Here is a 56,907-nt window from a genome sequence, read left to right as displayed (position 1 = left end):
AACTCATCGGAAACATCGGCTGTGCCCAGAGTTCGCCTAAATGATCCACCTGATTTTGACTGGCATCAAACGCTAGACCTTTTTTTACCCAAGCATCGACACCCGCCGCCACCGCAATCGCTTGACTCTGATTCAACATATAAGCACTGCGCTGAATATCCAACCGCTGCTGATACTGAATCCCACTGGCAATCACCGCCACCAAGGCGACCACAATCAGCACGGTTAAAAGCGCAAAGCCCTGCTGATGGCTCTGCTTGTTCTGCTTAGCCTGCATAGTTCGCATAGCCGGCTTGATCAGTTTAAGGCGCGTCATTAACCCGCATCCCATCAACACCTGGCAACAAGCGCCGCACTTTACCAACCTTCTTTAAATCAAGCTCAATTTCAACCAGGCCTGGTAGGTCTTCCAACGGCTGACCGGGTTGTGGCCAAAAATCAAACCAAAATTGATTAGCATCTAATAAGCGAACATCCATCGCTTCAACATCCTTTAACAACACCTGGCGACGCGGCAGGCTATCCGGCGCGCGGTCCAATACCGACCAGCTCAAACGCAACAATTGATTGTCCTCTAGCAGATAGCGTACTCGCACCAAGCCCCCCGATGAATAAGGAGTTGGATAGAGCGCAATCCGCGTAAACTCAAGCTGACCAGGGCTCAACTGCATCGCCGGCAAGCTTGAACCGAGTTCATCCAACACCGGACGCGGTGCCATTTGCATCACATCTTGCTCCAGCCACCAAACCGCCCGCTGCAGCTGACTCAGCTGTTGTTGTTGCTGACTGTGCGATTCACTGATACGCACTGCAGCATCAATACTCTGATAGGCCAAAATCGCAATCACCGCTGACACCGCGATCGCAATCAGTAACTCAATTAATGTAAAACCTGCTTGCTTGCTAATGGCGCTCACTCGCCCACCACCGTCACCAAACGGGCGGCAGAATGACGGCTATCTTTAAGCTTGACCTCTAGGGTTGCGCGCATCATGCCGGGAATCGCGGTACTATCCAGTGTCAAGTCCGTTTGCCAGGTTACTCCGACCATCTCAACGTCGATTTGTTTTTCAATCTCGCTGCCCAGACTATGTTGTAACTCAATCAAGCGATTTTGTGCCACCCAACTACCATACAGACGCTCGCTCAAACCACTTTGTTGCTGGGTCATCACCGCCAGCGTTTGGCTAAGTGCCGCCAGCGCCACCGCCACAATCAGCACCGCGACCATCACCTCAATCAGCGTAAACCCGCTCTGCCGTGCTGTTTTAAATGTCGATTGCGCCCCCACGCTAGCGCCCAAATTAGTGGTCAAATTCAAAATACAATCCCTCGTCCCAGCGCAGGGTTTGCGCGCCGTCAGTGCGAGATAACCCAATCTCGCCCTCCGAAACCAATCCACTCGGCCAGCACATCCAACCCGGCTCAGGCAATTGCCAGCGTTCTTGCAGTAACGCATCGAGCTGCCAACGGGGCTTGGTGTCTTGTGGCCAATTCACCTTATTCATTTTCGCCGCTAACCATTCACCCTGCTCACGCACAAACGCCTCAAGCCCCTGTTCGGTCACCGCGACCAGATAGATTTTTTGATTAAACGCCGCCTGATCACACGCGGTTTGCAATAAGCCTTGAATCTGCGCCCAATGCTGGCGGTGCTGTTGGTTATCACGTCCGCCCAACGACATTACACCCGCCGCAAGAATAATGGCGACAATCGCCACCACCACCATTAACTCAATCAGGGTAAAGCCGCGTTGCGAGCGCAAGTCTATTTCGTCCAATTTCCAATGGTGGCATCGGCCCCCTCGCCACCCTGTACACCATTGGCACCATAGGTAAATACATCAAATTCGCCATGCTGACCTGGGCTTAAATACAAATACTCGCGTCCCCAAGGATCTTGCGGCAAACGCTCCATATAGGGTTTCCAATTACGGGGTACTGGCTCGCCGGTCGGTTTAGTCACCAACGCCTCTAGGCCCTGGTCGGTCGTCGGATAGCGAAAATTATCCAGACGATAAAGCTGTAAAGCCGATGAAATCGCACTGATATCCTGCTTGGCCTTCACCGCCCGCGCCTCATCCGGCCGATCCATCAACATCGGCATCGCAATCGCCGCCAAGATCGCCAAAATCACCACCACAACCATCAACTCAATCAACGTAAAACCACCCTGCTTACGCGTCGCTCTCAACTGCTGCATACTTGCCTCACTATCATTAAAATTTAAAATTAAAACTCGTTTGCACTATAACCTCATTACCATGCTGTGCGTCACTGCCATTGAGTTAAGCAAAAAACCGTCATTGCGAGGAACACAGCGACGCGGCAATCTCTCAAGATTACACGCAGTCTGCAAGAGATTGCCACGGCCTTCCGCCTCGCAATGACGCAACTTCTCTCGTTCTCACTACTCCTAACATATGCCGTCATGCCGGACTCGATCCGGCATCTCAAGCAGAGCACTAGTCTTCAACAAGGTTACACCTCAAAAGATTCCGGCCTCAGCCGGAATGACAGAAAAATCTGTTGATTTAATCGCACCTTGTTACCCCATCATTTGGTTCATTTCAAAGATCGGCAACATAATGGCGAGTACAATCGTTAATACCACGCCGCCCATGGTGATGATAAGCAGGGGTTCGAGCACGCTGACTAAGGTTGCCGAGCTGGTTTCCACATGATATTCATAATGGCTGGCGCCCTTGAGTAGCATCGCATCAAGCTGACCCGAACTTTCACCGGTTTGCACAAGGTTCAACAAGAGTGCAGGGAAAATACGCGCCTGTTGCATCGCTTGACCGAGCGACTGCCCCTTGCGCACATCCTCCTCCAGCTGCAATACTTTTTGGCGAAGCGGCAAATGGCTCATCACCTGCGAAGAAATGTGCAGCGCCGATTTTACCGGCACCCCGCTCGCCACCAACACCCCCAGCGTACGCGACCATTTCGCCACCGCGCCATAAATTAAAAACTTGCCCAACACCGGTGTGCGCAATAACACACTGTGCCAACGATAAAGCCATTTATCATTACGCATCAAAAACTTAAAAAACACCACAAATCCAACCAGGCCTGCCAGCATCGCCAGCGAATGCGCCTGCACAAACTCACTGGTAGACAACAAGCCCTGGGTCAAGGGTGGTAAGGATTGGCTCATGTTATCAAAGACACTCACCACCTTCGGCACCACATACACCATCAAAAAGAACACAATCGCAATGGCCACTACCACCATCAACATCGGATAGATTAACGCGCTTTGTACCTTTTTACGCAAACGCTCCTGCTGTTCAATCGTGTCCGACAAACGCGACAACACCGCTTCGAGATGCCCCGACTCCTCGCCGGCGTGAATCGTCGCCATATAATCTTGCGGCACTTTATAAGGTGACTGATTCAAGGCTTGTGCCAGCGAATAACCTTGAGAAACTTTACTATGCAAACTGGTCAAAAAACGCTGCATCAACCGGGTTTCGGCTTGGCTGGCAACGCCCTGCAAAGCTTGAGTCAGCGGCATGCCCGCTTCCAATAAGGTCGCAATCTGCCGCGTAGCCAAGGATAAATCGGCAATCGAAATGGCGCGTTTCAACCAGGCCTGGTTGTGCTGGCTGTTATTTGCCTTGTTTTTGCTGGCGGCCTTATCTACCGCTTTCAGCGCTAATGGCGTCAGCCCTTTATCACGTAAGGCCTGGCGCACTTGGCGTTCAGAATCGCCTTCCAACAAGCCTTTTTCATTTTTCCCTTGGGCGCTCAGTGCTTTGTATTCAAACACCGCCATACTAAATCATCATTCCTGAACTCAACATTCCTAAGCCATTCATTCCTAAGCCATTCATCCCTAAGCCGATCATCCCTGGGTCACGCGTAATACTTCTTCTAAACTGGTTTCGCCGGCCAACACCCGTGCAAAACTGGTTTGTTGCAACGAAGGGGTGTGCTGACGGACATAACGTTCAATATCCAACTCCGAACCGCCGCCATGAATCATCTGTTGCACCTGTTCATCAATTAACACCAACTCATAAATCCCCAAGCGTCCTTGGTAGCCTGTGTGATTACACTGCTCACAGCCTTCGGCGCGATAAATCTGTGTCTGCTCAACGCCTAATAATTTAGATTCAGCCTGATCGGCAAGGTGCAGCTGTTTACAATGCGGACACAAGCGGCGCACTAAGCGCTGGGCCAACACGCCCGTGACGCTCGAGGCCAATAAAAACGGCTCAATCCCCATATCACGCAAACGCGTAATCGCGCCAACGGCGGTATTAGTATGCAAAGTGGATAACACCAAATGGCCGGTCAACGACGACTGTACCGCGATTTCAGCGGTTTCTAAATCACGAATTTCACCAATCATCACCACATCCGGGTCTTGGCGTAAAATCGCGCGAAGACCTTTGGCGAAAGTCATATTCGCCTTGGTATTGACCTGGGTTTGGCTAATGCCATCAATATTGTATTCCACCGGATCTTCAATCGTCATGATATTGCGGTGGTTATCGTTCAGCCTTGAAAGCCCCGCATAAAGCGTAGTGGTTTTACCCGAGCCAGTAGGCCCCGTCACCAAAAAGATACCATGCGGACGCGCGAGCAGTGTTTGAATCGTTTGCAATACGGGCGCGGGCATCCCCAAATCACTTAGATCCAGCAAGCCGGCGCTCTTATCCAGCAAGCGCATCACCACCCGCTCGCCATAGTTCGAAGGAATCGTCGATACCCGCAAATCAACCGCACGCCCACCTAGCTTGAGAGCAATGCGCCCATCCTGTGGCAAACGCTTTTCCGCAATGTCGAGTTTCGCCATGACTTTAATCCGCGACACTAACATCCCCGCCAGGCCTGGCTTAGGTGTCAGCATGGTTTTTAACTGACCATCTATCCGGAAACGTACCCGCAATTGGGTTTCAAACGGCTCGATGTGAATATCCGACGCACCCGCACGAATCGCCTGAGAAAACACCGCATTAAGTAATTTAATAATCGGCGCATCATCTTGGCTGTCGAGCAGGTCTTGGGTTTCAGCCACTTCGGCCATCACAGCGGATAAGTCATCGGTTTCAAAATCATCCATCCCATCCATCGAGGTTTGCGCACCCTGCGCATACAGACGCTGCAAGTGGCGCTCAAACTCGGCTTCACTCACCACCACCAACCCAAAAGACTGATTAATCAAACGCTGCGCTTCCAGCACGGCTTCAGGGCGGGTGGTCGCGGTCACCAAAAGCTGCAGACCGGTGTCGACCTTCTCTAACACCACCGCATTTTTTCGCGCAAACAAGAAGGGCAATAACATCGTCTAAAACCCAAGCATTTCGAGTGAAGCATCGCGGCGACGCTCAGCATCGGTGCGCATATCTTTGGCCTTTTCCATCGGCGGCTGCGCTTCAATCTGCGGTGCTTGGCCCTTGTCTAGCGAGGTCGCCAAGCCCTGATCCAACTGCTCCAGTGTAGGCATTTGTGGGCGCAAGCCCTCTAACAGGATACTGCCATCCTCTTCCAACAAACGATCTTGCTGCGTTTGAATATGACGGTATTTTTTACGACTATAGTAATTACCCATTTCTTGATCCCGCACAATCACCGGGCGCAAGAAAATCATCAAATTAACCTTTTCACGATTACTGCTTTGGAAACGAAACAAATGCCCTACACCCGGAATACTACCTAAGCCAGGTACCCGCGCGTTGGTATCGGTTTCGCGTTCACTTAACAAACCGCCAAGTACAATCGTATCGCCATCACCGACGATCACACTGGTTTTAAGCGTGCGTTTAGAGGTTTGCAACAAATCCGCCACACTACCCGGAATAACATCCGAAATCTCGTTTTCAATATCCAGATAGACCTCATTGCCCTGGTTAATTTGTGGGCGCACCTTCAGCTTTAAACCCACACTTTTACGCTCTACCGTCGTAAACGGATTCGCATTACCTGTGGTGGTATAACTACCTGTACGGAAAGGCACTTCGCGCCCGACAACTATCTCGGCTTCCTCGTTATCCAGCGTTAATAGGGTCGGTGTTGACAAAATATTCGCCCCACTATCACTGCGCAAGGCGGTGATTAACGCACCCCAGCCACTGCGTGTTGAACCACCGCCAACCGCCCCTGTTACACCACGCCCTGTCACGCTATCTGGCAAAGCGGTCACATTCCCTGATGCGCCTGCCGCTAACACCCCGGTTAAATTGCCGCTTAAATTAAACAAGCCCGCACCGCTTGAACCAATCGCCGCCCAGTCAACACCCAATTGTGCCGCGCGCTCTTCAGTAAGCTCAACAATAATCGCCTCAATCAACACCTGTGCACGGCGAATATCTAACTGCTTAATCACCGAGCGCAACGCCACCACCACTTCAGGAGGCGCGCTTAATATCACCGCATTCATCCGCTCATCGGCCTGAATCGAAATCCGATCCTGCATCGACTTAGCCGCGTTTTGTGTTCGCACTCGTGGCGTTGCCGCTTCCGCACCGCCAGCGCCACTCGCACCGCCTTCAGCCTGCGAACTCTCTATCAACGACTGATTGGTCGCCAATTGTTGCAATAAAGGCACCAAGTCCTTGGCCTTGGCATACTGTAAATACACCACCTGCACCCGTCCATCCTGCGCCACCGGCACGTCCAATTCCGCGATTAGTGCGCGCATCGCTAAACGCGCATTCAAATCACCGGTTAAAATAATGCGGTTTGAACGCTCATCAAAACTAATTCTTGTCCCAATCGGCGACTGGGCCGAACCTGTGCCCTGTACGGCTTTCAGGGTTTTCACCAACTCTTCTGCGGGTGCAAACTGCGGGCGAATGACTTCAAACTCCGCATGACTATTAATATCCACCTGCTTCAAAATCGCTTTAATCCGTTCTAAACCATCAACCGTATCGGTCACAATCAAACGATTACTTTCCGCCATCGCCACCAAGTGACCCTCACGCGCCACCAAGGGCCGCAAAATCGCTACCAGCTTGCTCGCCTCCACATTTTCAACCTCAATCACCTCCGTAACCCAAGCCTCGCCACGATCCTGCGCCCGAATATAAGGCAACTGATCCCGCGCCAAATTAGCCGGAATAATCTTGGTTACCTCACCACTAGGCACCGCCACAAAACCATGAACATTGAGTATCGCCAACAAGGTTTGATATAACGCATCGCCCGACATAGGTTTCGGTGCAATCAAGGTCACCTTGCCACGCACACGGGGGTCAATAATGAAATTTTCGCCTGTCACCTTGGCGACCGCCTCAATCACATTGCTGATTTCCACGTCTTTAAAATTTTGTTGAATTTCTGCCGCTTGAACCCGCCAAAACGCCATGGTTACCACCAGGCCTACTAATGCCACCGCACGGATGAGTTGTGTTGCTTGTATTGTTTGTGTTTTAAACACGCTAGATTTCTCCAAAAACATTAACCATCACTTACTGGCTTAAATCAACCTCAATGGTTTCTTCCAACCCATTGCGATTCACCACCAAACTAAAACGACTTTCCTGTAAAAAACGATTCCATACCGCGGGATTCTGCGCCATCTCAGCCACACTTAATCCATTAATTGAGGTGACCAAATCCCCCTCACGGAAACCTAATGCACCAAAAATCTCAGGGTGATTGCGTGCACCAATCCGAATCCCCAACCACGCATCGCGTTCGCGCAACGGCTCAAACCGGACATATTGACCGATACGCATTGGATTTTCACGCACCTCACGGCTCACTGACTGTAATTGTTGTGCTTGCTCAGGCGCTAACGCCGATTGCTGAGGCGTATAACCTGAGACAGGACTTTCAACTGGCGCTCGTTCTTTAGCCTGTGAAGTTTGTTCAGCCGCCACCATCAGACCCGCCGCCGCATCATCCATTGACAAGCGCTCGCGTTGCTGACGGTTTTGCAAAATCACAAAATCGCGCCCAATCTCCACTAAGGTTACATTGGATTGCAACAGCTCGCCCACTGACAACACCTTGGTATCGCGCCCTGCCTGAATAATCGCCACCCCAACCGGTTGGGCATTAATCACACCCAAAAGCTTCACATTCAAACGCGTATCACGAATCGGCTGCACGGGTGTAGGCGGCGGGGCAACCGGTCTGGGCTGAGGACGAGAGGCCGGCGCAGACGGCGGCACCTGCCCCCAGAGCGCGATGGGTGAAGACACAGGTTCGCGTTCCAACGCGACAGGCTTTAAATCAGGCAACACCGGCGCCGCTGGCTGCTCAAGCGTCTGCGCCAAGCCCCCCCCCAACTGCCACGCCATCACCAACAACAGCAAAAACGCCATCAATCCAGCTAAAGAACCGGACCAACGCGAAACCACTAACTCAGAAAAAGAAAAATTCAAAAAAGCTCCAAGCCAAAAAACAAACAAAAAATAAGTGGCAAATCATACCAAAAAAACCCCGTCATTGCGAGAACCGCAGCAGCGCGACGAGGGTGTCACCTATCAGCGCATCGACTTCATCTAGCAGTAGTACCCTGGGTTTGTTGGTGGTTTGGGCCCAAAGTTCCAACCCGGATGTTTTATAAATTCGCGTTTTTGAGCGATGAGAGATGCTATCTCTTCCCTGTCCACTCTTGAAAGTGGGTCGATATGGTAGTGATCCGTTTTTATGGTAGGTCCGGCGGTGTTAAAAAACTTCGGCATCTCGACGCTCTTTTTGCTTTCTTTGGCCAGTGATTATAGCTGAAAATGCATTTCTTGAAGACACTAAAGCCGATGTTAGTGTCGTTTAACGACTGGCTTTAGTCCGACAGGCGCCTAGTTGAATTATTTCTAACGCTTTCGCTGGCTTAAGCAGGAACTTGCACAGTATCTTATAACTATCCAGCTCAATTTGTAAGTTTGAGGGTCGGTTTTCCAGTAGGTCATCTAGTGCGCTTTGGTCGCTGGCGCTGCCTATCCAGCACCATTGGTCAATTAAGTGCCACTGCTCCCGTTCACCGTGCGTTTCTTTAACTAATAGCGCACCCGGCCAAGGCCAAACCTGTTGTTTCAGTGGCAACAACGCGCTAGCTAGACGCAGATTATAGGCCAGTGGGCTTTCTTCGCCGATACAAGGGCCTTTACAGCGTTTAAGCTGATAGGGAAAACACGCCCCTGAGGCTTTGCTTTCTAATCCGGTTAACCGCTGACAGAGATTATGTTCCGCGACCCGTTTTTCCAATGCTTTAATAGCTTGTGCCTTGCTGCGATACAGCCCATAGCTGTCCTCTAAATCAGCGGCGCACAGTTTTTCAGTGCTGACCAGCTTTAGATTGTCATACCCCTGTTTGTCTTGAAAAACCTGAAAACGCCAGAGGCGGGTTAATTTTTTAAGCTGACGATTATATTTTGGGCTTAACTCTTTGACTAACTTAGACTCCAACAACTGCGCACCGAGATCACCCGCGCATTCAATCCAGTCCAGATGATACAATTCTTGCGCAATCTGTAAATCTTTCGCCAAGGCTTGGCCCTGGGTGAAATGGCTCAGAATCCTTGTGCGCAACGTCACGGATTTACCCACATAGATCACCGAACCATACTGATTGTAAAACCGATAGACGCCTGGTGTATCGGGGCAATCTTGCATTACCGCTGGGTCAAGATTGGCGGGTAAACTATAGGTTTTAAGCTGGGTTTTGCATTGGGCGATCAGCGCATCGGCTCCCTTGTGGTGCAAGGCTTTTTGCAGAAACTGCCATACCACTTCTGCATCCCCCATCGCTCGATGGCGTTGTTCACAATCCAAATCAAAACGTGCAATCAGTTGATCTAAGCCATGCCGCTTGTGCTCTGGATAGAGCGCGCGCGATAGTTTTACCGTGCACAGCACAGGTAGCTTAAAGTCTAGTCCGAGGCGCTTAAATGCCGCGTTAATAAAGCCATAATCAAATCTGGCATTGTGAGCCACAAAAATTTTGTTGTGCAACTTAGCCGCTAAGCTGTCCGCGATGTCGGCAAAACGCGGCGCATCGACCACCATCGCATTACTAATGCCAGTAAACTCGGTAATCCAAGGCGGTATCGAGCGCGAGGGCTTGAGCAAGGTCTGAAACCGCTCCACCACCTCGCCTTCACACACATGAATCAGCGCGATTTCTGTGATTTCATCCACATGCAGTTTACCACCGGTGGTTTCAATATCGACAAATACCCAGTTATCCAGCCCCGCCTCCGTCAGCTTAGTAAAGGGATTATCCAACATACCACCCCGCCAGACTTAAACTCAGGATAGCGACCAAGCTTGCCTGCCAGCGCAAACGCCAAAACCAAGGCTTGGCTTGCGGCAAACTGAGCCAGCGCCAGTCCAACACGAGCATCACACCAAAGCCAAGCGCCAAGCCCCAAAAACTAAAAGGACTCAACGAACTCAAAGCCCATAACCAGATACACCAAGCCCAAAGCGCGATCACATTCGACATCAAGAGCAAACGCCCTGCTAGCCTAGCCTGCTCTGGTCTGGCCTGATCTGGTGCCGCCATCTTGCTCAAGGCCACGCCCCAATGAATACCCGCGATAAAACTGAGTATCACCAGTGCATACCCTAATAAAGCCTGTTGAATATCAAACGGCATCAGGTTTGCCAAGGGCGCCATCTGTAAGCTAGCCAATGCGCCATAAATAAAGGGCAAGGTACCTAAATAGGTCAAGATCTGCGCAAGACGAATCGGTGACATGATGACTCCTTATCGAACACGTTGGTGGGTGGTGGTTAGTTTTTCACCTAACAAGGGTTTTTCAACCTGCTTCCAATACTGAAAAAACCGTTTGGCTGGTTTCAATAAATCCCTGTCAACCAGGCCTGGTTGCGCCATGCAGGTTAAATGAGGAATTTTCAATTGCACATCGACAATCAACTGATTTAACACCGGATCGTTCGCGCTAAAAGTAATAACCTGTTCAAAGCCATGTTGTTCGACTAACGCCGTTAAGCCTGATGCCGTGGGTGCTTGATAGATTTCCGCCCCCTGCTGCGCCAAATCAACCAGCGTTTCAAAAATAAAAAACAGCCGTTTTGCCGACCAGGCCTGGTTGTTAAAATAAGCTTGATCCCAAATATACACCCAACGATCCGCTGGCTGACAATCGGCTGGCTTAGCCAGGCATTCATCGTGTAACCAAAATAAGCGACTCACCCATTCGCCTCCGAAGTAAGATAAGGAAAAAGCTGCTCCGCTAGCGCTTCATAGCTGGCATCAAACAGCGCATTCGTCGGGTGATCGCAATCGAGCGTCTCGCCGGCAAAACGGCGCAGATTATCAAGATTAAAGATATAGGGTTTCGCGCTGAACGTTGACGCCACCCACTGCCAAGAGTAGTTATTTGAGGCGATGTCCCCGTCTAACAAATGCACCAAAAACCAGCGCGCGCCTACCTGCCAAGCGACACGGCGCCAATGCACGACATAGCTGGCTAAATACAAACGCGCATGATTATGCAAATAGCCTTGGGTGAGTAATTGGTCTATCAGTTGATCAATCAGCTTGATCCCCGTTTGTCCCAGCGCAATATCCTCAGGCAGTGCTTGGGCATAATCCTTAGCGCTAAATCCTGTCTTGTAAGTTTCCGCGTCCTGCCAAACCTGCGTGGGGCGGGCCGAATGCATCTGATGAAAATAATCGCGCCAGGCTAGCTGCTGAATAAAACGCGCGCGGACCGACGCCGGATACTGCTGCGCCAGCGTGCCATTTAAATCTGCAACCGATAGCAAACCATGACGAATATAGGGTGACAGCCTAGATACATGACCGGTTAAATAATTGCGATCACGGCTATAGGCTTCGAGGTTTAATTGGCTGATACGCGTCAACGCGTTGGACATTCCGCCCTGCATCTCGCTCAACGGCGCGCTATCCGATGGCATCAAAAGAGAAAAATAGTCGATCATCGCTTGCCGATTTTCAAATTGGCTAGTGAGCGTTTGCAGACAAGATGCCATTCGAATCACCGATGCTTGTATTGTGTAGGACAGTAACCACGCGATACCGCCGGGCTTCGCAAGGCTAGGTGTTTGGTTTTGCGCCCGCTCACCCGCGCGCGCCATGCACGAAAGCTTCCCGGCTTAAGCGCTCGGCGCATCAACTTAATCACTTGAGATTCATTTAAACCGTAATTGGTTTGAATCGCCTCAAACGGCGTGCGATCTTCCCAAGCCATCTCAATCACACGATCTAGCGCTTGTGGTTCTAACATTTGAATATTCCTATACAAAACCAATATAAGAATATTACAACAAAACAATAAAAATTGAAATGCTATCTGGAAGATTAAGCCGAAACTTAAAAATCCATCAATGCCCGTCTAATGTCAGTTAAGACCAGCAATCGCAATCCCTCAACAGAAAAACTAGCCGCTATGAGGCGTGAAATACAACCCTGTTTTTACCTTGATTTTTTGCTTTATAAAGCGCCTGATCAGCCAGCAGCATGACGTGTTTAATATCTTGGTCATCAATAGGCCAAACCGCACCGCCAAAAGTTGCACCAATATGAATCTGAGCATCATCAATATGAAAAGGCTTATTTAAGTGCGCAATCATTCTCGCGCTCATTTCGCTCGCGCGTTTTACAGGGTCTGTCTGATCTTGCACAAGCAATACCACAAACTCATCGCCGCCTAAGCGTACCAATAAACTTTGATCCGATTGGCGCATATCATTGGAAAGTCGCTGAGCCACGGATTGAAGTAGCTTATCCCCTACATCATGCCCATAATTATCATTGACGAACTTAAACCTATCCAAATCCAAAAACAGCACCGTTAAGGTTTGCGAAGAATGATTTAAAAGCGGTAAGCTCTGCGCCAAAAACGCATTCATTGCATTACGGTTGGCCAGGCCTGTTAGAGGGTCCTTATGCGCAAGATCCTTCATTCGATCTCGACTGTGCTCAGCGTCAGTAAGTTGCGCCACTAAGGTATTCAAGGTATTCGACAAGACCTGTATTTCTTCATAACCTTTTAACTTGGGAATACACTTTTGTTTGGCATTAATCATATTTTGCGCGGCAAGCGTAATTTGTTCCAATGGGTGCGCGATGCGTCCCGCCAATATCCAAACAATCACCAGCACCATAAAGCCAAACACACTGCCAATTAACCAGATCAGATTCAATAACTGCCTAGTTGGCTGATAGGCGTCGTCCAAGTCTTGCCTTAAAAGAATCGTCCAACCCAAACCCGGATAATCTTGATAACCTATAGATTGAATGAACCCGGTTAAATATTGCTTACCATCCAGCCAAGTCTCAATCGCATAGTCACTTTTATCTTGCCGTGATTCATCTACGACCTGCAGGTGAAGCGCTCGACCAAGATAATTTTCTGGGCCAATCAAAACCACATTATCTCGACGACTCACTACGAACATTTCTATGTTTTTACGCTGATAGAGCGGCACAAAAAGTGCATCCATGATTTCTTGAATCCATTCAATACTCAAGTGTGCCGCTAGCACACCCACTAACTGCTGGTTATCATCATAAATAGGATAGCTAATATCAATAAACCTGATGGGATCACTCGGCGAATCGGGTGCATCATTATCAAGCATCACCGTGTCATGTACATCGCCAAAATAACGCGCCCTTGTGGCCTGGTTAAAGACGGGGCGATGGGCCATATTTGTACCCAATAAAACATTTGAGGTTGCTGCGAGCACTTTACCCTGAGGACTTAACAAACCAACCCACGAAAAAGCAGGAATCGTCTCCTGCAAATTATCAAGCAACGCCTGAACCTGCGACATATCGCTAGGCGATTGAAACACATCCAAACTATGAACCACTGACAATTCTGCCGACCTAGACCACATGTAACGATCCAAGGTGTCACTCATTAAATAGGTGGTCTCTACCAGATTCATGCCGATTTCATTTTTCAGATAATCGCTCGCCTTGAACCAAATAACAGCGCTCAGCACAAATGTAAAGACCAGCAATATCAGGCTGACACTTACAACCAACTGCGTTCTAAACTGATTTAATACAGCCATTTTACTTCACCTTTACAATAGAAAAATGGGATCAATCAAACAACCGGTTCAAACGCGCGGTGATCAGTTCGGCCATGACCTTGAGAAAATAGGTACCCAATTCGGGGTGGAAGCGGTCGGTGGTGCTGCCGAGAGCCAGTACTCCCCAAACACGCTCGCCGCCCAGTGGTAAACAACAGACAGAATGCACATCGTTTGCGCCATGAAACAGGCCGGATTTCCATTTCTGCTCAATCAAACCACACACAGGTTTGCCCGGCTGAAGGGTTTCGCGCAGGGTTTTAACCCAGTCTTGGCGCACGCCGAGTTGGCTTAATCCTTTTAACCCCTGGCTCGGCACTTCCCATGAAACGAGTGTCATGTACTCGACCTTAAACACTTCATCCATTTGCGAATACAGCACATCCACCGCTTGCTGATCCGTCACCGCCGCCATCATCAAACGGCTTAATTGTTGAATTTTTTGCAACAGTAATCCATTGTCGCCGGCAATCGAGACCAAGGAGTCAACCTCCTCTTTCAATTTGTCACGTTGCTCACGCAACTGCCAGACCTGGCGCTCTAACAAGGATACCGCTTTGCCATTTGAGGGGTGCGGAATACTAAGTTTATCCAATAGGTTCGGGAACACATGAAAAAACTGCGGATTTTTTGAAAGATAATCCGCTACATGCTCCGCATGAATATCAGTTTGATTCATTCAACACCCCTTCAAATACGCTCGCCACTGGTCCAATCATCCACAAGGGCGAATCGTGACCACCCGACCAACGGATAACCAAATCGCCACCGGGCAAAGATACCGTCACCTGCTCATCCACCTTAGCCCACAAACGCAGTACCGCCATCGCGGCACAAGCTCCGGTGCCGCAAGCTTGGGTTTCTCCTGCACCACGCTCAAACACCCGCAAACGAATATGGTTAGACGCGATGATTTGCGCAAACCCCACATTCACCCGCTCAGGAAAACGCGAATGGGATTCGATAGCCGCCCCCAGGGTTTTAACCGGTGCTTGATCTAAATCATCCACTAATAAAACCGCATGCGGATTGCCCATCGACACCGCGCCGATTGACCAGGCCTGGTTATCAACCTCAAGCGCATAACTCGCAGCTCGCTGTTCAGCAATAAAAGGCAACGCACGAGGTTCAAAACGCGGCACCCCCATATTCACCCGCACCTGCCCATCATCTTCCAAATAAAGCACAATGAGTCCAGACGCGGTTTCAACCGGAATTTCATCCTTCTGAGTCAGCCCCTTGTCATACACAAAACGCGCAAAACAACGTGCCCCGTTACCGCACTGTTGCACCTCTGAACCATCGGCATTAAAAATACGATATCGAAAATCAGCCTGCGCGGTTTGGGGTTTCTCGACCACCAACAATTGATCAAACCCGATGCCAGTATGGCGGTTCGCCCATTGTTTGACTTGTTCGGGTTGGAAATCAATGGTTTGCGAGATCGCGTCCACCACCATAAAATCATTGCCCAAACCATGCATTTTAGTAAACTTTAACGCCATAAAACCTCTCAAAATTCAACCAGGCCTGGTTGTAAAATTAGCCAAAATTTCAATATATTAGGATTTAATCCGTTTATTCATCGCCAACGCCATGGCCTCGGCTACCCGAATACCATCAATCGCCGCCGACATGATACCGCCCGCATAACCCGCGCCTTCGCCAGCGGGATACAAGCCTTGAGTATTGACGCTCTGATAATCCTCACCGCGCTTGATCGACACGGGCGACGAAGTTCGCGTTTCAACACCCGTTAACATCGCATCATGCAAAGCAAAACCACTAATTTTGCTATTAAACGCCGGAATCGCTTCTAAAATCGCTTCACGGCAATAGTCCGGCAAAATCTGGCTTAAATCGGTGAGCTTCACACCGGGCTTGTAGGAAGGTTCGACCTTGCCAAGATGTGCGGAAGACTGCCCCGCCAGATAATCACCGACCAATTGAGCAGGTGCATCATAATTCTCACCACCCAACACATAGGCCGCACTTTCTAATTGACGCTGTAGCTCAATCCCCGCCAATGGGCTGTCATTTGGAAAATCGCTCGGATCAATCCCCACCACTATCGCACTGTTGGCATTGCGTTCGTTGCGCGAATACTGGCTCATGCCATTGGTCACCACCCGTTTTTCCTCGGAGGTCGCGGCCACCACCGTTCCCCCAGGGCACATACAAAAGCTGTACACCGAACGCCCATTTTTACAGTGGTGTACCAACTTATAATCCGCCGCACCCAAAATCGGATTGCCGGCATTTTTACCAAACAACACCTCATCAATGGCGGATTGATTATGCTCTATTCGAAAGCCAATTGAAAAGGACTTGGGTTCGATATAAACTCCACGCTTATGCAGCATTTCAAACGTATCACGCGCACTATGCCCGGCGGCTAATGCAATAAACCTCGATTGAATCTGCGACCCATCGGCCAGAGTGAGCCCTGTAACCTGACCCTGCTCAATCTGCAAATCATCCAGTCGCGCATTAAAGCGAATCTCGCCGCCCAGCTCAATAATTTTGGCACGCATTTTTTCAACCATCCCCACCAGCTTATAGGTGCCAATGTGCGGCTTGCTAACATACAAAATTTCGGCCGGTGCGCCAGCGGCCACAAATTCATGCATCACCTTGCGGCCATAATGTTTTTTATCGTTAACCTGTGTCCACAACTTGCCATCTGAAAACGTACCCGCGCCGCCCTCACCAAATTGCACATTCGACTCGGTATTCAAGCTACGACTACGCCAAAAGCCAAAGGTATCCTTGGTACGCTCGCGCACCGCCTTTCCGCGCTCCAATACAATCGGTTTATACCCCATCTCCGCCAGCACGAGTGCCACAAAAATACCACAAGGTCCAAAACCAACCACAACCGGACGCTCAGCCAGGTTTTCAGGCGCTTTGGCGACATAGTGATAACGCATATCCGGCGTTGGCCGCACATTTTGATTGTCACTATGTTTTGCTAACCAGTCTGCCTCGTTCTCGACATCCACATCAATCGTATACAACAGCATGATATTGTTTTTACTGCGCGCATCGAAGCCACGCCTAAACACGGTGAAATCTTTCAGATGCTTTTTCTGCATCCCTAAGCTGGCTAAAACCGCCAATTCAAGTTCGGGCTCAAGATGATTTAAAGGCAGTTTTACATTAGTGATACGAATCATGGGGCGTCCAAAAAGTAGATAATAAATAAACACTATAACGTTCATCGCGTTTTATAATTGGCGCGAATTCAGGGCAAATGCATCTTAACCCGTCATTGCGAGGCGCACAGCGACGCGGCAATCTCTCAAGGGCATACGCCATCTGCAAGAGATTGCCACGGCCTTTGGCCTCGCAATGACGTGTGATTTTTTTTGTATTATTTAAATGCGATTGCCCTGGCTCGCATTGAACGTGTAAAACGCACTCAACGCACTTGCAATTAGCAACACATTCAGTAGTATAGTTGCACTCAAAAATAGTCTGTTAAACTCTAAATTTTAACAGAAACCGCCCAAGAATGGACTAGAAACAATATGGCATTTGTAGTAACTGAAAATTGCATTCAATGTAAATACACCGATTGCGTCGCCGTTTGCCCGGTTGATGCTTTTCATGAAGGGCCTAATTTTTTAGTCATTAACCCCGCCGTGTGTATTGATTGCGACCTATGCCCAGCCGAATGTCCAGCGAACGCGATTTTTCAGGAGGATGCACTACCTGAAGGCATGCAACATTACCGCGAACTCAATCACGAGCTCGCACAGATTTGGCCCGTTATCGATCAGGTGATCCCGCCACTTAACGAGGCCGATAAATGGGATGGCGTTGCTAACAAAGAGGCTTATTTAATCATTGAATGAGACTTTTCGCTCTGTCGAAATTTTAAACCGTCTACTCTTGCCGCCCACCCTCACTCCCCCGTCACCCTGCGCGAAGTCGCAGGATGACGGGAGAGTAAAAGAATCGGTCATTGCGAGGCCGAAGGCCGTGGCAATCTCTTGCAGACGGCGTGCGCCCTTGAGAGATTGCCGCGTCGCTGCGCGCCTCGCAATGACGGTTTTTTTCTTAACTTAATGGCCGTGACGCACAGCGTGAGAACGCTTGCTGTGATAATCTAGCCGTCACTTTCGACGACAGCCCCCTCAATGACAGCCTCCTTAATTTTAGCTAAAGCAAGCGCAGGGCTTTTGCTTTATAATGCTTGCAATTACATTACTTAAAAAGGTTTTATACTTCACATGATGACGCCAAAAGAAATTGTTCACGAACTTGATAAACACATTATTGGTCAAGCGGATGCTAAAAAAGCGGTCGCGGTCGCGCTGCGTAATCGCTGGCGCCGGATGCAGCTCAGCGCTGATTTGCGCCCCGAAGTCACGCCAAAAAATATTTTAATGATTGGCCCTACCGGTGTCGGTAAAACCGAAATTGCGCGTCGTTTGGCCAAGCTAGCGAATGCGCCGTTTATAAAAATTGAAGCCACCAAGTTTACCGAAGTGGGCTATGTGGGGCGTGATGTGGACTCCATAATCCGAGATTTGGTGGATAATGCGGTCAAAATGCAGCGCGAACAAGCGATAAAAACCGTCAAAAATAAAGCGGAAGACGCGGCTGAAAACCGTATTTTAGACATTCTATTACCGCCAGCACGCGGCCGTGAAGAAGAAAGCCATGAAGCCATGGCTGACACACGTCAGAAATTCCGCAAAAAACTGCGTGAAGGTCAGTTGGACGATAAAGAAATTGAACTGGATTTAAAAGTCGCACCGGCGCATGTTGAAATTATGGCACCGCCTGGCATGGAAGACATGACCTCTCAATTACAAGACATGTTTCAGTCTTTAGGCAGCAGCAAAAAACAAATGCGCAAACTGCCGATTAAAAAAGCCTTTAAACTTCTAGTCGATGAAGAGGCCCATAAACTCATCAACGATGACGACCTAAAATCACAGGCCGTTGAAAATGTGGAACAAAACGGTATCGTATTTATTGATGAAATCGACAAGGTCGCTAAACGCTCTGGCGCGACCGGTGGCGATGTATCACGTGAAGGGGTTCAGCGTGATTTACTGCCCTTGATTGAAGGCAGCACCATCTCAACCAAATACGGCATGATTAAAACTGACCATATTTTGTTTATCGCGTCGGGCGCGTTTCATATGAGCAAACCCTCAGACCTGATTGCCGAACTACAAGGCCGTTTGCCTATTCGCGTGGAGCTCAAATCCTTGCGCGTTGAAGATTTTGTTCGCATCCTGACCGAGCCTAAAGCCGCCCTCACCACCCAAGCCACGGCTTTAATGAACACCGAAGGCGTTGAGGTAAGTTTTACTGAAGATGGTATTCAACGTCTGGCCGAGATTGCTTATCAAGTCAACGAAGGCACCGAAAACATTGGCGCTCGTCGCCTACATACCGTGATGGAGCGTTTACTTGAAGAGGTGTCGTTTAACGCCCCAGACCAAGCAGGCGAAAAAATTGTTGTCGATCAAGCCTTTGTCAACGAACGCCTCGGCGCACTCGCCAAAGACCAAGACCTATCGCAGTATATTTTGTAACCACAAGTCTGTTAAATGCATCCATATAGAGAGTCGAGTTAAATGATATCGCCAATCGAAATAAACAGGGTAGACTATATAACTGAATATCGGTTAAGACTTTATTTTTCTGATGGCAAGGTGCAAGATGTTGATTTTAAAAACTTCATCAACCACTCCACCAACCCGCAAATAGCCAAGTACAAAAATTTAGACCTATTTAAATCCTTTCAGTTAACCTACGGCGATTTAGAGTGGAATGATTTTGACCTGTGCTTTCCGATTGCAGACCTGTATGAAAACAACATTGATAAATCAACCCAACACCACAGAGCCGCTTAAATTATGCCCCTACCGCTAGACATTAAACTACAGCAAACCTCGCGCAAGATTTTGATTTCGTTTGATAGTGGCGAGGATTTTGAATACAGCTGTGAATTTTTGCGGGTGTATTCGCAATCCGCCGAGGTCACCGGGCATGCACCGGGTCAAGAGGTATTGCAAGTCGGCAAACAAGACGTCGGTATTGATAACATTTCCCCAGTGGGTAACTATGCTATTCGCCTGCATTTTAACGATGGTCATGACAGTGGTATTTACACCTGGGAACGTCTTTATGATCTTGGCATCAACTACCAGGCCTATTGGGTCGATTATTTACGCCGCCTAATGCGTGCCGGGCATAGCCATCCAGCCTTAAGCCAATTACAAAAGGAGTCCGGCAAATGAGCCAGTCATCAGCATTTAATTCAACCCGACAAACCATTGATTTTGGCTTTTCCGAAGTGCCACTCGAAGAAAAGGTCAAAAAAGTAAAAGGTGTGTTTGACTCTGTCGCGCAAAAATACGATGTAATGAATGATGTGATGTCGCTCGGCATCCACCGTCTATGGAAACGCCAAACCATTGAACTAGCCGGTGTGCGTGAAGGCATGCAGGTATTAGATCTTGCAGGTGGCACCGGCGATCTAACCAAAGCCTTTGCTAAACGCGTTGGGCGCTCAGGCAAGGTGGTGTTAGCCGACATCAATGAAAGCATGGTACGTGTAGGTCGTGATCGCTTACTCGATGAAGGCGTCGGTGCGCAGGTTGACTATACAATCGCTAATGCTGAAGCCCTCGCCTTCCCTGACAACCATTTTGATGTGGTGACTATGGCATTTGGTTTACGTAACGTCACCCACAAAGACAAGGCGCTAGCAGAAATTGCACGCGTTCTTAAACCCGGTGGACAGGCATTAATTTTAGAGTTTTCGAAGGTCCATCAACCCCTTCTCGCCAAAGCCTATGATTTTTATTCGTTTAACATTCTACCCAAAATGGGCAAAGTCATCGCCAATGATGAGGCCAGTTACCAATACCTTGCCGAATCGATTCGCATGCACCCTGATCAAGACACCCTCAAACAAATGATGCTTGATGCGGGCTTTGATAAGGCGAGCTACATGAATATGAACGAAGGCATCGTCGCCTTGCATCGCGGATGGAAATTCTAATGAATGCACAAAATACAGAACATGACTGGGAAGAAGATCTATCAAAGATTGTGGGCGACCCGCTTGCCTTTCAAATTGGCTATCGCGTGCGCGCGTTTCAAGATCAAACACGTCAGCTAAAACAAGATGGCGAACAAATGCTCAGCGAATACCTGCGTTATGAACTCGACCTACTGCCCGCGCGCTCGGAAGTTGAAGGATTTAACCAAGCAGTGACAGAACTTGAAACACAGGTTGAGGCGTTAGAAGCGCGCCTCGACCAACTCACGCCCCCTAAATAAAATCGAAAAGATCTTTTATATGAACCCCATCAAACAAGTATTTCGTTTAGTAAAAATTAACCGTGTGATTACCCATTATCGGCTGGATGAAATGGTGTTAGCCAAGAGTAAATACAGCGCCCTGCTTTGGCTTAACCGCATTCTTCTGCCTTGGAACTGGCGCGCAACCCATCAAGGGAATCGCGGCTTGCGTTTGCGTTTAGCGCTGGAAGAACTTGGGCCTATTTTTATTAAACTCGGCCAAGCGCTTTCCACCCGCAAAGACCTATTGCCCGAAGACATCTCAGTCGAACTCACCAAACTGCAGGACGATTGCCCGCCGTTTGATGAAACCCATTCACGCCAGATTATTGAAAAAGGTCTCAAACGCTCGATCGAAGAAGCCTATGCCGAATTTGAAGCCACTCCGATGGCCTCCGCGTCCATGGCACAGGTGCATGCCGCCCGCTTGCATTCGGGTGAAGAGGTGGTGATAAAAGTCGTGCGCCCTGACATCAAGCCGGTGATTGAGCAAGACGTATCGATTATGTACAGCCTAGCGCGTTTGGTCGAACTGGCGGTTAAAGAAAGCCGTCGTTTACACCCTACCGAAGTTGTCGGCGAGTTTGAAAAGACCATTCTTGATGAAATGGACATGATGCGTGAAGCGGCGAATGCCACCCAGCTTAAACGCAATTTTGAAGGCTCTGACTTGCTCTATGTGCCTGAAATCTATTGGTCGCATACCAATGAACATGTGATGACGATGGAGCGTATTTATGGCACGCGGATTTCCGAAACCGAAAAGCTGGTTGAACAGGGTATTGACCTCACCGACCTCTCCGCCAAGGGGGTCACGATTTTCTTTACCCAAGTGTTCAAACATAACTTTTTTCATGCGGACATGCATCCGGGTAATATCTTTGTGCTGCCGGATGGCCGTTATGCCGCGATTGATTTTGGCATTATGGGCACCCTCACCCCCGAAGACCAGCGCTACCTAGCCGAAAACTTTTTGGCCTTCTTTAACCGAGATTACTTGCGTGTTTCTGAATTGCATATTGAATCCGAATGGGTACCACGTGATACGCGCGTCAACGAACTCGAATCCGCGATTCGTGCTGTGTGTGAACCGATTTGGGATAGACCACTGAAAGAAATTTCGTTTGGGCTGTTTTTAATGCGCCTATTTCAAACCGCGCGTCGTTTTGGCATGGAAGTTCAACCGCAGTTGGTGCTATTACAAAAAACCCTGTTGAATATCGAAGGCTTGGGGCGACAGTTAGATGATGAGCTAGACCTGTGGGATACTGCGAAGCCATTTTTAGAAGACTGGATGAAAGAACGTGTCGGTTTTAAAAGCTTAATTAAGAACACCAAACGCAACTTTCCCTTCTGGATTGAAAACGCCCCTCAGCTACCAGGCCTGGTGCATTCCGTGCTCAATAAAGCCGCTCATGGACAATTGGAACTGCACTCGGGACAGATTGCTCGGCTAGAAAAAGCACTCGAAAACCAAGCTCAACAACAACGCCGCCGTGCGATGGCGGTGGCGCTGGTACTCGTCGCGGTCTATCTAGAATTCCAATACGCAGGACAAGATTTAACCGGCTGGCTACAAGCAGGCCTGGTTGTGGTCGCGGGTTATTTATTGCTGAAAAAATAGCCGGGTTAAAAGTCAACCCTTGCTTTAAGCCAAAATTGACGTGCCATGCCTTGATAATCCTCGGCAATCGGCGCGTTGAATTGAGTGCGCTCTTGATTGGTGGCTAGATTATGATTAGGTGCAGAAACAAACGCATAGTCTTTATCAAACACATTCTCCACCGCCAAACTCAGTGTCATCTTGCTGATCCCGGTGTAATGTAAATTAAGATTTGTTAAGGTGTAAGCGGGTAACTTGCTTTCACGCGCATCATAAGGCGCTCGATGACGTGGCCCGATATGACTTAACCAGCTCGCTAGCCGCCAATCCGACTGCAAGCGATAATTGAATCCCAATTTAGCCATAAAATCCGCTGAACCCACCAAAGGTACATGGTTATTTACATCCTCAGTGCGCATAAAACTGGCACTCGCGAAACCATCCAAATTGCGTAACACACTAAATTCTGCATCCCAGTCTACCCCTTTTGACTTAATCGGGTTAAGGGGCGCCAACTGGCCAATCGTACCTTCTTTGCGCGTATAGTTAAAATACACTGTACCTTCAGGTACCTGCTCATACTGCGACTGAAACACACTAAAACGGTGAATCTGCTGATCGCCTTGAAAAACATAACCTAATTCATAATGATCGGTTTGCGCTTGGCTTGGCTGATCATTGAGTCGATAGGTATTTAACTGATGGGTAGGTAGGTTGATTAATGCACGACTATATTGCGCTTTAAAGATATGTTGATTACTCAAGCGATACACAGCCGCAAATTTTGGCATAAACACCCAGTCTTCAAGATCACTGAATGGCGCCGTATTGTCAACACCTTTACTCGACAAATCATAATCGACACGCATTATCTGGGCACGCAATCCGAGCGTAATCGTTAGCGCATCCATTGGCAACCACTCATTTTGTAGATACACCCCCAACCGCTGATGACTGTCACCTGGATTTGTTAGCCGTGCATGATTATTTCCACGCTGAGGATCGGTAGCCGAGGTTGAATGAAAACCTTGTGCATCGGCACGTTTAATCGACATCTGCTCTAGCTCAGCACCTAATAACCAGCGATGGGTTGACGATGGCTGATAGGTCAGATCAGTCGATAAAAAAGCCACCTGCTCAGTCGCTAACAAGGTAATCGGTCGCTTATCAAGGAAAGGCGCATAACTGCGATCTTTGCGCAAACCCTCCATAATAATCGGATGCAAATCAAAATCCTTTGAGGTATAAAAAGAATTAAAGTCAAACTGACGCTGAATGACACCAAGATGAAAATTTAGCTGTGCTTGATCGGTTAAATCAAGCTTCTGCTCAACACCCAGTGACCAATCCGTAAACTGCTGGTTATAATCTTGCGTTTCGGCTGGCAAAATTTCAGCATAACCATAATAGTCACCTAAACGTACATCTTGCAAGTTTAGGTAGACACGTGTCTGATGCTGTTGCCATTGTGCTAAAAAACTACGATAGGCTTGGCGATCATTAATAATGCCTGGCGCCATCGAATACTGTGCAATATCGCCCTGTTGCAGATGTAAGGCCTCTAAATCATGCGCACTTAACAATGTGTTAACAGCCTGTATCACACCCGGCTCGGCATACACCAGTGGATCCCCCTGAATGCGGCGCCCAGTTTTGCCTTGTTGCCACTGACTGTAATTAAGTGATAACTGCCCACTCGATTCCGTCTTAAATACATTCGCAATTGAAGCCTGCCGGTAGCCAAAATTTCCAGCTGAAACACTGGCGTGACTCGACTGTCGCGTGACAACATTCACCACACCCGCATACGCAAAACCGCCATAGAGCACCGATGCCGCACCGCGAATAATCTCAATACGCTCGACCTGTTCAATCGGCATATTTAAAATCGTTTCGGCATAGCCTGTAACCGCGCTCACTTTATTGACATGATCTAACATCAGCAGTACCGTCCCACCCGAAAACGGCGTACCAAAGCCTCGTGTTACCAGTGTGTGATGCCCCAGATGATTTTGTTGCACCTCTAAGGACGGCGACATACTAAGCGCATCCTTAACCGTTCGCGCACCATAAGCCTGTAAATCACCAGCTCGCAATATGCTAAATGCACCCGGTACATAGTCGGCGTTGAGCTTCGTTTTAGTAACTAACTGTGTTTGTTGGTTAAGTAAACGGAGTAGATCTTGGAGTGCTTGGTCATCATCCGCCAGTGCCTGGCCTGGTAGACTAGAGAGCAAGGTGATACAAAATGATGGAATAAGGGCAAATTTTGAGGCTTTCATAATGGGGCTAGAAATCTTGTAAAATTTATATACAACAATTCTAGCCGAAAAAGGGTCTACTTGATACGCATTTTCATGTTATTTCACACACAGATGGCTAATTACGCCGACTCGCACACAAGGGCGAGGTAGGAATAGTTTGTGAGTCCTGCCACTCTTTTGGCGAATAGGTGTGCAATGCCAGCGCATGAATATGTGTCATTTGCGCAGCTAAAGCCTTGTAAACACATTGATGGCGCTTTACTCTTGCTAAGCCCTCAAATGCCGGCGAAACCAAAACTAACTTAAAGTGAGAGTCTGCCGCTGGCCCCGCATGCATATGGCTTTCATTATCAACCCGCATATAAATCGGTGTGAGCATCTGTTTAACTTGATCTTCAATTTGCTGTTGCATGGTCATTTTTTTATCTCCTGATTATTTATTTGCTGTGCAAGCAATAGGTCTAATTTGCGATTAAGTTCAGCGACCTGCTCATCCAATGTTTGCATGCGTCTTTCCTCTGTTTGCTCCAAGTCAGTTAACCCCTGTTCCAAGCTTTTACGATGTTCTTCTTCGAGCACTGACACCACGATACCTATCATCATGTTTAAGAAAATAAAGGTAGACATAAAAATGAATGTCAGATAGTACATCCAACTCCATGAATAGATTTCCATCGTTTCATACATCACATCCGTCCAATCCTCAAAGGTTGCCACACGGAAAAGTGTTAATAACGCGGCCCCTAAATCACCCCATAAGAAATCATTAATCGACGCAAATAAGAAACTGCCGACCACCGCATAGAGATAAAAAATGACAAACATTAACAAGGCCACATAACCAATACGGGGAATCGCAATCAATAACGCACTGACGAGTACACGCATTTCTGGAATAAACGAAATTAAACGCAACACACGGAATAAGCGTAGCATCCGCGCAATTAAGGCGTACTCTGAATCATCGATTGGAATTAAACTAATGACCACGATAGTAAAATCAAAAATATTCCAACCCTTCTTAAAGAAATCTCGAAGACGATCTTCTGCCGCCATTCTGAGCAAAATTTCTAACAAGAAGAAAAGGGTTACCGCGACGTCCATTACCAAAATAAAGCCCATGACGCCTGGCGGAATGTCATAGGTACGCGCACCTATGACAATCGACGACACCACAATCACACTGATCACAAACCACTCAAATGCTTTGTTATCACGAATGCGTTTGAAATTTGCTTGAAGCTTGGCCCAATGACCTGACAACTGACCCGACATGTTAAACCCCTATAAATAAAATTAATGCTATTATACTTAAGCCTTGTTATTAAAATTTCAAGGTTCGAGTATTTTTTTACTTTTTTTGTCTTTAGGGTATAATTAACCGCTTCATTTTTTAGTTTCGTGTGGTTCAACAGTCTTGAGCACACCATTAATACGGGTAACGAGATTCAACATGCAAATTACGCTCCTAAAATCCAAGCTTCACCGAGTGACCACTACCCACTCCGAATTGGACTATGAAGGTTCTTGTGCGATTGATGGTCACTTACTTGATACCGCCGGTATCCGTGAATATGAACAAATTCAAATCTACAACATTCGCAACGGCGAACGCTTTACCACCTATGCGATTCGTGCAGAAGATCACTCAGGCATTATCTCGGTCAATGGCGCCGCCGCTCATAAGGCCAACCCCGGTGATTTATTGATTATTGCAACCTATTGCAACCTTGATGAAAAACAAGCTGAACACTTCAAACCGGTGATGGTGTATGCGGATGAGAACAATGCTATTAGCCATACTCGTAACACTATTCCCACACAATTAAAGGCGGCGGTCTAAGCGTTCCTAAGCTAACGTATTCAGATATGTTTATAACTGGCTCCCACGCTGTGCGTCACTGCCATTAAGTTAAGGAATGAAGGCAACACGGACCGAACCAACTTCCGTCATTGCGAGGCCGAAGGCCGTGGCAATCTCTTGCAGACTGCGCACGCCCTTGCAATGACGGTTTTCTTCTTAACTTAATGGGACGGACCCTAATACTCCGTTGAAATAGTATTATCTCTTGATTGCGCTATTCGCGCATTTAAAGATTTTTCTTTCGGTTCAATCAATATCTCAATTCGTCGATTAGCCGCATAAGCTTCTGGCGTATCGCCCTCCATAAACGGCTGAGTATCGGCTAGACCTATCGCCATCGCTTGATCTGAGCTAATCACTCCATCCGCCAAAAACTGATGTATCACGGCCGCCGCCCTCGCACTCGATAGCTCCCAGTTTGACCGATAACGCCCACCACGAATAGGAACCGGGTCGCTATGTCCAATCACCTTCACATTCACATCCTGCGTAATCACACCACTAAAGCGACGCAACATCGCAATAAAGCGTGGATGTAAGTCCGCTTGGCCTGAATTAAACGAAATGGTTTCTGGGAACACAATTTTTATCTGCTCTTTATGCTCATCAAAGCTCGCTGATATTTGACTCGTTTCAAGCTCACGGGAAAAATCAGACTGGATCGATTCATACAATCGAATCAATGCCTCTGAGGGTGTGGCTTCTTCAATAATTTCAATTTCAGTTGGATTCAGTGGCTCTAAGTAAGTTTCTTGAAGCACAGAGAGCTCTGGTGACTTCGTTAAGGACTGCGTTAAGGACCGAAGCGCTTGCTCATATTTAGCCTGGTCGACTTCTGCCACAGTAAACATTAAAATAAAAAAAGCCAACAACAAGGTCACCATATCCGCAAAGGTCATCAGCCACGGCATTTTCTGGCGGCACTTTTTCGCCCGCCTTGCCATTATGCGTCTACCTTATTCTTTGTGCGACTAGCTTCCAGGTAGGGTTTAAGCTTATCACGCATTACTGCAGGGTTAATACCTTTCGCAACACAATCAATAGCATCGATAATTAGCCTTTGTCGATGTGCGTCGACATTCGCCCAGGATTCTATTTTATCTGCTATCGGCAAAGCAAACAGGCTCGCAATCAACGCACCGTATAACGTCGTTAACAAAGCCACCGCCATCGCAGGTCCAATCGATGAGGGATCGCTTAAATTCGCCAACATCTGAATCAACCCCACCAGCGTTCCTATCATCCCAAAAGCAGGAGCGGCTTCACCAATCGCCCGGAAAACACCGGCACTGGTTTCTGTTTTTTCAATAAACAACTCATTTTTTTCTCGTAAAGTATCTTGCACCATGCTTGCTTCATAACCATCTATCAGCATGCGCACACCGTCTTGATAAAAACGATTATCAACCTGATGATTTTCTAACGCTAACAAACCGTCCTTACGAGTAATACGAATTAAATCTTCAGTAATATCAATTAAATCAGCAAGGTCACGTGTTTCGTTGGTCACTTTTATCGCTGCCCCCGCATCCCCAAACGCTGATAGCGAATCCTCCATCGAATAACGAATCATGGTGGCCGCTAAAGTACCGCCAATCACGACCATCATACCTGGAATATTAACAAACAACGTAATAGACGAGCCCATCATCATCGCTGACAAAATCACGATAATGCCAAAAACTAGCCCTACAACTGTTGAAATACTCATTTATTGCATTACCTTATTGACCTTCATTCCAAATAAGTTAAACGCATGGGCATCCGCTCATGGTTACCTGTTAATCTAACCTCAATATTATCTAACAACCGCGTAGTCCCGAGTCTAGCGACCGCTAGAATGACCAGGTGTGTTTGTGGCCTATCTAATGGCTTCATTTTAGCGGGTTTGACGGTTGCGTGTTGCTGGCGTTGGTCAGGGTCCTGCTGCGTTTACCTCCTCGCTGCATCCGCCTGTTAGGGGTGGATTTTTTGCTTTTTCTCTCCGCGTGGTCTTGGGTCTTCCTGGACACGTACCCATGTTTTCGTTTTCTTGTGACGGTGCTGTTTTTTTCATTACTGATTGCTTGGCGTTTGTTTCGATCTTTCGCTCTGTCTCTTTTTGGGCGGCTTTCGCGTTTTGCTTGGTGCTGCTGCTTCGCTCCTTGGGGGTTTTGAAATTGTTCATTGCTGCTTTTTTTTTTGCCCACCGGCATCGGCTTTCGGGTGTGGTTTTTTTCATACCTTTGTTTCTACGGTCGCTCCAGCTTTTTCATTGTTTGTTGTCTGGTTTGCGTGTGAGCGGTTTTTCAATAACGGTTTTGGTTGGACTGTTTTCGGTGTGTTAGCTTCAGTGTCCTTTTGTTTTACCGCTGTATCGGTTGCTTGTTTTCACGCTTGCCTCTGTGCCTGGGTCTTGTTTTCTTCCACGCTGCGCGGTTTGCTGTGGCAATCTTCACCCTCTTCTGTCTGTGGTGGGTTTGTGGATTCAGTCGGGATTTCCTTGGTTTGGTGTTGGTTTGTTTGATGGTTCTAGCTTTACTGCCCGTGGTGGGTCTTTGCCATTTTCTGTGGCGTTTCGAGTGTGTTACTTGGTAGTTTGCAGTTCCCTGTCTTTTCGCGCAATGGCTGGGTGCTTGTGCTTTGGATTCTTCTGTGCCTGTCGTGTTCTTGCGTTGGAAGCTGCCTAGCTTTTGGTTTTTGTTCGTTTTCTTCGATTGCGTGTGTTTTTGTTCCTTTTTGCGGTGAATAGTTATGTCTTTGGCGCGGCAGTTTGCCCGGTGTGGGGCCTTCTAGCTTTTTTGCGGCTGATTGGTTTTCGTCGGTTTGGTTGCTTGCTCCTTTGCCGGTTGTTGTGGTGGTGCGCGTTTGTTTGTTGTTCTGCGCTATTTTGGGTGGCACCCACTCCCACACTAGCCTGTTTTCGCCTGTTTGGTTTATCTTCCGTGCGTGCTTGACGGGTTTTTCGGCGGGTTTCTGTTCTCGCCCTTGGACGCGATCGTTTTTTTTTAATCCTGTGTTGGGTGATGTTCTTAAATGCTGGCACACGGGCCCAGGCAGTTCTCTCACTGGCTTGGTCTTCCCCAGCCCGGTGGCCGGGCCGTCCTTTTTCACCCTATGCGTGCCGCCTTCTTTGCTCATCCTTGGAGTGTTGGCTGGGGTTTGTGTTGAGTTGCTGTTTTTCTTATTGGGTCATTCCTTCATATCCCAGTTGTTGTTGTTGGTTCGCTGCCTGGTTTGTGTGTGCTTCTTCGTGTGTTCTTCTGTCATTGGAATGGTTGTGGCCTGTTCTTGCCCTTTCCTGCCTGGCGAATTCCCTGCCATGATTGTCTCTAGTTTCGCCTGGTTTTTCGAATAGGCGAAGGCCGCTTTTTTTGCCGTTCAAGCCACTATCGGTTGTTGGTTTTATTTTAGTTTGGTTATGGAGTCTATTTTCCTTTTCATGTTTTTTCTTGTGTTATCTCTTTGTGTTTCGTTATTTTTTCCCTCACCTTTGCTAAGCCGGTTTTTCCGGTTTTGAGCGCATCTGGGCGTTTGTGTTTTATCGGCTATATATCTGAATCGCGTTTGGTTGTTTATGTGTTTGGCATTGTTCGGTGTTCCAGGTTAATTGGGTTGTCCGCCTACAGCAGCGTCTCGCGTTGCGTTGCACGGTTGCTTTATTTCCGCTTTTTTGCTCGCGGTTTGGTTTGTTTGATTTGGTTTTATCCCGCGTGTGGTGCTTCAGGTGTTAGGGGTGTTTCAATTACACGGAGCGTATTCCCATGGTCCGGCTTGTTTTTGGGGCCATGGGGCTTGGCATAGTAGTGGTTTGCGGTCTGCCGATTACTGGGCTGCTGGCTTGCCTTCAGGGTTTGCCGCTCGGGGTGGGGCTGGTTTATGGGGTTTTGTAGTTTATTCTGTGAGCGGCCTGCTACGTTCTTCCACTGTGTCATTGGCATCTGTTGCTTTTGGTTGGTACGGGTTTCGCTTCGTTTGTTTGCTTTTTTTAGGGTTGGGTTCTGGCGTCTGCCTTGGCTTTTTGGCTTTTTCAATTTGTTGGCTCGCATCTTTTTTTTGCTACTGCGTTCGCTGATTTGTTATCTTCGCGTTTTTTGTCTCGTTTGTCGGTCGCCTTTTGCCTTTCTCGTCGTTTGCTGGGGGGTGTCGTGTATGCGCCCGCTGTTTTGCGGCTTTTATTGTTGTGCGCTTCGGTCTGCGGGCTTGCTCGCTCTTGGTGTGCCGGCCTTTTGCCGTGGTTGGTTTAGGGCTAGCTGTGCGTTTTACGTGTTGCTTCCTGACCTCCTTCGTGGTTGCATACCTTTTCTCCTGTATTGATGCTTCTGCCGCCGACTTTATTTGTCGGCGTTGGATTTTTGTCTCGCATGGCAGAGCGTCTCTTGAACCTGTGGGTTTCACCGGTTTTTCGTCCTGGTCCCTCCTTTTTGTCTTTTTTGCTTCTTCGATCGGTATTTGCCTTGGCGACTTTTGGTCTTTACTATGGCGGAGCTTGTCCTTTAACTTTAATCGATTCCGCTTCACGTCATGTTGGCGTCGCTTTTCTCCTGCTTGTGTTCTTGTCCCGCTTTGTCTTCGTTTTTTTATTTTCTCCCTCATGCGCGCATTGGATACATCGCACGGCGATCCTCCCGCCTGCCTGGTGTTTTTTTCTGTCTTCGGTTGCATATTCTTTGCCAGTTTCGCTGCTATACGTCTTTGGGGAATGATGCGCTCCTTGTCTTCATTCTATTGCGTCTTGGGTTTTTCTTTTCTGCGTCGTTGCTGGGTTTTCATGTTCTTTCAGTCTTCAACCTTATTCCCCGTCGTGCGGTTGGGTGTCTCGTAATCCAGTGCGTTGATTGTAAAATCGTGTGGCCAGCTATTTTCTTCTCGTGTGCCGTGTGCGTTATCGGGGTTTGGTCTACCTGTCTTGTCTTGCTGACGCTTTTTGTGTTCATTCTCTCCGCGAGGCTTTGTCACCTTGGCTATTTTATAATGAAGGCGCTTATTGGCTATGCGCGCACTGGGACCATTCCGTTTGCTGCGCTTTTTGAGCACCTCCTTGACCTCTTCGGTCTTGGTATTGTTGCCATTCTCATAGTCTTTCTGGTCTAGGGTAAGGCGGGTGTTTCGCACGCGCTTGCTGCCTCGGTTTGTGTCTTGGGTCTTGCGGTTTGTCTCGTATGGCGCGTTTACTTTCGTTTTGTCTATGGCTTTATTTTGTATGTTTTGTTGCTCTCGCTTTGGTCTCACTGGTTTCTTTTTGGGTTTCGCTGTTGTCTGACTCTCTTTTGGACCGCATCGTCGACTTGTTTTTTTGGTGATGTTTTTTGTTTTTGCACTTTTAAGTTTCTGTTTTTCGTGGTTTTTGTTTGCCTGGATTGTGCTGTTTGGTTTTGGTGTTTTTTTATTCATGCTGGTTGGTGATCAGACCGCTTATCCGTTAGATTTTGGCACTCTATGGTTTTGGCTCCGTGAAGAACTTTCATTCAGTGCCTTCTGCTTGAGCTTGTTATCTGCCTACAGTGGTTGGTGTACTGGCCTGTCTTGTAGCGCTCTTTGATTGACCTGGTCCTGCGTTTTTTTTTTTTTCGCTGGGGGTTGCCGCCCGATGCCAGGGGTTTTGCTGGCTTCGTCTGCCAAGTTTGGTTTGATGTTCAAGCCTTTGCAGGTGTTTTGGCGATGGCAGGCATCCGTGCTTTGGCGCTTTTTGCCGGGTTATTTGTGCTCTTGGTTTAGGTTTCCGGCTTTTTCCGTCTCCAAGGCCTTCTTAAGACCTTACTGGTCTTTCTATGCTCTCTCGTTCTCCTACTGCCTCTTTCCTTCCATCTCTCGTCGTGGGTTTACTGCTTGATGATGCGCTTCCGATCTTTCGGGCATTGCGTAGCCGTATGAGGATGTCGCCTTCTGGGGGGGTGGCAAGAATGGGCCTCCCCCAATCTAATGTTTCACGGATTGAAAGTGGAAAAACATTACCCAGCTTTCAGACTATTAAGGCCTATGCGAAAGCACTCGACATTTTGCCTGAGCAGTTAGATCTAGGTTGAATATCTAATATAAGTAAATTAAACAGCGCACCTTATGATTCAGCCGATTATCTTAAAAAAACCGAAGGTATTAGCGCTTACTTACAAGCGGGAATAGAAAAAAATGATCCGGAGTTTTTTATTTATGCGCTGGGTGTGGCTGTGCGTGCCATAGATATGAATAATAAGCGTCAAAAAACCGATTGTTTCTAAAGGTTTATTTGGTACGACCGAGTGGATTCGAACCACCGACCCCCACCATGTCAAGGTGGTGCTCTAACCAACTGAGCTACGGTCGTATATTTGAAGCTATACGAAACTTGTATGGTACCAGTGGCCGGACTCGAACCGGCACGCTTTTAAAGGCACCGGATTTTGAATCCGGCGTGTCTACCAATTTCACCACACTGGCATGTTTGGAAATGTGTGGCGGATTATAGAGAGGCGAAGCGGTCTTGTCAAGCAAGCTTATTAAACTTTAGTGAAAGTTTGTAAAATAAGCCAAAATCTAACCAGGCCTGGTTATTCAGTTCGCCTTAATTTCGCAGCCTTTTAAAAACAAATTGACCGCTTGATTCAATACCATTTCGCATTCTGTTGGGCTAACCTGTTGGCCAAACAAGGCTTTGAAATGCAGTGGCCCTTTTATCATTTCAACAAATTGATAGGCCGCGATTTCACAATCTGCAATCTGCAACAGACCGGCGCCAACCTGCTGCTGCAAAAAACCAGCCAGGATTTTATTGAGTTGATTGGGTCCGTATTTCATAAAGATACGTTGAATTTCAGCTTGATCTGTACCTTGTTCGGTGAGCACTAAGCGGTAAATCGCTAATGCATCTTTTTCAAAAATCATCTGTTGCACTTGTCGTCCAAAATTCATCAGCGACGTTTCGACATCTTCTGTCCATAACCCCTGCTCTTCAAAATGTGAAAACGCCTCATAGGTGGCTTTTTGAAAGAAGGCTTCGAACAGACCCAACTTATTGCCAAAGAATTTGTAAATCGTGCCTAATGACCCCCCCGAACGTTTAACAATTTCATTAACGCTTGCGCCCGCATAGCCGTGCTCAACAAACACTTGTTTAGCGGCTTCTAGTATTTTTTCGTGGCGTTCATAACCACGCTGGGTATGAGGAGTATGTTCAAATTCTATTGACATGGACTTTGCGGCTCTAGTTTATTTTATCAGCGCCATTATAGCGAATAATTCCACAATCGTTGGCTTGCAAAAAGTGTAACGAATGCTACACTACACAAATCTAATTTTCATCAATACATAACACAGGAACGCCTTGCGATGAATACAAGCAATACCACCCCTTCCTATTTCACATGGCTATTTGGTTTGGGGTTAATTTTATTCACCCCTTTTGCGGTTGCCGATACCCCGCCACCCATGCCGGTTAAAACGCTTTTAATTGAACAAACTCAGGTGGCGCTGGCCTATGACTATCCCGCCCGCGTGCAAAGTGCAAACCAAGTCGAGATACATGCGCGCGTCAATGGCACCTTACTAAAACAACATCACCAAGATGGTCAGGCGGTGAAAACCGGTGACCTCCTCTATAGCCTTGACCCGACAACCTATCAAGCCGCTGTGGATCGTGCCCAAGCACAGGTGTTGATGGAACAAGCACGCTTGCGTCAGGCCGAGCGCGAAAAAATTCGGGTTGAAGGCTTGTACCGTGAAAAGGCTGTGAGTGAGCAAGAACGCGATCAAACGTTATCGGCCTTTGAATTGGCACAAGCCGGCCTAGCGGGAGCACAAGCCGCCCTTAAAGATGCACAAATATACTTAGATTACACCCAAGTTCATGCGCCGATTGATGGACTAACCGGCCAAAAACAACAAAGCGTTGGCGATTTAGTTGGCCGTGAATATGGCCGTACACTTCTCACCACACTGACCCAACTCGACCCCATTGAAGTGCATTTTTCCATTGGTGAGGCCGAGTACATTCAACGTCAACAACAGCTCCAACAAGGTTTGCTTCGCTTAACGGATGGGGATAGTCCAACGGCTCATGTCAGCCATTTAGGACAGAGTCTAACGGGGCAGATTGACTTTTCTGACCATCAGATTAACCCAGCAACCGGAAGCGTGCGCTTACGTGCGCGTTTTGACAATCCAGAGCGCACCTTGTTACCTGGCTCGTTTGTGCGCATCCAACTCGCTGGCATTGAGGCGGTGAATGTCATTCAAATTCCACAATCTGCGGTATTGCAAATGGGCGCACAAGCCTTTGTTTACGTCATTCAAGACGGTAAAGCGCAAATGGTGCCGGTAGGGATTCAACGTGCCGTGGGCCAGACCTGGTTAATCGACAGCGGACTGCAACTCGGCGACCAGTTAATCATTAATAACCTGATTAAACTGCGTCCGAACACGCCGGTTCAGCCGATTCAATAACCGACGCTATTCCCAGAACCCGTCGCCGCCAAGGAGCTATTTTTCATGTTTTCTAAATTTTTTATCGAACGCCCGGTGTTTGCAATCGTGATGTCGATCATTATCCTGCTGGTCGGTTTTATGAGTTTGCGCGGTTTGCCTGTTTCGGAATACCCTGAAATTGTGCCGCCGCAAATTACCGTCAGCACCAGCTATCCAGGTGCCAGTGCCGAAACGATTGCTGAAACCGTCGCCGCCCCACTTGAGCAACAGCTTAATGGGGTTGAAAATATGCTGTATATGAACTCAGTCGCCTCGTCTTCAGGTACCGTCAGCGTGAGTTTAACCTTTGAAGTGGGCACCAATATTAACGAAGCCTTGATGGATGTCAATAACAAGGTGCAATCCGCCATCAATCGTTTACCCCAGGAAGTTCAACGCGTCGGTTTGCAGGTAAACAAACGCTCGCCAAGCCTACTTAAAGTCATTGCGATGTACTCAGAGGACGCCAGCCGCGATACGATTTTTATTGCCAACTACGGCTTAATCAATGTCGTCGATGAACTCAAACGCATTCCCGGCATTGGCGAAGTTCGCCAATTTGGCGCGAAAGACTATTCGATGCGGATTTGGCTTGATCCAAACCGGATGGCGCAATATCAGGTCGCACCCAGCGATGTTGCGCGCGCTATTCGTGAGCAAAACACCCAGTTCGCCGCCGGACAAATTGGCCAAGAACCGCTATATAACGCGCAAGACTTTACCTATACCATTGTCACAGAAGGTCGCCTAAACCAAACCGATGAGTTTGAAAACATTGTATTACGTGCCGAGTCAGATGGTTCAATGCTGCGGGTTAAAGATGTCGCGCGGGTGGAACTTGGCGCGGAACTTTATAATTTTGATGCCACATTTAATGGCAAACCTACGGTGCCGATTGGTATTTTCTTGCAAACTGGGGCCAATGCTCTAGAAGTTTCAAGGTTGGTGGATGACAAACTGGCGGAACTTGCGCAACGCTTCCCACAAGGAATCAGCTATGACATTCCTTATGATACAACGACCTTTGTAAAGGTATCCATTCAGCAGGTTATTTATACGTTTATCGAAGCGCTTATTCTCGTGTCGTTAATTGTATTTTTGTTTTTACAAAACGCCCGCGCTACCTTTATTCCATTACTAGCGATTCCCGTTTCGGTAGTGGGCACATTTATCGGTTTCCAATTGCTTGGTTTTTCGATTAACCAACTGACACTGTTTGGGATGATTCTCGCTATAGGCATCGTGGTCGATGATGCGATTATCGTGGTCGAAAATGTTGAGCGCATTATGCGCCAGCAAAAACTCAATGCCAAAGAAGCCACCATTAAGGCGATGCAGGAACTCACTAGCCCGCTGATTGCGATTGTATTGGTGTTATCGGCCGTGTTTATTCCTGTTGGCTTTGTTGGCGGGTTTACCGGCGAAATGTATAAGCAATTTGCGATAACGATTGTGGTATCGGTTGCGATATCAGGTCTGGTTGCGCTCACTCTGACGCCCGCGCTCTGTGCCAGTATGCTTAAACCGCATGACGATAAACCAAGCCGATGGTTTGGTTGGTTTAACCGGTTTTTTGACTGGTTGAGTGATCGCTTTAGTGAAGGCGTCGCCAAGGTAATGCGCTATAGTCTAGTGAGTTTTCTGTTGTTTATTGGCTTGGGCACCTTGGCGGTTCAACAACTGCAAAGCTTACCCAGCAGTTTAGTGCCTCAAGAAGACAAGGGCAGTATGTTTGTCGTCAGCTATTTGCCGCCTGCCTCATCGCTATCCAGAACCAGTGAACTCAGAGATCAGGTATCAGATCAAATATTGGCCCACCCCGCCTTGGAAAACTTTATCCATTTCGCGGGTTTTGATTTACAAACCTTTACCAACCGCACTGATTCTGCGGCAGGCTTTGCCACCCTCAAACCATGGGATGAACGCCAATCCGCCGATATGCATATTGATGCTGTTGTCGGGCAATTGTTTGGTCAGTTTATGCAAAACGACCAAGCCTTTAGCTTACCGCTCGCCATGCCCACGATTATGGGTATGAGCATGACCGGCGGTGTTGAAGGCTATGTGCAAAATCGAATCGGTGCCAGCTATCAAGAACTGGGGGAGCTGATGGATCAAATTGTGGCGAGCGCTAACCAGCGACCTGAGCTACAACGTGTGCGCACCACCTTTTCAACCAAAACGCCCCAGTATCAAGCGGAGCTAGATCGTGACAAGGCGCACACACTACAAGTACCGATAAACGAAGCGTTTGCCGCTATGCAGGCCACCTTTGGCAGTTTATATGTTAACGATTTCAACCTGTTTGGCCGAACGTTCCGCGTGAACTTACAGTCAGAAGGCGAATTCCGCGAAAGTGCCGATAACCTAAAAGATGTATTTGTACGCGCACAAACCGGTGAAATGATTTCACTGGATAACCTGATTAGCTTTAAACGCATTACGGGGGCCGATGTCGTGGATCGATTTAACCTGTTCCCGGCCGCCAAACTGATGGCCGAACCGCAACCTGGCTATACGTCTGGCGAAGCCATGCAAGCCTTACAGCAGGTCATGGCTGAGGTGGCACCGGATGGCTTTACGCTTGGCTGGGTAGGCGAAGCTTATCAGGCTGAAGCCTCAGCAGGCAGTGGCACCACCGCGTTTTTACTTGGATTACTGATTGTATTCTTAATTCTTGCGGCACAATACGGTCGCTGGACCCTGCCATTCGCGGTGATTATGGCCGTACCCTTTGCGGTCTTGGGCGCATCGCTTGCCACTAAATGGGCGGGGCTGGATAATGATATTTATTTTGAGCTGGGGCTACTCACCTTGATTGGCCTGTCGGCAAAAAATGCTATTTTGATTGTCGAGTTTGCGATGCAAAAACGTGCGCAGGGGATGGAGTTAGCCGCTGCCGCGATTGAAGCAGCGCGCATGCGCTTCCGCCCGATTGTGATGACGTCCTTAGCCTTTACCATGGCGGCAATTCCGCTGATGATCAGCGAAGGCGCAGGCGCGGCCGCACGGAATGCAGTGGGCACAGGTGTCGTCGGTGGCATGATTTTAGCGACCTTTTTAGCGCCCTTATTTATCCCGATGTTTTTCCACTGGATGGCGCGACTTTCTGAATGGTTCGACCACAAACGCAAAGGAGCGGCGCTATGAACATGCCTACACGTCTGACCCTATTAGCCGCCACACTGGCGCTCATCACCGGCTGTTCCCAACTGCCAAGCTATCAATCACCCGAGGTGAATCTACCCGACAACCTCAGTGAATTCAATGAATTAAGCCTGCTCACCGCTGATACGCAAATGGACACAACCGAGCAGGCCTGGTGGAACAGCTTTGCTGACGAAGGATTAAGCACCCTGCTTAATCATGCCCTAATCCATAATCGTGATATGGCTGTTTTAGAGCAACGTCTTTTTCAAGCGCGTGCCGCATTGACCCAAGGACGGGCTGAACGTTTGCCGACGGTAAGTGGGCAGGCTGGAATTGGTCGTCAACAAACCAGCGACAATAGTTTTCCACAAAATCAAGGCAGCCAATTCAATAACTTTACCCTCGATGGTCTAGTCAGTTATGAGCTGGATTTATGGGGTCGAGTTCGCGCCAACCAACAACGATTGGAGGCGCAGTATCAGGCATTAGAGGCCGACCGCCAGGCGGCACGTTTGAGTTTAAGCGCGGCGGTAGCGCACCATTATTTTAACTTGCGAGCCCTCGATGAAATGGTACTCATCGCACAAAACACCGTGGTATCGCGTCAAGAAAATCTGCAGTTACGCCAACGCCAATTCGAACTCGGCCGCCTCACCCCCTTGGCGGTTCAACAAGCCGAAGTGGAACTCAGCCGGGTTGAAGTCGAGTTAATTTCATTGGAACAACAACGCGACAACCAACGCCATGCATTGAGCCTGTTAGTCGGTCATACGCCGGTGCAACAAATGCACATGGCGCATAGCGATACGCCGAATCCTAAGCGCTATATCGACCTGCCGATACCCGCCCTCAATACCGAAATTGAAAGCGAACGTCTGCTGCAACGGCCTGATATTCAAGCCGCGGAACAGCGCTTAATCGCCGCCAATGCTGAAATCGGCATGGCGCGCGCCGCCCTCTTCCCCAGCATTCGTTTGAATGCCTTACTTGGATTAGGCAGCGCCGAGTTAAACGGTTTATTTGATAGCGATGCGTTGCAATGGCGAGTGAATGCCGGCTTAACCGCACCGATTTTTAATGCCGGTGCGCTGCGTGCGCAGGTGCAGATTTCTGAAGCCGAACAGCAAATAAAACTGCTCGACTACCAACACACCCTGCGTCAAGCCTTTAGCGAAACCTTGGACGCGCTCAGCTTAAACGAACGATCAACCGCCCAACTCGCCGCGCAACAACGCCAATTAAACGCGCTGCGCAATACGCTGGATCTGGCGCAAAAACGCTTTGATGCCGGCTACTCTAGCTATCTAGAAGTGCTAGATGCACAGCGTGCCTTGTTTGATGCCGAAATCGCAATGGTTCATACCCAGCGCAACCTTCGCCATGCACGCATTGCGATTTACAAAGCACTCGGTGGACATGAACAAACAACATCCTAGGAGCCTGTCGGATTTTAGCTAATAACCCAAACTTTAATCAGTTAAAAAAACCGCTACCATCAACTCTACTTTGAGCTGCCACACATAAGGGGGTTGTAAAAATGAAATTGCTTTGGTTTTATTTCTTGTTTAGTTAGAATATCGTTTTGCAAGTTGTACTGGAGAATAATCAAATGCCTGAATTGAGCCGATTTTACGGCATTATCATACGAATGTATTTGATTGATAAGGAGCACCCACCAGAGCATATTCATATTAAATATGGCGAGCATGAAGCCGTAATGGAGTTACAAAATCTTAATATTATTGACGGTTCTGTTCCCAAAAAATGTCGTCAGCTCGTACGAGAATGGGCTGAAATTCATCAAGAGGAGCTCATTGAAATGTGGCGTACCCAGAACTTTCATAAAGTAGCACCACTGGAGTAGTTCAGTATGAAGTTAAAGTCTTTTGTATATAAACACGGTTATGTTTTTTTATTGGAGTTTACAAACCATCGTACCTGCGAAATTGATTTATCTCCTTTGTTGAAAGCTTACATTAAACCATTAGATATGCTTACAGCCCAAATCGACCCTGAGTGGGGTTGTTTGATGTTTAAAAACGGAATGGTTGATATTGAACCCAAAACGCTATATTCCTTTGCGTTTGGCAAACCTCATTACGCTGCATAATCAAGGTGGTCGATCTATAAGCTTGCAACCGAAAGTGGCCGCTGAAATAACAAATTTTACGCCATACTGCGACGGCGCGAAGGATGGCAGATACTCAACCAGGCCTGGTTGTTAATCGGCGGTTGTTAAGGTGTTTTCAATCAAGCGCCACACGCGGTTTAAGATCAGTGGCTGCGCTTGTGCATTTGGATGCAGCGCATCGTCTTGCATCAGATCAGGGTCTAGCGCTACCTCTTCCAGAAAAAAAGGATCAAGCGGCACTTGGTATTGTTCGGCCAACCGACTATACACCCGCCCTAATGCAGCATCATAAGCCGGTCCATAATTAGTCGGTAAGCGAATACCCAACAGCCAAACCTTCGCCCCCGCTTGCTGACTCAATTCAATCATCCGCGCTAAATTGCGCTGGGTGATCTGTAGGTTTTGACCGCGCAGTGCGTCATTGGCGCCCAGCTCAATCATCACATAGCGTGGCGAATGCTGTTTTAGCAGCGCCGGGAGACGTTGCAAACCGCCCGATGTGGTTTCTCCGCTCAGGCTGGCATTGACAACTAGAATCGGCTCGCCGATTTCCTTAGTTTGTGCATCGAGTTTTTGTTGTAATAAGGCAACCCAACCCTGCTCAGTTGGCAACCCATAGGCGGCACTTAAACTGTCGCCAAGCACCAGCAGGCGCGTTTGCGCATTCACCGCCTGAACGCTGAAGAAAAACAGTAGAATACTTAATCCGAAAAATCTATAAAACCCCTTAAGCCCATTACGAACCCAAGGTTGAACTTCATGTCTGTACTGCAACTTAAAAATGTCCATTATCGTGTATCCTCAGCGGATGATGAACTGGCTATCTTAAAAGGCTGTGAGCTAAATGTCGAGGCATGTGAGAGTTTAGCTATCGTTGGGCGTTCGGGGTCTGGCAAATCCACCCTGCTGGCATTGATGGCGGGGCTAGATACCGCGACCGAGGGTGAAGTGCATTTATTAGGTGAAAACCTAACACCGATGAGTGAAGATCAGCGTGCGCGTCTTCGCGCTAAGCAAGTGGGCTTTGTGTTCCAAAACTTTCAATTGATGCCAGGAATGAATGCACTGGAAAACGTGATGATGCCGCTTGAATTGTTTGGCCTGCCCGATGCGCGTGATCGTGCAGAAAAGGCGCTAGCGCAAGTAGGATTAAGCCATCGCCTTCATCATACCCCCCAAGCCTTGTCCGGTGGCGAACAACAACGCGTAGCGATAGCACGCGCGATTGTCACCGAGCCTAAAATTCTGTTTGCGGATGAACCTACAGGCAATCTGGACGAAACCACCGCCGCGCAGGTTCAGCAATTGTTGTTCGATTTACAACAACACACCACCTTGATTTTAGTAACTCATGACCGCCAGTTCGCCAAACTCTGCCAACGACAGGTGACCTTGCAACACGGTGTGCTTGAGGATGGCTTGGTATGAGCGCGGTGTTGAGTAGCCTGTTCGCCTCCAGCCGTTGGTTTTGGCGCGGATTTAAACGCGGTGATTGGTTATGGCTCTGGTTAGCGGTGGTGATTGCCAGCGCCAGCGTCACGCTGGTTGAGCAACTCGCCCAAACCGTCCATAAAAGCATGCTAACCAAAGCCGCCGAAAGTCTATCGGCTGATCTGGTGTTACGCTCTACCCGCCCGATTGATCCGCAATGGCGCCAACAAGCGGTGGAGCAAGGCTTAGAAACCAGCTATCAAATCAGCTTTACCACCATGGCGATGCACAGCACCGAGCAGGACGATGAGTTTCAGATGGTGCTACTCAAAGGTATCGAAGCCAACTACCCGCTGCGCGGCGCACTGAGCTCGGAACGCGGGCTGGACTTTAACCAGCTGAACGCCGATCAGGTGTTAGCCGACCCACAACTGAGGGGGTTGCTTAACGTGCAACCCGGCCAGCGGTTACTGCTGGGGCGGGGTGAATTTGAAATCGCCGACTGGCTGGCGGGGCAGGATGTTTTTCAAGCGACCTTTAGCCAATTTGCCCCTCAAGTGATTATGCCCTTATCTGTGGTACAGGACTTAGGTTTAATTGGCCCAGGCAGTCGGGTGAATTATGAGCTGGGGTTAGCGGGTGACTTGCGAGCGCTTGATGCGTTTGCAAAAATCCTAGAACAACAAAACCATGCCCATTGGCAAATCCAAAGTGCCCGCGCACCAACCGATGATCTTGAGCGCGCCATGGATACCGCTTGGCTGTTTTTAGACTTATCGGCTTTAGCAACCGTGTTGATTGCAGGTCTGGCGATTTTAATTGCCAGCCGATTTTATTTGCAGCGTTGGACCGCCTCGATGGCGCTGATGCGTGCCGCAGGGGCGTCTAATCGCCAGCTTACTGGCTTGTTTGCCTTGCAACTGACTTATCTGGCCTTGTTAGGTAGTGTGATTGGGGTGTTGATTGGTCAGGGCTTGTTTTATCTGGCGCGACCGATTTTAAGCGAGTATTTCGTGCCGCTGGTGATCCCTGGTTATGGCTCGGCGATATTGATCGGCTTAATTAGCGGCACCCTCGCCCTCTGGACCTTTGCTTGGCCAGCGTTTCGCCAAGCCACCCAGGTCTCACCCTTGCGTGTATTGCGCCAAGCGGAAAACAAAACCAATGTGCTGGTGCTCATCGGCGTCAGCCTGATGTTGCTGATCGCGCTGATGGGCTTGTTGCTGAGCAATCAACTGTTGGTTTGGGCGGTACCAGCACTATTTATCAGTGCGGGTCTTCTCTATCTGTTAGCCAAACTGCTGTTAATCGGCTTACAACGCCTACAACCCTATACCCAAGGTTGGTTGCGTTTAGCGATTGCCGCGCTTGCGCGCTCACCAGGCCTGGTGACTTTGCAATTAATTTCGCTGGGATTAGTGATATTTATCCTAGTACTGATGACCTTTGTGCGCCAAGACCTGCTACAAAGCTGGCAAGCTTCCTTGCCGCAAGATGCCCCCAACACCTTTGTGATGAATATTCAACCCGACCAACAGCCAGAATTTGCTGCACTCATCGCGCAATTTGATATTGAAGCGGATTTAGTACCGATGGTGCGCGGCCGCTTGATTGAGGTCAACCAAACACCCATCCACCCGCAAGATCAAACCGAAAACCGCGCCCGACGCTTGTTAGAGCGCGAAGCAAATATCGCGGTTTTAAACCAACCCCCTGCTTACAATAAACTAACGGCCCAGCTTGATAATGCATTACGCCAAGCGGATATGCCGTTTGTTTCGGTTGAGGCCGAAATCGCTGAGCTGTTTGGTTTGCAATTGGGCGATATTCTGACGTTTGATTTAATTGGACAGCCTTTCAACTATCAAATCACCAGCTTCCGTGAGGTGGAGTGGCAGAGTTTTAGGCTAAACTTTTTCTTCGTACTCGAACCCCAAGCCGACCGCCTGTTGCCGGTGACCTATATCACCAACTTCCGATCTGACCTATCCCCCGAGGCCACTAGCCAATTGCGCCGTCAGCTTAACCAACAGCTGGCTGGCGTACTTTGGGTTGATGCACGTGAAATGATTGCACAGATTCAACTGATTATGAATCAAGCCTCAATGGCGGTGAGTATTTTGTATTTGTTTACGCTAGTATCGAGCTTAATCGTGATTTTTACCGCCACCCGCGCCTCCCAACTCGGGCGTATTCGTAGCTGGTTATTGCTCAGAACGCTGGGCGCACAACAAAGTGATATTGTTAAAATTGGCTTAACCGAATTTGTATTGATCGGGGTGCTGGCTGGCCTTTTCGCCGCCAACTTAGGCCAAATCACCAGCCTATTGATTGGTCACTTCTGGCTCGGTGTAAGTCCACAACTGAACCCAACACTCTGGTTAGTATCGATTGGTGCGAGTGCGCTGTTGTTGTTAGCCATCGGCTGGCTAACCCAACGCAAACCCCTAACCCAAACCCCAAAACAACTGCTACAGCAACTGCAAGCGGATAGCTAATGCACATAGGCCATTAAAATAGTGATAGAATCTTAGTATTGAAAAGTTGATTATTTGAAATTATAAGGACAGTAAAAGCATGAGCATGATGATATCTGAGGTTTACGACGCATTTATTGCAGCCGGCACTCCTGAGGATAAAGCGAAGAAAGCCTCTGAAGCTATTGCAAATTATGAATCAAGATTTAATCGCATCGATACTCAGCTTATTTTGCTTAAATGGATGGTCGGTTTTAATCTAGCGTTTACTATGGCAATTGTTTATAAGTTGTTTTTTTAAGATAGTTTACCCTGCAACGCTCTGATCCGTTTTTGGTGTGGTTTGATAAAAAATTTCGTTTGAATTTTTCGTGGTTTTTGATGTTGCTTTGGATATCTTGTTTTCTCGTTCCCACTGTCCTCAGTGGGAATACAGACCAACTGATAAGACACCTACGGCATCAAGGCAAGCGGTAACCCGCGCTACTGGTCTGCATTCCTTAACTTAATGGCAGTGACGCACAGCGTGGGAGCGAGTTTCAAACACATGTGCATACGTTAGGTTTTTGGTGGGGAGAATACCAACTCTCACAGTAAGGGTACAAACAAAATAGTCGTCTCCTACACCACAGGTCATCCTGCGCGAAGTCGCAGGATCCAAAAGGCGGTCGCAATGGTGTTTGAATTTAAAAAGGTGTCGTTTTCAGCTTGGCGCTTTTGAGCGTGTCAATCAAACATAACCCCACTGTTTAAACTGGTCCTGCAGCTCTGGATCTTGTTTAAACGCTTGAAAATACAAAAACTCTGGTGCTAGGTCTGCGCCATTAGGCCAAACAACTGTTTCAAGCTCAGGGTCAACCTTAAGACTAGAAAAAATGAAAGGATCTTTTAATGGCTCAAATACAGAACCATTGAGTGCATCGGCTAAATCAGCAGTGCCCTCCCGTCCATCATTAAAAGTGATTTTTATTTTAAAGCCATTAATAGCTTCGGCTTCAACAACATGAAGAAACATAAGTCATTACTCCAATGGTTCTATGGCATTAAGAGGTTCTTGGCTCTGGCATTTTAACCAGTTTTCAATTAATTCTTCTTTGTGTAATTTCTGGACAGGTTAATTTTGTCTACTTTTCCCGTTTCAAAGTAATCATTTGAAAACGTAAAATGCAAGCGGTTGATTTCGCTTACCAGTTGTCTTGTTTGATTAATTTTGTCTATACTCATCTCTTTTACCTATTTACATTCAACCAAGTAGGATTTAACCTCAAAAGCAACCAGGCCTGGTTGCTTCTTTAGGCAGGGCAAGCGCCTTGAACTTGGGTTCGAGCGCTGTTTCATAGGTTAAATCGGTCTGCATTCCCACGCACAGCGTGGGAACGAGGTTAATCTCTCATCGACGTGCACCGGTTATTTGAGTTAATTTGTACTGAGAAATAAATGATACGCGGGATTATCTTGCTCTGATACATAGGGGTACTTCAGGCAATCTAAATAGGCTTCAAAATCGGCCACTTGATTGGCTGGCACCTGCACCCCTACCAAAACCCGTCCATAGGCATCGGAGTGATTACGATAATGGAACAGACTGATATTCCACTCTTCACTCATCCGGCTTAAAAAGTTAAGCAGCGCACCCGGGCGCTCAGGAAACTCAAACCGATAGACCTTTTCATCTTGGATATCTTCCGCCCTTCCGCCGACCATATGACGCAAATGCAACTTCGCCATCTCATTGTCAGACATATCTTCAACTTGATAACCTTTTTCGCGCAAATCGTCCAGCAGGCGAATTTGTTCAGGCCGCCCCCCTTCGGTTTTAACACCAACGAATACGATGGCATTGTGCGCATCGGCATAGCGATAATTAAACTCGGTAATCGCGCGACTAGCCCCTAAATCTTCGCAGAACTGTTTAAAGCTTCCCGGATGCTCTTTGATTTTGACAGCAAAAATCGCCTCACGCTTTTCGCCGATTTCGGTTCGCTCAGCAATATGGTGCAAGCGATCAAAATTCATATTCGCACCACTCACAATCGCCGCCATTTCTAGGCCCGATACACCGCGTTCAGCGACAAACTTCTTCAATCCCGCGACCGCCAACGCGCCTGCCGGTTCGGCAATCGCACGGGTATCTTCAAACACATCTTTAATCGCGGCGCAGATTTCATCATTGGTTACTGTGATCATTTCGTCAACACAGGTTTGCGCGATTTGAAACGGAATTTCACCGACTTGCGCCACGGCCGCGCCATCGGCAAACAAGCCCACTTGTTTAAGTTTAATCCGCTCACCGGCTTTTAACGCTTCGGTTAAGCAAGCCGCCTCTTCAGGTTCGACACCAATAATTCGCGTTTTAGGCCAAACCTGTTTCATCACCGCACTAATCCCGGCAATCAATCCACCGCCACCGACACAAACAAACACAATATCCAACGGCTTAGGATGCTGGCGCAAAATTTCGAGCGCAATCGTGCCTTGGCCGGCAATCACATCGTCATCATCATACGGATGGATAAAGGTATATTTATTCTCACGCATCAACTGCTGAGCATGAATGGACGCCTCATCAAACGCATCGCCGTGTAACACCACTTCACCACCTAAACGGCGAACGGCATTGACTTTAATCGGTGGCGTGGTTTTGGGCATTACAATCGTTGCTTTAATGCCCATTTTACTCGCGGCTAAGGCCACACCTTGGGCATGGTTGCCTGCTGAGGCCGCAATTACGCCGGCTTTCTTTTGATCTTCGGTCAGGGTAACCATCTTGGCATAGGCACCGCGCAGTTTAAAAGAAAACACCGGCTGAAGGTCTTCACGCTTCAGCCATACCTTGTTTTGCATACGCGCTGACAACAAGGGCGCCAGCTCAAACGGGGTCTCTTCGGCGACATCATAAACCGGTACGGTTAAAACTTTTTTCAATATACGTTCTGGCATGTGTTGTGCAACCTTTTGTTTTTCTTTTATTTAAAACCGTTGGATTATACCAACCTCAAGCACGGCGTGGAAAGATTACACCGAACGCAACACCGAAACCACCACCCCCCAAATCACCAGGTCTGAGCCTTCACGTACTGGAATCGGGTCGTAACGATCATTTTCGGGCATTAACCAAGTACCGGTTGATTTCACCGACAAGCGTTTAACCGTCAACTCGCCATCCATCGCCGCTATCACAATCTTGCCATCACCGGGTGTCGCACTTCGATCAACCGCTAATAAATCACCGGGGTAGATACCCGCCTTTTTCATCGAATCACCCTGCACCTTGATAAGAAATGTGGTTTCGGGTTTTTTAATGAAATGGGTATTTAAATCAATCGTTTGTTCAAGGTTATCATCAGCAGGCAAAGGAAACCCCGCCACTACCTTATGCGAATAAAGCCCTATTTGAACCTCAGTCGAAAAATCTGGGCGAAACACCTCGGCATTTTTAAAAGATGGCAGATCAAGGTAATGTACTTTATCACCCTCCTCATTGACTTGGTGATTAGCGTCTTGGTGTTTAGCGTCTTGGTGTTTAGCGTCTAGGTGTTTAGCGTCTTGCTGATTAGCCGCGACACTCAACCAATCCTTAATCACATCAACTTTTGATTCAGGTACACGAATCACTTTTGTTGGCTCGCCAAACTTTCCAGTACCCGCCTTGCGCCCAGCGCCTTGACGTTTACCACCATGCCCAGTGGTCGATTTTGTTTTATCCTTCATACCCAGTCCCCTAAGCAACTTGTGCAATCATTTTTTTATAATTTACTTGATAAACCAATTGTAACACGTTTCAAAAAACTCTTAATCTGGATGTTTCATAAATTCGGGTAATGTTCGTGCATGATATTGATATCCCTGTGCTTTTTTCGAAGGAGTGCTGTAGTTATTCATACAGCCGACTGAGAAAAATGTGCTGGGGAATCAATAGACCAGCGAGGGCGAGTGAACTTTATGAAATATCCGGGTTAACAAGCTGTAAAACCTTAAAAAGCCAACCAGGCCTGGTTGGCTTTTCGATTTAATAGGCGGCTATTTCATCTCGGCTGTTGAAGAGGCTGAAACATCCGCTGGCTGTTCAACAGGCGGGTCCATATCGGGTCGTTTTTCTTCTACCCATTCTTCATCCTGACGTGGATCCATTTCGGCTAAGACCTCACCCGATGCTATCGGCACTGCCACATATACGTTCATGTTTTCGTCCGCTACACGCTCGGCCATTAGTGAATACACACCCAAAGCTAAAGCAAACAAAGCAAGCACAATAAAAAACGCCGCCGCCGAAAAACCGAGTATAAAACCTAACATCAACGGCGCAATAAACGAGCCTAACCCATAGGAAAACAATAGGGTGCGGCTAATTTCCACCAAGTCTTTGTTTTCATCAAACACGTCATTCGCACGCGCCACACTCAATGGGTAAATACTAAACAAGCTCATGCCGAGCAAAAACCCAACGGCATACAACAAAACCACACTATCCTGCCAAATCCAGGGCAAAACCAGCATTAAGGCTAAGATAGCCACACTAAAAAACCCCGCCCAAGCCAGCATTTTTCGCCGCCCTAAACGGTCAGACAATACCCCTACGGGTAGCTGCGCCACTAACCCACCCAGAATGGTAATCGCCATAAACAAAGACACCACACTCGCTTGATCAAACACATTCAGCACATACAAGGGCAGCATGGTATAAAACGCGCCAACAAACACACCGCCAATAAAACTACCGACTAAGGCCAAAGGCGCAATCGATAACAATTTAGGCATACTATAGCGCTCAAAGGGTTTCAGTATCGGCTGGGTGACACGGGTAATCGCTACGAGCACCAGTGACCAGAGCACTAATATCGAACCTAAAATAAAGATGGTGGTAGCTGGCATTTCAAACATTAACAGCAACTGACCTAAAGCTAAAGCCAAGAAGAATACAATGGTGTAAATGGCCAGAATTTTGCCACGATCTTCAGTTGAGCTTTTTACATTCAACCAGCTTTCTAACACGATCAACATGGCATAAAACGCAAACCCCGACACCAAGCGTAATCCCGCCCAGAACCAAGGATCAAACCACAAAGCATGACCCAGAAATGCCATCACCATAATGGCTGAAAAGGCGGAAAAACTGCGGGCATGGCCCACCGTCACAATCAGCTTTTGGCTAAAAACCGCCGCTAACATCGCGCCGAGGAAAAACGCGGCATTAATCAGCCCGATAACCCCTTCGCTCAAGCCTTCTTGTTTTAAAAACACACCAATAAAGGTCATCAACAAGCCATAGCCGGTTGCCAATAACGCAATCGAGAAAAACAGCGATGAAATGGGTAATAAGGCGCGTTTAAAAAACATCCACTCTCCTAAAACAAACAAGGCCTCCTTTGCACTCGCGCTGGAAGCCTTGCTTTATTAAAACTAAAATAAAAGGGGGGTTAGGACAATACTAGATTATCTCGATGAATCAATGATTCATCGTCCATATAGCCTAAAATTTCCACAATTTTATGGCTCGGTTGGCGCAGGATTTTTTGGGCTTCATCCCAATCATAGTTCACCAAGCCACGTGCTACTTCACGGCCAAGTGGGTCTTGGCAAATCACCATTTCGCCGCGTTTAAATTGGCCTTGGGCTTCAATCACCCCAACCGGTAACAAACTGCGCCCCTGTTGCATCAGCACTCGCACCGCACCGTCATCCAGCGTCAATACACCGCGTGCTTGCAAATGGCCGGCTAACCATTGTTTACGCGCTTTCATTGGCTCTAAATCCGGCACCAATAAGGTGCCAAAATCCTCACCCGCAAACAGCTTAGGCAAAATATTGGGTTCGCGGCCAGATGCAATCAAAGTAGCCGTACCCGAGCGTGCGGCACGTTTCGCCGCCATCACTTTGGTATACATACCGCCACGCCCTAACGCACCGCCTTCCGGACTGGCCATGGCTTCGATATCTTTGCGACTGACTTGCGCCTGTTTTATCAGCTGCGCATTGGGATTTTCACGCGGATTGCTATCATACAAACCCTGCTGGTCGGTCAAAATCACCAAAATATCCGCGCCAATCAGATTCGCGGTCAAGGCCGCTAGGGTATCGTTATCACCAAACCGGATTTCATCGGTCACCACCGTGTCATTTTCATTAATGACCGGAATCACCCCCTGCTCGACCAGGGTTTGAATAGTTGAACGTGCATTGAGATAACGTGCACGATTAGATAAATCATCATGCGTCATTAAAATTTGTGCGGTATGCAAGCCACTTTTAGCAAACTCCGACTCATAGGCTTGTACCAAGCCCATTTGCCCGACGGCCGCCGCCGCTTGCAGTTCGTTTAATGCCGTGGGGCGGGTTGTCCAACCTAGGCGTTTCATGCCCTCAGCCACCGCACCGGACGACACAATAATCAACTCGACACCTTGCTCGCGCAAAATAACCATTTGCGCCACCCATTTGGCCAGCTCTTGCTGATTAAGCCCTGAGCCATCATTGGTCAATAACGCACTACCGAGTTTAATGACCCAACGTTTTGTTTTGTTTAGTGCCGCGCGTTCCATCGTTTAATGTTCCTCTTGCAAGGCCTGGGCTTTATTAGCCTGAAGTGTCCACGAAATTTTTTGCATTAATGCCTCGGTACCCTTTCGCTCGACCGCCGAAATCTGGTGAACTTCGCCCTGCCAATTCAAACGCTCAACAATGTCCTTGCAGACCGCATCGGCGTCTTCTTCAAGCAACAAGTCGGTTTTATTGAGGATCAACCAACGCACTTTGCCCGCCAGTTCTTCACTGAACTTCTCTAATTCTTTCTCAACGATACGTACCGACTCCACCGGATCGGCTTCATCTAAGGGTGCAATATCAACAACATGCAACAGCAGCCCCGTGCGCGATAAATGCTTTAAAAACTGCACCCCCAATCCCGCGCCTTCCGCCGCGCCCTCAATCAGACCCGGAATATCGGCAATTACAAAACTATTTTCCGCCGATACGCGCACCACACCAAGATTAGGGTAAAGAGTGGTAAAGGGATAATCGGCTACCTTAGGGCGCGCAGCGGATACGGCACTAATTAAGCTGGACTTACCGGCATTCGGCAACCCCAACAAGCCAACATCCGCCAAGACTTTCATTTCTAACAAGAGCTCGCGTGCTTCGCCATCTTCACCCAAAGTATGCTGATGGGGCGTACGGTTGGTTGAGCTTTTGAAATGCACATTGCCTAAGCCATGACGACCCCCTTGGGCCACCAATAATTTCTGTCCATTTTCAGTTAAGTCACCTATAACTTCTCGGGTATTAATATCTAATACCTGCGTACCAATCGGCACAGAGATAACGAGATGTTCACCGGCGCTGCCGGTTTTTTGGTTACCCATTCCAGACTGGCCATTTTGCGCCTTAAAACGTTTGGTAAAACGAAAATCAACCAGCGTATTTAAGTTGGAATCAGCTACAAAATAAACGCTGCCACCATCGCCACCATCACCGCCGTTCGGCCCACCAAACGGAATATATTTTTCACGTCGAAAACTGATAATGCCATTTCCACCGCGACCGGCCTCAACATGTATTTGTGCTTCATCTACGAACTGCATAGTGTTCCCAACCTAACTTACTAACTCATTAATCTATAAAATCTATAAATGCAAAAACGCCCTGCACATCTTAATGTACAAGGCGTTTTATTTTATCACCTTAACGCTGATTTAATTAAGCAGACTGCTCAACAATCTCAACGTAAGTACGCGTTGGCTTGCCTTTGGTAACAAAGGCTACTTGACCTGCTGCTTTTGCAAACAACGTAAAGTCTTTACCAACACCTACATTTACACCTGCGTGAAACTTAGTCCCACGCTGACGAACAATAATGCTTCCAGCTGTAACAGTTTCGCCACCAAAGCGCTTAACACCTAAGCGTTTGGCGTTAGAGTCACGACCGTTACGCGTACTACCGGCGGCTTTCTTATGTGCCATGGTTTTACCCTCTCTGTAACAAGCCTGATAACATATTATCCAACCAGGCCTGGTTCTTTTTGTTTAAAACTTAAGCTGAAATACCAGTGATTTCAACTTCAGTAAAGCTTTGACGATGGCCTTGCTTAGAACGAGACTTGTTCTTACGACGGCGGAATTTGATGATAGTCACTTTTTTGCCACGACCGTTGCCTACAACAGTTGCTTCAACTTTAGCGCCTTCAACAACAGGTGTACCTAATTGAATAGACTCACCTTCACCAACCATCAAGACTTGATCAAATTCAACTTTATCACCTTCATTTAGACCTAAAGTCTCAATGCGCAAAGTTTGACCTTGACGAACTCGATATTGCTTGCCACCGGTTTTAATTACCGCATACATATGTAACACTCCCGGATTGAAAATTCTGTTAATTGGACGAGTCTGTTCGAGTCGTCGCTACAGTAAACGCGGAATTATATAGATTTTTAGCAGGCAGGTCAAAGCAATTAAAAAATATTTTGCATCTTTAGCGTTTATTCAACGCGAAAAGCTTTTCATTCCAGCCAATTCATACTAAACTTCATCCATCTTTAATTTCTATACATAACTTATGACACTAAACGACATTCGCCAACTGATAGCCAACGACATTGCGGCGACCGATCAACTCATCCTTGAGCGCTTGCACTCTGATGTGGTACTGATTAATCAAATCGGACACTATATTATTAACAATGGTGGCAAACGACTGCGCCCATTAATGGTATTACTCAGCGCCAAAGCCTGTCATTATTCAGGCAAAGACCATTTAATTATGGCCGCTGTCATCGAGTTTATCCACACCTCTACCCTGTTGCATGATGATGTAGTGGATGAGTCTGATACCCGACGCGGCAAAAAAACCGCCAACGAAGTCTGGGGCAATGCCGCCAGCGTGCTGGTCGGCGACTTTCTCTACTCCCGCTCATTTGAAATGATGGTGGAACCCGGCTTAATGCGCGTTATGCAAGTCATGTCGGAGGCCACCAATATCATTGCGGAGGGCGAGGTCTTGCAACTGCTCAATTGCCGTGATGCTAACACGGACGAACACCGCTACATGGAAGTGATTCACCGCAAAACGGCCAAACTATTTGAAGCCGCCGCACAAATGGGCGCGGTGTTAACCAAGCAACCCGAGCTGGAGCAACCCTTGGCGGACTATGGTCGCCATTTAGGTGCCGCCTTTCAGTTGATTGATGATGTACTAGACTATACCGCCAATGAGGCAGAACTTGGCAAGGGTGTAGGCGATGACTTAGCTGAAGGCAAACCAACCTTACCACTGATTTATGCGATGCAGCATAGCTCACCAGCGCAAAAACAAATTATTGTTAGTGCGATAGAAGTCGAAGGGATTGCATTGCTGAATGAGGTCACGCAGATTATTGAGCAAACCGGTGCGATTGAGTTTACCCGCCAGCGCGCACAGCAAGAAGCTATACTTGCCAAGCAGTCACTTCAGTCACTTGATGACTCTGAGTATAAAGCGGCGCTTATCACTTTAGCGGACCTAGCCGTCAATCGAACCCACTAAAGCCTGTCGAACTCACTTTTTTGCAGCCGATTGGCTTTAGTCCGACAGGTTCCTAGCGTCCCGGTATAACGGCATCTTGCGCCATTGCCTCAATCTGCTCTTGTAACTGGCGCTCGTGTTCTTCATTGCGCGCCTCAACAAACAACCGGTATAACTCTAAATTATTTAGCTTGGTTTTCTTCCAATCAATTCTTCGCAACAGCCATCGGGTAATGTATTTAACAATTTTTAGCTGGTCGGGCGAATGATAGAGCATTTCAGGCGTAGGCCGTAAACCATGCATGCGTTCAATCACAATTGTTTGTAGCTCTTGATCAGGAAAAATAACCAAAAAACCGTTTTTTCGATCATCAAATGAACTGCTGTAATAAATTCTAGCCACTCTTCCCATACTATAAAGCGCTTTATTTAAAATCGTTGATTCTGCTTTGGAGTTAAGGCCCACTGTGTGAATAAAAATATTTTGCGTTCTAACTGCACGAAAAAATTGCTCAACCTCTGAAAACTCGACCTCTTTAAATCGATCACGCTTCAATGCATTGGCATTGTGAACGGCTTGCTGCCGACGCTCTAAGGAGTTAAAAAAATGTTTGAGCGCGGGTGTAATGTCTTGTTTGGTTGCCATAAAATCACCTCTGAATTTAATAACGGCTGCCCACGCCATTACTAAACCTAAAAATTAAACTATTTATGATGCAAAACGCAGCGCGCTGAAGAAAACTTTGTTCTATAATTTAAAGCTATGAATTTATCACACTCTTTAGCACATCAGTTTTTAATTGCCATGCCTAGCTTGGATGCTACCTGGTTTGAAAAAACCGTCATCTACATTATTGATGATAATGAAAAAGGCAGTACCGGCCTGGTTATTAATAAACCGCATAATTTAAATGTCCTGCAACTGCTTGAACATTTCCACATCTACGGCAATCAACACAGCCCGATGATGAAACGCACCGTGATGATGGGCGGGCCGGTTGATATGGAGCGCGGCTTTATTTTGCACCAACCGACAGGTAAATGGCAAAACACGGTCAATATCACACCGACGCTTGGCTTAACGGTGTCAGAAGATTTTCTAGAAGCGATTAAACTCAATAACGCGCCCCAGGATTTTCTTATCTGCCTCGGCACCGCCACCTGGACAAAGGGGCAACTCACCCATGAGATCAAAAGCAATAGTTGGCTAACCGCACCGTTTAACGCCAGCCTGATGTTTGAAACGCCGGTTGAAAAACGCTGGAAAGCGGCACTGGGTATTCTGGGCGTGTCACCGGAGTTTTTAAGCGCGGAGGCGGGTCATGCCTGATATGAATACTTCACCCGAACACAACCTTAATTCTAACCCCATGATCTTGCCCCCTAACTTTAAAGGCCAGATTGAAGGCTTAGTGATGGGCTTTGACTTTGGGCTTAAACGCATAGGTATTGCAATAGGACAAACCATCACGGCCACCGCTAGCCCGCAAACAACGCTTTTTAGTCGCGACGGCGTGCCTGACTGGGATAGCATCAGCAAACTGATTAATGAATGGCAACCCAAAGCCTTGATTGTGGGTCTGCCCTTGCGTTTAGATGGCTCTGAACAACCCTTTACCCAACACGCCCGCAAGTTTGGTCAACGGCTACATGGTCGCTACCAAAAACCGGTGTTTTTTGTTGAAGAACAGCTCAGCTCCTTTGAAGCGGAACAACGCAACCTAAAATTCCAAAACCGATCCCAAAACCGAACCAACAACCAAACCCAAATTGACGCGCATGCCGCCCAAATTATTCTCCAAAACTGGCTAGAGGCACTATGACCCCCATTCAAGACGTTAACCCATTACTTGACCAACTCTGTAATCAAATTCAACAGCACCCCCGTTTTACAAGCGATATTAAAATGCTCGGCATTCGCACTGGCGGCGAATGGATTGCGCAAGCCTTGCACCAACGGCTTGGCCTATCCGCCCCCCTAGGGATTTTAGATAGCTCATTTTATCGCGATGATTTTGCGCACAATGGCTTACCTGCTGAAGTTCAGCCATCACAGATTCCTTGGGATTTGGACAGCCAAAACGTGTTTTTGGTTGACGATGTACTCTATACCGGCCGCACCACGCGCGCTGCGATGAACGAGTTATTTGACTATGGACGCCCCGCTTCGATTATCTTGGTAACGCTGGTGGATCGTAAAGGCTGCCGTGAACTACCTATTCAACCGGATATTTGCGCCATGACACTTGAATGCAATCAGGCTATCAAGCTACATGGCCCCGACCCCTTAACCCTGTCTTTGATTGACCCAGCGGAGACCGATTTATGAGCCCACGTTTATCCAGCCCGAACCTACAACTCAACGAACAAGGCAAACTCAAACATTTTCTCAGCCTTGAAGGCTTAAAGCCGCACCATCTCACTGAAATTTTGGATACCGCCGAATCCTTTATCAACCCGCAGACCAACGAAATCAGAAAGGTGCCGTTGCTGCGTGGCAAAACGATTATGAATCTATTCTTTGAGCCAAGTACCCGAACCCTCACCACCTTTGAGATTGCCGAGAAACGCTTATCAGCCGATGTATTGAACCTAAACATCAGCACCTCCGCGACCAAAAAAGGGGAATCGCTGCTCGATACCCTGTGGAATCTTGAATCAATGCAAGCCGACATGTTTGTTATTCGCCATGCTGAAAGTGGTGCGGCGCATTTTTTTGCGCGTCATGTCGCGCCGCATGTG

59 protein-coding genes, 2 tRNA genes and 1 pseudogene (2 of these 62 running past the window's edge) are annotated in these 56,907 nt (G+C 47.9%); 23 read left to right on the top strand and 39 right to left on the bottom strand.

What is annotated here, in order from left to right; translation table 11 throughout:
• The 18 genes from gspK to NA59_RS03265 all read right to left on the bottom strand — a co-directional run.
• Window positions 1-316 carry the 5' portion of a type II secretion system minor pseudopilin GspK gene (gspK, locus tag NA59_RS03355; RefSeq protein ID WP_044407930.1) on the bottom strand. The gene continues 701 nt to the left of window position 1, outside the view, so the window shows 316 of its 1,017 coding nt (coding positions 1-316); its start codon is at window positions 314-316; its stop codon lies off the left edge, out of view.
• Window positions 303-917, bottom strand: a complete 615-nt coding sequence (gene gspJ / locus NA59_RS03350) for a type II secretion system minor pseudopilin GspJ (RefSeq protein ID WP_052501432.1) — start codon at window positions 915-917, stop codon at window positions 303-305. The genes gspK and gspJ overlap by 14 nt, the downstream gene beginning before the upstream one ends.
• Entirely contained in the window at window positions 914-1,321 is a 408-nt protein-coding gene (gspI, locus tag NA59_RS14200) for a type II secretion system minor pseudopilin GspI (protein ID WP_052501431.1), read from the bottom strand. Before gspI ends, gspJ begins: the two co-directional genes overlap by 4 nt.
• Entirely contained in the window at window positions 1,305-1,766 is a 462-nt protein-coding gene (locus NA59_RS03340; RefSeq protein ID WP_044407927.1) for a type II secretion system protein, read from the bottom strand. The genes gspI and NA59_RS03340 overlap by 17 nt, the downstream gene beginning before the upstream one ends.
• A gap of 2 nt (window positions 1,767-1,768) precedes the next feature.
• On the bottom strand, window positions 1,769-2,203 hold the full coding sequence (gene gspG, locus NA59_RS03335) for a type II secretion system major pseudopilin GspG (protein WP_044407924.1): 435 nt from the start codon (window positions 2,201-2,203) through the stop codon (window positions 1,769-1,771).
• Between the two features lie 345 nt (window positions 2,204-2,548).
• Complete coding sequence (gene gspF / locus NA59_RS03330; protein ID WP_044407921.1) at window positions 2,549-3,781, bottom strand: type II secretion system inner membrane protein GspF; 1,233 nt, start codon at window positions 3,779-3,781, stop codon at window positions 2,549-2,551.
• Window positions 3,782-3,850: 69 nt separating this feature from the next.
• A complete protein-coding gene (gene gspE / locus NA59_RS03325) occupies window positions 3,851-5,296 on the bottom strand; it encodes a type II secretion system ATPase GspE (RefSeq protein ID WP_044407918.1) in 1,446 nt (481 codons plus the stop codon).
• 3 nt (window positions 5,297-5,299) lie between these two features.
• Window positions 5,300-7,393, bottom strand: coding sequence for a type II secretion system secretin GspD (gene gspD, locus NA59_RS03320; protein WP_232504022.1), 2,094 nt, complete (start codon window positions 7,391-7,393; stop codon window positions 5,300-5,302).
• A 31-nt stretch (window positions 7,394-7,424) separates the two neighbouring features.
• Complete coding sequence (locus tag NA59_RS03315; RefSeq protein WP_044407915.1) at window positions 7,425-8,345, bottom strand: type II secretion system protein N; 921 nt, start codon at window positions 8,343-8,345, stop codon at window positions 7,425-7,427.
• A 388-nt stretch (window positions 8,346-8,733) separates the two neighbouring features.
• Complete coding sequence (locus tag NA59_RS03305; protein WP_044407908.1) at window positions 8,734-10,191, bottom strand: exonuclease domain-containing protein; 1,458 nt, start codon at window positions 10,189-10,191, stop codon at window positions 8,734-8,736.
• The gene (locus NA59_RS03300; protein WP_044407905.1) at window positions 10,181-10,663 is read right to left on the bottom strand and encodes a DUF3429 domain-containing protein; all 483 of its coding nucleotides are present in this window, start codon (window positions 10,661-10,663) and stop codon (window positions 10,181-10,183) included. The genes NA59_RS03305 and NA59_RS03300 overlap by 11 nt, the downstream gene beginning before the upstream one ends.
• Window positions 10,664-10,672: 9 nt before the next feature.
• A complete protein-coding gene (locus tag NA59_RS03295) occupies window positions 10,673-11,122 on the bottom strand; it encodes a hypothetical protein (RefSeq protein WP_044407902.1) in 450 nt (149 codons plus the stop codon).
• Complete coding sequence (locus tag NA59_RS03290; RefSeq protein ID WP_044407899.1) at window positions 11,119-11,925, bottom strand: FAD-binding domain-containing protein; 807 nt, start codon at window positions 11,923-11,925, stop codon at window positions 11,119-11,121. The genes NA59_RS03295 and NA59_RS03290 overlap by 4 nt, the downstream gene beginning before the upstream one ends.
• Window positions 11,926-11,930: 5 nt before the next feature.
• Window positions 11,931-12,179, bottom strand: a complete 249-nt coding sequence (locus NA59_RS03285; protein WP_044407896.1) for a TIGR03643 family protein — start codon at window positions 12,177-12,179, stop codon at window positions 11,931-11,933.
• A gap of 160 nt (window positions 12,180-12,339) precedes the next feature.
• Complete coding sequence (locus NA59_RS03280) at window positions 12,340-13,977, bottom strand: sensor domain-containing diguanylate cyclase (RefSeq protein WP_044407893.1); 1,638 nt, start codon at window positions 13,975-13,977, stop codon at window positions 12,340-12,342.
• 31 nt (window positions 13,978-14,008) lie between these two features.
• Window positions 14,009-14,677, bottom strand: coding sequence for a DUF484 family protein (locus NA59_RS03275; RefSeq protein WP_044407890.1), 669 nt, complete (start codon window positions 14,675-14,677; stop codon window positions 14,009-14,011).
• Complete coding sequence (dapF, locus tag NA59_RS03270) at window positions 14,664-15,503, bottom strand: diaminopimelate epimerase (protein WP_044407887.1); 840 nt, start codon at window positions 15,501-15,503, stop codon at window positions 14,664-14,666. Before dapF ends, NA59_RS03275 begins: the two co-directional genes overlap by 14 nt.
• Window positions 15,504-15,560: 57 nt before the next feature.
• On the bottom strand, window positions 15,561-17,174 hold the full coding sequence (locus tag NA59_RS03265; RefSeq protein WP_044407884.1) for an NAD(P)/FAD-dependent oxidoreductase: 1,614 nt from the start codon (window positions 17,172-17,174) through the stop codon (window positions 15,561-15,563).
• Between the two features lie 354 nt (window positions 17,175-17,528).
• Between NA59_RS03265 and fdxA the strand changes: the two genes are divergently transcribed.
• From fdxA to ubiB, 7 genes are all read left to right on the top strand, one after another.
• Window positions 17,529-17,855, top strand: coding sequence for a ferredoxin FdxA (fdxA, locus tag NA59_RS03260; RefSeq protein WP_044407881.1), 327 nt, complete (start codon window positions 17,529-17,531; stop codon window positions 17,853-17,855).
• Between the two features lie 369 nt (window positions 17,856-18,224).
• The gene (gene hslU / locus NA59_RS03255) at window positions 18,225-19,553 is read left to right on the top strand and encodes an ATP-dependent protease ATPase subunit HslU (RefSeq protein WP_269763823.1); all 1,329 of its coding nucleotides are present in this window, start codon (window positions 18,225-18,227) and stop codon (window positions 19,551-19,553) included.
• Between the two features lie 42 nt (window positions 19,554-19,595).
• A complete protein-coding gene (locus NA59_RS03250; protein ID WP_044407875.1) occupies window positions 19,596-19,874 on the top strand; it encodes a DUF2442 domain-containing protein in 279 nt (92 codons plus the stop codon).
• A 3-nt stretch (window positions 19,875-19,877) separates the two neighbouring features.
• Window positions 19,878-20,261, top strand: coding sequence for a gamma-butyrobetaine hydroxylase family protein (locus NA59_RS03245; RefSeq protein WP_044407872.1), 384 nt, complete (start codon window positions 19,878-19,880; stop codon window positions 20,259-20,261).
• Complete coding sequence (gene ubiE, locus NA59_RS03240) at window positions 20,258-21,028, top strand: bifunctional demethylmenaquinone methyltransferase/2-methoxy-6-polyprenyl-1,4-benzoquinol methylase UbiE (RefSeq protein ID WP_044407870.1); 771 nt, start codon at window positions 20,258-20,260, stop codon at window positions 21,026-21,028. Before NA59_RS03245 ends, ubiE begins: the two co-directional genes overlap by 4 nt.
• Window positions 21,028-21,309 (top strand): hypothetical protein, encoded by a 282-nt coding sequence (locus NA59_RS03235; RefSeq protein ID WP_052501429.1) that lies wholly within the window; start codon window positions 21,028-21,030, stop codon window positions 21,307-21,309. The genes ubiE and NA59_RS03235 overlap by 1 nt, the downstream gene beginning before the upstream one ends.
• Before the next feature lie 19 nt (window positions 21,310-21,328).
• Window positions 21,329-22,954, top strand: coding sequence for a ubiquinone biosynthesis regulatory protein kinase UbiB (ubiB, locus tag NA59_RS03230; protein ID WP_044407868.1), 1,626 nt, complete (start codon window positions 21,329-21,331; stop codon window positions 22,952-22,954).
• Between the two features lie 5 nt (window positions 22,955-22,959).
• On the opposite strand, the gene NA59_RS03225 is transcribed toward ubiB, so the two are convergent.
• From NA59_RS03225 to NA59_RS03215, 3 genes are all read right to left on the bottom strand, one after another.
• Window positions 22,960-25,215, bottom strand: coding sequence for a TonB-dependent receptor (locus NA59_RS03225; RefSeq protein ID WP_044407866.1), 2,256 nt, complete (start codon window positions 25,213-25,215; stop codon window positions 22,960-22,962).
• 97 nt (window positions 25,216-25,312) lie between these two features.
• Window positions 25,313-25,615, bottom strand: a complete 303-nt coding sequence (locus tag NA59_RS03220) for a BolA family protein (RefSeq protein ID WP_044407863.1) — start codon at window positions 25,613-25,615, stop codon at window positions 25,313-25,315.
• Window positions 25,612-26,472: an ion transporter gene (locus NA59_RS03215; RefSeq protein ID WP_044407859.1), complete on the bottom strand. Its 861-nt coding sequence runs from the start codon at window positions 26,470-26,472 to the stop codon at window positions 25,612-25,614. The genes NA59_RS03220 and NA59_RS03215 overlap by 4 nt, the downstream gene beginning before the upstream one ends.
• Window positions 26,473-26,650: 178 nt before the next feature.
• Between NA59_RS03215 and panD the strand changes: the two genes are divergently transcribed.
• Window positions 26,651-27,040, top strand: coding sequence for an aspartate 1-decarboxylase (gene panD / locus NA59_RS03210; RefSeq protein ID WP_044407856.1), 390 nt, complete (start codon window positions 26,651-26,653; stop codon window positions 27,038-27,040).
• Window positions 27,041-27,237: 197 nt separating this feature from the next.
• Here panD and NA59_RS03205 read toward each other — a convergent pair whose 3' ends face one another.
• The 5 genes and pseudogenes from NA59_RS03205 to NA59_RS03175 form a co-directional block, all read right to left on the bottom strand.
• Window positions 27,238-28,005, bottom strand: coding sequence for an OmpA/MotB family protein (locus tag NA59_RS03205; protein WP_083944896.1), 768 nt, complete (start codon window positions 28,003-28,005; stop codon window positions 27,238-27,240).
• Window positions 28,005-28,772 carry a motility protein A gene (locus NA59_RS03200; RefSeq protein WP_044407853.1) on the bottom strand — a complete coding sequence of 256 codons (768 nt, stop codon included), beginning with the start codon at window positions 28,770-28,772 and terminating at the stop codon, window positions 28,005-28,007. Before NA59_RS03200 ends, NA59_RS03205 begins: the two co-directional genes overlap by 1 nt.
• Before the next feature lie 204 nt (window positions 28,773-28,976).
• Complete coding sequence (locus NA59_RS03195; protein WP_044407851.1) at window positions 28,977-29,282, bottom strand: hypothetical protein; 306 nt, start codon at window positions 29,280-29,282, stop codon at window positions 28,977-28,979.
• A gap of 296 nt (window positions 29,283-29,578) precedes the next feature.
• Window positions 29,579-30,202: pseudogene (locus NA59_RS03190) on the bottom strand (3-methyl-2-oxobutanoate hydroxymethyltransferase); the annotation flags it as partial.
• Window positions 30,203-31,819: 1,617 nt separating this feature from the next.
• Window positions 31,820-32,434, bottom strand: coding sequence for a hypothetical protein (locus NA59_RS03175; RefSeq protein ID WP_044407840.1), 615 nt, complete (start codon window positions 32,432-32,434; stop codon window positions 31,820-31,822).
• Window positions 32,435-32,811: 377 nt separating this feature from the next.
• Between NA59_RS03175 and NA59_RS15665 the strand changes: the two genes are divergently transcribed.
• Entirely contained in the window at window positions 32,812-33,066 is a 255-nt protein-coding gene (locus NA59_RS15665; RefSeq protein WP_083944894.1) for a helix-turn-helix domain-containing protein, read from the top strand.
• Window positions 33,067-33,258 (top strand): helix-turn-helix domain-containing transcriptional regulator, encoded by a 192-nt coding sequence (locus NA59_RS15790; RefSeq protein WP_407701047.1) that lies wholly within the window; start codon window positions 33,067-33,069, stop codon window positions 33,256-33,258.
• 9 nt (window positions 33,259-33,267) lie between these two features.
• Here the strand turns inward: NA59_RS15790 and NA59_RS03165 are convergent.
• The 3 genes from NA59_RS03165 to NA59_RS03155 form a co-directional block, all read right to left on the bottom strand.
• A tRNA-Val gene (locus NA59_RS03165) sits at window positions 33,268-33,344 on the bottom strand.
• Between the two features lie 26 nt (window positions 33,345-33,370).
• Window positions 33,371-33,457: transfer RNA gene (locus tag NA59_RS03160), tRNA-Leu, on the bottom strand.
• Between the two features lie 114 nt (window positions 33,458-33,571).
• On the bottom strand, window positions 33,572-34,207 hold the full coding sequence (locus tag NA59_RS03155) for a TetR/AcrR family transcriptional regulator (RefSeq protein ID WP_044407836.1): 636 nt from the start codon (window positions 34,205-34,207) through the stop codon (window positions 33,572-33,574).
• A 138-nt stretch (window positions 34,208-34,345) separates the two neighbouring features.
• Between NA59_RS03155 and NA59_RS03150 the strand changes: the two genes are divergently transcribed.
• The 5 genes from NA59_RS03150 (at window position 34,346) to NA59_RS03130 (ending at window position 40,739) form a co-directional block, all read left to right on the top strand.
• A complete protein-coding gene (locus NA59_RS03150; protein ID WP_052501427.1) occupies window positions 34,346-35,458 on the top strand; it encodes an efflux RND transporter periplasmic adaptor subunit in 1,113 nt (370 codons plus the stop codon).
• 45 nt (window positions 35,459-35,503) lie between these two features.
• Window positions 35,504-38,629, top strand: a complete 3,126-nt coding sequence (locus tag NA59_RS03145; protein ID WP_044407834.1) for an efflux RND transporter permease subunit — start codon at window positions 35,504-35,506, stop codon at window positions 38,627-38,629.
• Complete coding sequence (locus NA59_RS03140) at window positions 38,626-40,065, top strand: efflux transporter outer membrane subunit (protein WP_052501426.1); 1,440 nt, start codon at window positions 38,626-38,628, stop codon at window positions 40,063-40,065. Before NA59_RS03145 ends, NA59_RS03140 begins: the two co-directional genes overlap by 4 nt.
• Before the next feature lie 146 nt (window positions 40,066-40,211).
• The gene (locus NA59_RS03135; protein ID WP_232504019.1) at window positions 40,212-40,493 is read left to right on the top strand and encodes a DUF4160 domain-containing protein; all 282 of its coding nucleotides are present in this window, start codon (window positions 40,212-40,214) and stop codon (window positions 40,491-40,493) included.
• A 6-nt stretch (window positions 40,494-40,499) separates the two neighbouring features.
• A complete protein-coding gene (locus NA59_RS03130) occupies window positions 40,500-40,739 on the top strand; it encodes a DUF2442 domain-containing protein (RefSeq protein ID WP_044407830.1) in 240 nt (79 codons plus the stop codon).
• A gap of 111 nt (window positions 40,740-40,850) precedes the next feature.
• On the opposite strand, the gene NA59_RS03125 is transcribed toward NA59_RS03130, so the two are convergent.
• Window positions 40,851-41,549, bottom strand: a complete 699-nt coding sequence (locus tag NA59_RS03125) for an arylesterase (protein WP_083944890.1) — start codon at window positions 41,547-41,549, stop codon at window positions 40,851-40,853.
• On the opposite strand from NA59_RS03125, the gene NA59_RS03120 reads away from it, so the two are divergent.
• The 3 genes from NA59_RS03120 to NA59_RS03110 all read left to right on the top strand — a co-directional run bounded on the left by NA59_RS03120 (window position 41,520) and on the right by NA59_RS03110 (window position 44,969).
• Window positions 41,520-42,188, top strand: a complete 669-nt coding sequence (locus NA59_RS03120) for an ABC transporter ATP-binding protein (RefSeq protein WP_044407828.1) — start codon at window positions 41,520-41,522, stop codon at window positions 42,186-42,188. The genes NA59_RS03125 and NA59_RS03120 overlap by 30 nt on opposite strands.
• The gene (locus tag NA59_RS03115) at window positions 42,185-44,689 is read left to right on the top strand and encodes an ABC transporter permease (protein ID WP_044407826.1); all 2,505 of its coding nucleotides are present in this window, start codon (window positions 42,185-42,187) and stop codon (window positions 44,687-44,689) included. Before NA59_RS03120 ends, NA59_RS03115 begins: the two co-directional genes overlap by 4 nt.
• Window positions 44,690-44,768: 79 nt before the next feature.
• A complete protein-coding gene (locus tag NA59_RS03110; RefSeq protein ID WP_044407825.1) occupies window positions 44,769-44,969 on the top strand; it encodes a hypothetical protein in 201 nt (66 codons plus the stop codon).
• Window positions 44,970-45,398: 429 nt separating this feature from the next.
• On the opposite strand, the gene NA59_RS03105 is transcribed toward NA59_RS03110, so the two are convergent.
• From NA59_RS03105 to rplU, 8 genes are all read right to left on the bottom strand, one after another.
• Entirely contained in the window at window positions 45,399-45,683 is a 285-nt protein-coding gene (locus tag NA59_RS03105; protein WP_044407824.1) for a DUF2442 domain-containing protein, read from the bottom strand.
• 401 nt (window positions 45,684-46,084) lie between these two features.
• The gene (gene ilvA, locus NA59_RS03100) at window positions 46,085-47,608 is read right to left on the bottom strand and encodes a threonine ammonia-lyase, biosynthetic (RefSeq protein ID WP_044407822.1); all 1,524 of its coding nucleotides are present in this window, start codon (window positions 47,606-47,608) and stop codon (window positions 46,085-46,087) included.
• A 75-nt stretch (window positions 47,609-47,683) separates the two neighbouring features.
• Complete coding sequence (locus NA59_RS03095) at window positions 47,684-48,379, bottom strand: LexA family protein (protein ID WP_044407820.1); 696 nt, start codon at window positions 48,377-48,379, stop codon at window positions 47,684-47,686.
• 309 nt (window positions 48,380-48,688) lie between these two features.
• Window positions 48,689-50,005, bottom strand: a complete 1,317-nt coding sequence (locus NA59_RS03090) for an MFS transporter (RefSeq protein ID WP_044407817.1) — start codon at window positions 50,003-50,005, stop codon at window positions 48,689-48,691.
• 80 nt (window positions 50,006-50,085) lie between these two features.
• Window positions 50,086-51,207 (bottom strand): glutamate 5-kinase, encoded by a 1,122-nt coding sequence (gene proB, locus NA59_RS03085; protein ID WP_044407815.1) that lies wholly within the window; start codon window positions 51,205-51,207, stop codon window positions 50,086-50,088.
• Window positions 51,208-51,210: 3 nt separating this feature from the next.
• Complete coding sequence (cgtA, locus tag NA59_RS03080; protein ID WP_044407811.1) at window positions 51,211-52,245, bottom strand: Obg family GTPase CgtA; 1,035 nt, start codon at window positions 52,243-52,245, stop codon at window positions 51,211-51,213.
• Between the two features lie 115 nt (window positions 52,246-52,360).
• The gene (rpmA, locus tag NA59_RS03075) at window positions 52,361-52,624 is read right to left on the bottom strand and encodes a 50S ribosomal protein L27 (protein WP_044407808.1); all 264 of its coding nucleotides are present in this window, start codon (window positions 52,622-52,624) and stop codon (window positions 52,361-52,363) included.
• A gap of 70 nt (window positions 52,625-52,694) precedes the next feature.
• Window positions 52,695-53,009, bottom strand: a complete 315-nt coding sequence (rplU, locus tag NA59_RS03070) for a 50S ribosomal protein L21 (RefSeq protein WP_044407805.1) — start codon at window positions 53,007-53,009, stop codon at window positions 52,695-52,697.
• 211 nt (window positions 53,010-53,220) lie between these two features.
• Between rplU and ispB the strand changes: the two genes are divergently transcribed.
• Window positions 53,221-54,186, top strand: coding sequence for an octaprenyl diphosphate synthase (gene ispB / locus NA59_RS03065; RefSeq protein WP_044407802.1), 966 nt, complete (start codon window positions 53,221-53,223; stop codon window positions 54,184-54,186).
• A 52-nt stretch (window positions 54,187-54,238) separates the two neighbouring features.
• Here ispB and NA59_RS03060 read toward each other — a convergent pair whose 3' ends face one another.
• A complete protein-coding gene (locus tag NA59_RS03060) occupies window positions 54,239-54,811 on the bottom strand; it encodes a hypothetical protein (protein WP_044408051.1) in 573 nt (190 codons plus the stop codon).
• Between the two features lie 117 nt (window positions 54,812-54,928).
• On the opposite strand from NA59_RS03060, the gene NA59_RS03055 reads away from it, so the two are divergent.
• The 4 genes in view from NA59_RS03055 to NA59_RS03040 are tightly spaced (each overlapping or abutting the next) and all read left to right on the top strand, a layout consistent with a single transcriptional unit that may run on beyond the window.
• The gene (locus NA59_RS03055) at window positions 54,929-55,495 is read left to right on the top strand and encodes a YqgE/AlgH family protein (RefSeq protein ID WP_044407800.1); all 567 of its coding nucleotides are present in this window, start codon (window positions 54,929-54,931) and stop codon (window positions 55,493-55,495) included.
• On the top strand, window positions 55,488-55,988 hold the full coding sequence (gene ruvX / locus NA59_RS03050) for a Holliday junction resolvase RuvX (protein WP_322785774.1): 501 nt from the start codon (window positions 55,488-55,490) through the stop codon (window positions 55,986-55,988). Before NA59_RS03055 ends, ruvX begins: the two co-directional genes overlap by 8 nt.
• Window positions 55,985-56,494, top strand: coding sequence for a bifunctional pyr operon transcriptional regulator/uracil phosphoribosyltransferase PyrR (pyrR, locus tag NA59_RS03045; RefSeq protein WP_044407797.1), 510 nt, complete (start codon window positions 55,985-55,987; stop codon window positions 56,492-56,494). The genes ruvX and pyrR overlap by 4 nt, the downstream gene beginning before the upstream one ends.
• A protein-coding gene (locus tag NA59_RS03040) for an aspartate carbamoyltransferase catalytic subunit (RefSeq protein ID WP_044407794.1) crosses the window boundary here: on the top strand, window positions 56,491-56,907 show its start. It continues 624 nt past the right edge of the window; only the first 417 of its 1,041 coding nucleotides appear in the window; the start codon lies at window positions 56,491-56,493; its stop codon lies beyond the right edge, outside the window. The genes pyrR and NA59_RS03040 overlap by 4 nt, the downstream gene beginning before the upstream one ends.

This window comes from Thiomicrospira microaerophila (genome assembly GCF_000934765.1).
In the GTDB taxonomy this organism is placed as follows: domain Bacteria; phylum Pseudomonadota; class Gammaproteobacteria; order Thiomicrospirales; family Thiomicrospiraceae; genus Thiomicrospira; species Thiomicrospira microaerophila.
Note: the sequence above shows the minus strand (reverse complement) of the source record. Positions and strands in the feature narration are given on the sequence as shown.

What these genes read in the sequence shown, in the direction of transcription:
- gspG (WP_044407924.1), bottom strand. Translation starts at nt 2,203, where the DNA reads ATGCAGCAGTTGAGAGCGACGCGTAAGCAGGGTGGTTTTACGTTGATT.
- NA59_RS03205 (WP_083944896.1), bottom strand. Translation starts at nt 28,005, where the DNA reads ATGGCAAGGCGGGCGAAAAAGTGCCGCCAGAAAATGCCGTGGCTGATG.
- NA59_RS03140 (WP_052501426.1), top strand. Translation starts at nt 38,626, where the DNA reads ATGAACATGCCTACACGTCTGACCCTATTAGCCGCCACACTGGCGCTC.
- dapF (WP_044407887.1), bottom strand. Translation starts at nt 15,503, where the DNA reads ATGGCGTTAAAGTTTACTAAAATGCATGGTTTGGGCAATGATTTTATG.
- NA59_RS03235 (WP_052501429.1), top strand. Translation starts at nt 21,028, where the DNA reads ATGAATGCACAAAATACAGAACATGACTGGGAAGAAGATCTATCAAAG.
- NA59_RS03305 (WP_044407908.1), bottom strand. Translation starts at nt 10,191, where the DNA reads ATGTTGGATAATCCCTTTACTAAGCTGACGGAGGCGGGGCTGGATAAC.
- ubiE (WP_044407870.1), top strand. Translation starts at nt 20,258, where the DNA reads ATGAGCCAGTCATCAGCATTTAATTCAACCCGACAAACCATTGATTTT.
- NA59_RS03145 (WP_044407834.1), top strand. Translation starts at nt 35,504, where the DNA reads ATGTTTTCTAAATTTTTTATCGAACGCCCGGTGTTTGCAATCGTGATG.
- NA59_RS03220 (WP_044407863.1), bottom strand. Translation starts at nt 25,615, where the DNA reads ATGACCATGCAACAGCAAATTGAAGATCAAGTTAAACAGATGCTCACA.
- NA59_RS03105 (WP_044407824.1), bottom strand. Translation starts at nt 45,683, where the DNA reads ATGTTTCTTCATGTTGTTGAAGCCGAAGCTATTAATGGCTTTAAAATA.
- ilvA (WP_044407822.1), bottom strand. Translation starts at nt 47,608, where the DNA reads ATGCCAGAACGTATATTGAAAAAAGTTTTAACCGTACCGGTTTATGAT.
- rplU (WP_044407805.1), bottom strand. Translation starts at nt 53,009, where the DNA reads ATGTATGCGGTAATTAAAACCGGTGGCAAGCAATATCGAGTTCGTCAA.
- fdxA (WP_044407881.1), top strand. Translation starts at nt 17,529, where the DNA reads ATGGCATTTGTAGTAACTGAAAATTGCATTCAATGTAAATACACCGAT.
- NA59_RS03265 (WP_044407884.1), bottom strand. Translation starts at nt 17,174, where the DNA reads ATGATTCGTATCACTAATGTAAAACTGCCTTTAAATCATCTTGAGCCC.
- NA59_RS03120 (WP_044407828.1), top strand. Translation starts at nt 41,520, where the DNA reads ATGTCTGTACTGCAACTTAAAAATGTCCATTATCGTGTATCCTCAGCG.
- ubiB (WP_044407868.1), top strand. Translation starts at nt 21,329, where the DNA reads ATGAACCCCATCAAACAAGTATTTCGTTTAGTAAAAATTAACCGTGTG.
- NA59_RS03250 (WP_044407875.1), top strand. Translation starts at nt 19,596, where the DNA reads ATGATATCGCCAATCGAAATAAACAGGGTAGACTATATAACTGAATAT.
- gspF (WP_044407921.1), bottom strand. Translation starts at nt 3,781, where the DNA reads ATGGCGGTGTTTGAATACAAAGCACTGAGCGCCCAAGGGAAAAATGAA.
- proB (WP_044407815.1), bottom strand. Translation starts at nt 51,207, where the DNA reads ATGGAACGCGCGGCACTAAACAAAACAAAACGTTGGGTCATTAAACTC.
- ruvX (WP_322785774.1), top strand. Translation starts at nt 55,488, where the DNA reads ATGCCTGATATGAATACTTCACCCGAACACAACCTTAATTCTAACCCC.
- rpmA (WP_044407808.1), bottom strand. Translation starts at nt 52,624, where the DNA reads ATGGCACATAAGAAAGCCGCCGGTAGTACGCGTAACGGTCGTGACTCT.
- NA59_RS03110 (WP_044407825.1), top strand. Translation starts at nt 44,769, where the DNA reads ATGAGCATGATGATATCTGAGGTTTACGACGCATTTATTGCAGCCGGC.
- NA59_RS03285 (WP_044407896.1), bottom strand. Translation starts at nt 12,179, where the DNA reads ATGTTAGAACCACAAGCGCTAGATCGTGTGATTGAGATGGCTTGGGAA.
- pyrR (WP_044407797.1), top strand. Translation starts at nt 55,985, where the DNA reads ATGACCCCCATTCAAGACGTTAACCCATTACTTGACCAACTCTGTAAT.
- NA59_RS03200 (WP_044407853.1), bottom strand. Translation starts at nt 28,772, where the DNA reads ATGAGTATTTCAACAGTTGTAGGGCTAGTTTTTGGCATTATCGTGATT.
- cgtA (WP_044407811.1), bottom strand. Translation starts at nt 52,245, where the DNA reads ATGCAGTTCGTAGATGAAGCACAAATACATGTTGAGGCCGGTCGCGGT.
- NA59_RS03300 (WP_044407905.1), bottom strand. Translation starts at nt 10,663, where the DNA reads ATGTCACCGATTCGTCTTGCGCAGATCTTGACCTATTTAGGTACCTTG.
- NA59_RS03215 (WP_044407859.1), bottom strand. Translation starts at nt 26,472, where the DNA reads ATGTCGGGTCAGTTGTCAGGTCATTGGGCCAAGCTTCAAGCAAATTTC.
- NA59_RS03280 (WP_044407893.1), bottom strand. Translation starts at nt 13,977, where the DNA reads ATGGCTGTATTAAATCAGTTTAGAACGCAGTTGGTTGTAAGTGTCAGC.
- NA59_RS03290 (WP_044407899.1), bottom strand. Translation starts at nt 11,925, where the DNA reads ATGGCATCTTGTCTGCAAACGCTCACTAGCCAATTTGAAAATCGGCAA.
- NA59_RS03060 (WP_044408051.1), bottom strand. Translation starts at nt 54,811, where the DNA reads ATGGCAACCAAACAAGACATTACACCCGCGCTCAAACATTTTTTTAAC.
- gspE (WP_044407918.1), bottom strand. Translation starts at nt 5,296, where the DNA reads ATGTTATTGCCCTTCTTGTTTGCGCGAAAAAATGCGGTGGTGTTAGAG.
- NA59_RS03095 (WP_044407820.1), bottom strand. Translation starts at nt 48,379, where the DNA reads ATGAAGGATAAAACAAAATCGACCACTGGGCATGGTGGTAAACGTCAA.
- NA59_RS03195 (WP_044407851.1), bottom strand. Translation starts at nt 29,282, where the DNA reads ATGAAAAAAACCACACCCGAAAGCCGATGCCGGTGGGCAAAAAAAAAA.
- NA59_RS03150 (WP_052501427.1), top strand. Translation starts at nt 34,346, where the DNA reads ATGAATACAAGCAATACCACCCCTTCCTATTTCACATGGCTATTTGGT.
- NA59_RS03245 (WP_044407872.1), top strand. Translation starts at nt 19,878, where the DNA reads ATGCCCCTACCGCTAGACATTAAACTACAGCAAACCTCGCGCAAGATT.
- NA59_RS03090 (WP_044407817.1), bottom strand. Translation starts at nt 50,005, where the DNA reads ATGTTTTTTAAACGCGCCTTATTACCCATTTCATCGCTGTTTTTCTCG.
- NA59_RS03155 (WP_044407836.1), bottom strand. Translation starts at nt 34,207, where the DNA reads ATGTCAATAGAATTTGAACATACTCCTCATACCCAGCGTGGTTATGAA.
- NA59_RS03225 (WP_044407866.1), bottom strand. Translation starts at nt 25,215, where the DNA reads ATGAAAGCCTCAAAATTTGCCCTTATTCCATCATTTTGTATCACCTTG.
- NA59_RS03175 (WP_044407840.1), bottom strand. Translation starts at nt 32,434, where the DNA reads ATGAATAAAAAAACACCAAAACCAAACAGCACAATCCAGGCAAACAAA.
- NA59_RS03055 (WP_044407800.1), top strand. Translation starts at nt 54,929, where the DNA reads ATGAATTTATCACACTCTTTAGCACATCAGTTTTTAATTGCCATGCCT.
- NA59_RS03125 (WP_083944890.1), bottom strand. Translation starts at nt 41,549, where the DNA reads ATGGACATTTTTAAGTTGCAGTACAGACATGAAGTTCAACCTTGGGTT.
- NA59_RS03275 (WP_044407890.1), bottom strand. Translation starts at nt 14,677, where the DNA reads ATGAATCAAACTGATATTCATGCGGAGCATGTAGCGGATTATCTTTCA.
- NA59_RS03115 (WP_044407826.1), top strand. Translation starts at nt 42,185, where the DNA reads ATGAGCGCGGTGTTGAGTAGCCTGTTCGCCTCCAGCCGTTGGTTTTGG.
- NA59_RS15665 (WP_083944894.1), top strand. Translation starts at nt 32,812, where the DNA reads ATGCTCTCTCGTTCTCCTACTGCCTCTTTCCTTCCATCTCTCGTCGTG.
- NA59_RS03130 (WP_044407830.1), top strand. Translation starts at nt 40,500, where the DNA reads ATGAAGTTAAAGTCTTTTGTATATAAACACGGTTATGTTTTTTTATTG.
- ispB (WP_044407802.1), top strand. Translation starts at nt 53,221, where the DNA reads ATGACACTAAACGACATTCGCCAACTGATAGCCAACGACATTGCGGCG.
- panD (WP_044407856.1), top strand. Translation starts at nt 26,651, where the DNA reads ATGCAAATTACGCTCCTAAAATCCAAGCTTCACCGAGTGACCACTACC.